This window comes from Actinomyces sp. ZJ308, from assembly GCF_011752065.1.
Taxonomy (GTDB): Bacteria; Actinomycetota; Actinomycetes; order Actinomycetales; family Actinomycetaceae; genus Actinomyces.
The window spans coordinates 1-57671 of sequence record NZ_JAAIJY010000013.1 but is presented as its reverse complement, the minus strand read 5'-3'; the positions used below and the strand labels follow the sequence as shown (position 1 = coordinate 57671).

The window sequence follows — 57671 nt, the reverse complement described above, 5'->3', positions numbered from 1 at the left end:
ACCGGGCCCTGCTCGTTGTACCAGGTCCGCTCCCAGCCGTTGTCCTGGTTGAGGAAGGTAGCGGTGTTGGCGATGACGTCGTCGAGGGAGTCCAGGAGCGCGGAGCGCTTCTCCAGACTGGTGGCACGCCTCAGCACCGACATGCCGAACCACTGGGTGGCTCGGGGACTGCCGAAGTCCTGCCAGGAGCGGGTCAGCTTCTCGTACTCGCCGCGGAACCAGCGGTAGCGGGCCATGACCTGCTCCCCGTGAGGCTCGTCCTCGGGGATCGTGCCTGCCAGGAGCTCGGTGGTCTCGTAGTCGTGGGTGACCTGCGAGTAGTGGCGCAGCGCCTCGCGCGCCCGACGCCGCGCCGTGAAGCCGCGCCACAGGTAGTACGAGAGCCAGACGGTGCCCGCGAGCGCCGCGATCCCCGGTAGAACGTAGGTGGTCCCCACGTCGCCGCCTCCGGGTCGGCCGACGACGTCGGCGGTCCTGGTCGCCATGGAGACGGTGCCCCCGTACCAGTCGGCGCGGCGGTACTGGTCCTTGGCGGCGTCCTGGATGGCGGCCTGCTGAGCCAGGGGCACCGCGACGTCCTCACCGAAGTAGCAGCCGACCTTGCGCGCGTCGGGGGCGACGGCCAGGATCACCAGGCCGTCGCTCCAGTAGTTGGGGTTCGACGTCGAGATCCACGGGACGTCGGTGTCACGCTCGTGGGAGCGCGCGTAGGCGAGCACGGCGTCGTTGAGGTTGTCGACGTCCCAGCCCGGGACGGTGAGCACGGCGACGTGGACGTCCTGGCGGAACCGCATCGACTGGATCTCCTTGGCCAGCGGCTCAGTCTGGAGTATCCCGGCCTCGTCGTGGACCTCCACCGTGGGGCGGTGGCTCCCGCTGAAGGGCCAGATGACCATGATCGGCAGCACGGCGATAAGGGCCAGGCTCACCACGATATTGATGGTGAAGGCCACCACCGACCGGATTCCCCCCAGGCCGGCAATGCGAGACTGTTGCATCCGAACATCCCTTTCTTCCTTGTGACGTGGCGGTGTGATGGTTGTGGGCGGCGAAGGGCCCGGCACCCTCAGCCCCTCCGGGCCGTGGACGGGGTGACGTCGATCAGAGCCCCGGGAAGGTGCCGTCCCCGAAGAAGCGTGCTCGGGCGGCCAGGAACTGCTGGGAACCGCCGTGCCCGGTGGGGCCGACGCCGACGTGGCCGCCGGTCGGATACCAGTAGCCGCGGTGTCGCCCGGGTCTCCCGGGCCCGACGACGCCCGGAGAGCCGCGGGCGTCCAGCCGGCGGTGCGCCCCGGCGTTAAGTGGGTTGAGGGGTGGACCGGTGGCGGCGGCGCGAAGTGCCAGGCCGCTCGCCGACCGGCGGACGTCGGCCGCGATCCAGGTGAGCTCGTCGAGAGCCGCCGAGGGCTGCAGGCGGCCGGCGGAGAGCTCGGCGGTCATCTCGGTGAGGCGCTGGTGGTGGGCGCGAACCTGCTCCCGGGCCTCCACCGTGCCGCCGGGGGCGAAGGCGTGGGAGTCGATCTGCTGGCACAGGCCCAGGAGCAGGTCGAGGTCCTGAAGGACCGGCCGCTGCTCGTCGTACCAGCGCCGCTCCCAGCTGGAGGACAGGGTCAGGAGGGCCGCATCGCCGGCGATAACGTCGTCGGTCGAGTCCAGTGCGGCCGAGCGCCGCCCGAGCTCGGTGACGCGCCCGAGCATCCCCGGATCGAACCACTGGGCGCCCCGAGGGCTGCCGAGGTCCTGCCAGGAGCGGGTCAGGTTCTCGTACTCGTCGCGGAACCAGCGGTAGCGGGCCATGACCCGGGCGCCACGGGGCTCGCCTTCCGGGATGAGGCGGGCCTGGAGCTCGGTGGCCTCGTAGTCGTGGGTGACCTGCGAGTAGTGGCGCAGCGCCTGCCCGGCCACGCGGCGCGCCGTCAGGCCGCGCCACAGGTAGTAGGCGATGCATCCGGCGCCCAGGAGGGTCAGCAGTAACGAGGGGGGCAGGAGCCTGGGCGCCCGGACCGCCGCGGCCACCGGTGAGAGAACGGCCGCCAGGCCGCCAGTCATGATGGTCGAGAAGGCCAGCAGCGAGCGGATCCCACCGAGGCGGACGATGAGGGGCGGGTGCGTGGGCGGCATCGTCCTCCTCTCATGGCGTCTCAACCCGGGTCCTGACCGGTCTGCGGCTCAGTGGCCGTCCGGCGTGCCTCATCCTTCCGCGCAGCCGGGCCGCCGACCATGGGGAGATCAACACGGGGCGCCCCCGATAGAGGGCGCCCCGTGGAGGCGGAACCGCGAGGAAGCCTAGTGAGCGCTCCGGCCCGGCGGCAGGGCCCAACGCCCCAGGTCCTGTTGTGAAAGCACGTTGAGACATCCGCGCGTTCGTAGGGTAGGTCGCGCGTTCGTACCCTTTACCCCTCGAACGCGCGACCTAAGGTACGACCGCGACAGAGCACGTGCCTTGCTGCGGCTCTGAGAGATCCCCACAGACCCCGTTTCGCAACACGACCTAGGCCGGCGGGGGACGGCGCCCCGTCGGGGAGGTGGAGTGCGGAATCCGGCTCAGGACCGGGCGGCGATGGCCTCGATCTCGACGCCGGCCCCCAGCGGCAGGGCGGCGACGCCGAAGGCGGCCCGGGCGGGGAGGGTCTGGCCGGTGAAGTAGCGGGCGTAGACCTCGTTGACGGCGGCGAAGTCGGCGATGTCGGCGAGCAGGACCGTGGTCTTGACGACGTCGTCGTACCCGAGCCCGGCCTCGGCCAGGATGGCCCCCACGTTCTTGAGGACCTGCTCGGCCTGGGCCTGGATGTCGCCGTCGACGAGCGCGCCGGTGGCCGGGTCGAGCGGCACCTGCCCGGAGACGAAGACGAGCGAGCCCGCCTCCTGGCCGGTCGAGACGCCCTGGGAGTAGGGGCCGACGGCGGCGGGGGCGCTGGTGGTGGCGATACGGCTGACGGTCATGGTTCCTCGTTCCTCCTGGGCGCTGGGGCGCGTTGTCCTGTCGTTTCGGGCGGGCGCGGCGGTACAGCGGCGGCGCCGACGCCCGGGCCAGACTACCCATGTCCCGAGAACAGGCCGGTTCCGGGAGGCTCTGCCGGCCGGCCTGGTGGCGATCATCGAGGACGTACCTTCGCGTCGAGGACTGCGTGTTGTCGCGGACGACTTGGGGAGGACCTCAGTGGCCTGCCGGGAAAGTACGTTCCCGACACGAAGTGCAGTCGCCGATCCGGCGAGCCAGGATCCGGGAACCGGCCTCTCGCACCGCAGCCCCACCCGGGACCTACGGCACTTCCCGCCGGGCCTTCGCTGCGAACTCTCCCGGAACACCGTCGTCGTCGGGCATCTCGCCCCCGCGGATGAACAGCTCCCGACCCCGCAGCGCCCGTTGTTTCGCACAGCGAAACGGGCTGATTCAACCAGTGGTACGTGACACACTGTGCCCCATGCATGCACGCGCAGGACAGCCAGCACAGCCCGAAGACCTCATCGACGTCGACGAGGTCGTCTCCGCCTACTACGACCTCGTCCCCGACCCCACCGTCCCGGCCCAGAAGGTCGTCTTCGGTACCTCCGGGCACCGCGGATCCGCCCTGGACACCGCCTTCAACGAGGCCCACATCGTGGCCACGACCGCCGCCATCGTGGAGTACCGCCGCTCCCAAGGCACCGACGGCACCCTCTACCTGGGACGCGACACCCACGCCCTGTCCGAGCCGGCCTGGCGCACCGCCATCGAGGTGCTCTCGGGCGCCGGCGTCATGACCGCCGTCGACTCGCGCGGCTCCTACACGCCCACCCCGGCCGTCTCGCACTCGATCCTCCTGGCCAACGGCGCCGGCACCGAGGCCGGCGTGCGCACCACCGGGGCGGGCCTGGCCGACGGCATCGTGGTGACGCCCTCCCACAACCCGCCGCGCGACGGCGGCTTCAAGTACAACCCGCCCACCGGCGGCCCGGCCGGCTCGGACGCCACCGGCTGGATCGCCAACCGCGCCAACGAGCTGCTGGCCTCCGGCTGGCAGGAGGTCCCCCGCGTCCCCATCGCCGAGGCGCTCGACGGCCCCTACGTCATCAAGCACGACTACCTGGAGACCTACGTCGCCGACCTGGAGAACGTCATCGACCTCGACGCGATCCGCGAGGCCGGTGTGCGCATCGGGGCCGACCCGCTGGGCGGCGCCTCGGTCGACTACTGGGGCGCGATCGGCGAGCGCTACGGCCTGGAGCTCACGGTGGTCAACCCCGAGGTGGACCCGGCCTGGCACTTCATGACCCTGGACTGGGACGGCAAGATCCGCATGGACTGCTCCTCCCCCAACGCCATGGCCTCGCTGCGCGAGAAGATGACCCCCGACGCCGAGGGCAGGACCCCCTACGACGTCGCCACCGGGAACGACGCCGACTCCGACCGTCACGGCATCGTCACCCCCGACGGGGGGCTCATGAACCCCAACCACTTCCTGGCCGTGGCCATCGAGTACCTCTTCACCCACCGGCCCGGCTGGCCCGCCGACGCCGCCGTGGGCAAGACGCTGGTCTCCTCCAGCCTCATCGACCGGGTGGCCGCCTACATCGGCCGCACCCTCATCGAGGTGCCGGTGGGCTTCAAGCACTTCGTGCCCGGGCTGCTCGACGGCTCGATCGGCTTCGGGGGCGAGGAGAGCGCGGGAGCCTCCTTCCTGCGCAAGGACGGCACCGTGTGGACCACGGACAAGGACGGCATCATCCTGGCCCTGCTGGCCAGTGAGATCATCGCCGTGACCGGCAAGTCCCCCTCCCAGCTGCACGAGGAGCAGGTGGAGCGCTTCGGCGCCAGCGCCTACGCCCGTATCGACGCCGCCGCCACCAAGGAGGAGAAGGCCAAGCTCGCCGCCCTGGCCGCAGAGGACGTGGCCGCCACCGAGCTGGCCGGCCAGGAGATCACCGCGCGACTGGTCGAGGCGCCCGGCAACGGCGCCGCCATCGGCGGGCTCAAGGTCACCACCGAGGACGCCTGGTTCGCCGCGCGGCCCTCGGGCACGGAGGACGTCTACAAGATCTACGCCGAGTCCTTCAAGGGCGCCGACCACCTGGCGCAGGTCCAGGAGGAGGCCAAGCAGGTGGTCTCCGCGGCCCTGGGCGGCTGAGGCTCAAGGCCACCATCGGGCGGGCCGCTGCGCTCCAGCCGGGGACATTCTGCGCGTACGGGTACAGGAATTCTGTACCCGTACGCGCAGAATGTCCCCGTCCGTGGAGGAACCCCCGCAGGCGTGGAATGTCCCCGGCTGTGGAGGGTGGAGGCGGGCGAGCGGTCGACGTCGAGCCGCCGACTGGCCAGAATGCTGGCATGGACACCACCGACTCCACGATCCTGCACATCCGCACGGCCCGGACGGTCCCGGCCCAGCAGGCGCAGGACGCGGCCATGGCGGCCGCCCTGGAGGCCATCTGCTTCCCACCCGAGCAGGCGGCCAGTCCAACAACGATCGCCGAGCGGATGGCCTACTACGCCGACCACTTCTGGCTCATCGAGGACGAGTCCGGCACGCTGCTGGCGCTGGTCAACGGCCTGTGCACCAACGAGCGCGACCTGAGCGACGAGATGTACGAGTCGCCCACGATGCATGACCCCGACGGCGCCTGGCAGATGATCTTCGGCGTCGCCACGGCACCCGCCGCCCAGGGGCAGGGGCTGGCCACCCGCCTGCTGCGCACCGTCATCGAGACGACGCGCGCCCACGGCCGTCAGGGCCTGGTGCTCACCTGCCTCGACGACCTCGTGGCCTTCTACGCGCGCCTCGGTTTCGTCGACGAGGGCCTGTCCCCCTCCAACCACGGCGGGGTGCCCTGGCACCAGATGCGGCTCACCCTGACCTGACCCGCCCCTACCACCGGTCCAACCTGGCTCGCGGCCGGGGACATGTCGCCCGTACGGGTGCGTGCGAGTCGCGGACGGGGACGTCTCACGCGTACGGGTGCATGCGAGTCGCGGACGGGGACGTCTCACGCGTACGGGTGCGGGATTTCCGTCCCCGACGGCGTCGAATGCCCCCGGCCGCGGGGAAATGTCCCCGGCCGTGCGGAATGTTCCTGTCGACGCAGGAACTTCCCGGCCAGGTGCCAGGGCGAGCGACTAGGGTGACGGGTGTGAGCCAGTCCCGCCCGTCGAGGCCGTCCAGTCACCACGTCGAGCACTCCCCCGCGTCCGCCGGCTCCGCCGGCCACGCGGAGTCCCCCGAGTCGGCTGAGTCATCCGCGTCCCCCGCGTCCTACGAGTCCCCCGAGGTCCTTGAGTCCGTTTCGCCCGACGACGTCGCCGAGGCGCCGAACGGCACCGTCCGGTCACGCCGGGCCCCCTCCCAGCAGTCCCGACCGGGTCCTCAGGACGACATCATGCTGGCCACCGGCAGGCCCCGGCAGACCGAGCGCCCCAAGCCCCCCACCCAGGAGCAGATCCGGCGCCAGCCCGGCCGCAAGGCCTGGGTCCCCAACCAGCACGGGGCCTGGTCGATGCTGGTGCTGCCGCCGATCGTCGGCTGGGTCGTGGGCGGCTTCAGCTGGGTGAACCTCCTGTTCCTGCCGGCGTGGTGGGGCGGCTACCTCACCTACTGGTCCTGGTCGCAGTGGCTGCGCACCCGCTCGGCCCGCAAGCGCGCCCTCATCATGCTGCCGCTCCTGGTCTACACCGGCTGGACGGCCTCCCTGGCCCTCATCACCCTGCTCGTGGCGCCCTACCTCATCCAGTGGGTCGTGCCGCTGCTGCCGCTGTTCGTCATCGCGCTGCACCAGGTGTGGCGCGGGCACGAGCGCTCGCTGATCTCGGGGCTGTCGACGACGGCGGCCGCCTCCCTCATGGCCGCCGTCACCTACAGCCTGGCGGTGCACGGCGACGGCGGGTTCCTGGGACTGGGAACGCCGAGCGCCCCCCTGCCGGGGGCCTCCCCCAACGGCGCGCTGACGGGCTGGTCCTGGATGTGGCTGGTGACGGCGCTGACCGCCGCCTACTTCTGCGGGACGGTCCCCTACATCAAGTCGATGATCCGCGAGCGCTTCAACTACGTGCTGCTGGCCGGGACGGTGGTGGCACACGCGGCGGTCGCAGCGGTGACCTTCTGGCTGGCGTCGCGGGGACTGCTGCCGTGGGGGCACGCCGTCCTGTGGGTGGTGCTGGCCGTGCGCTCGCTGGTCATGCCGCTGTGGCAGTGGAGCCTGGTGCGCAGGCGTCACCGCCCGCTGCGGCCGGGCACGATGGGCATTGTCGAGGTCGTCATGTGCATCGCCTTCCTGGTGACCATCTCGGTGTGACAACTCGCTGAGACGACTCGGCCTGACAGCTGGGTGTGGCGGCGGCGCTCACCCGGCCCCGCCGCCACCCGGTCCCAGGCACCACCGTCCGCTGCGCCTCAGCGGTCGCACCAGGCTGCCGCGGCCGCCCGTTGCGCGGGACCGCCCGGTTTCAGGGGCGGCTCGGCACGTCCCTCCTCCCCTCACCGCCGGTCCTGCTGGCCTCAACGTGGGACGCGCCAGGCGGCCGCGGCGGCCAGTACCCGGTCGTTGTCCGACGTCGTCCCGATCGAGACCCGTACTCCCTCGCCGGCGAAGGGGCGCACGAGGATGCCGGCGGCACGGAAGTGCTCGGCCAGCGCCGTCGTCTCCGGTCCCACGCCGAGCCAGAAGAAGTTGCCCTGGGCGTCGGGCACCTCCCAGCCCTGGGCGCGCAGGGCGGCCACCACCCGGTCACGCTCGGCGGCGACGGCGGCCGAGCGCTCGGCGGTGCAGGCCAGCTCGGCCTCTCCCAGCGCGGCGGCGGCAGCGGCCTGCGCGGGCAGGCTCACCCCGAAGGGCGTGGCCACGGAGCGGATGGCGGCGGCCAGGCCCGACTCGCACACGAGGTAGCCCACGCGCATCCCGGCCAGGGCATGGGCCTTGGAGAAGGTCCGCGAGACCACGAGGTTGGGGGCCCCGGCCAGCAGGGTGAGCGCGTCACCGGCCTCGGGGTCGGTGACGAAGTCGAGGTAGGCCTCGTCGATAAGGACGACGACGTCGCGCGGCACCCCGGCCACGAGCGCGGCCAGCTCGCCCGCGGTGAGGATCGTGCCGGTGGGATTGTTGGGGGTGCAGGCCATGACCACGCGGGTTCGGGGGGTGATGGCCGCCAGCATGGCGGGCACGTCGTGACGCGCGTCGGGGGTCAGGGGGACGCGCACGGCCGTGGCGCCTGCGACGGCCACGCAGATCGGGTAGGCCTCGAAGGATCGCCAGGGGATGACGACCTCGTCGCCGGGCCGGCACACGGCGTCGAGCAGGTGCTGGATGAGGGCGACCGAGCCGTTGCCGACGACGACCTGCTCAGCCCCCACACCCCACCGGCGCGCCAGCGCCTGCGTCAGGGTCTCACCCGTCATCTCCGGGTAGCGGTTGACGCCGGTCGCGGCGCGGGTGATGGCCTCGACGACCGCGTCCTGGGGCCCGAAGGGCAGCTCGTTGGAGGAGAGCTTGGCGATCTCCACCGGGCCGGCGGCGTCGGGCCGGGCCCCGGGGACATAGGCGGGCAGGGCGGCGACGTCGGGGCGGATACGGACCGTCGTCGAGGGCCTCTCGTCCTGGGCGAGAACGGGGGCGGGCGGGTCCGGTTCGCCGGTGGCTGGGGTCGCTGCGGAACTCATAGCCCCATCTTGGCACCGGCACAGGTTGCTCAGACACAATGGACCCATGGAGATCGTGGCACGAACCATCGGAAACGCGGCCGGCCTGTGGCTGGCCACGCGCCTCCTGTCCGGGCTGAGTGTGCCCGAGGGGGTGGGCACCGCCCAGATGTGGCTGAACCTCCTGATTCTGGGACTGGTGCTGGCGCTGGTGAACTCGCTGGTCAAGCCCGTGGCGAAGTTCCTGGCCTTTCCGCTCTACATCATCACCTTCGGGCTGTTCGCCCTGGTGGTCAACGGCGCGATGCTCTCGCTGACCGGCTGGCTGACCGACCACATCGGGGCACTGGGCGCCGGCGGCTCCGTGCCGCTGGGGCTGGAGGTCTCCTCCTTCGGCACTGCCGTGGTCGGATCGATCATCATCTCGGTGATCTCCTCGATCATCGCCGCGCTGCTGGTGCGCCGCGAGGACTGACAGGCCTTCGCAACACCATCTAATGCTCGCCCGAGGGTTGCGGGGCCGGGGTCGGCAGCTCGTAGGAGGGCGCCGACGACGGCACCTCGCCCTGGTAGCCGTCGCCGTCCTTGTACACGCCGGACGAGTCGGTGTTGCGCTGGACCGTGAAGGTGTACTCGGTGGTGGCCGTCCCCTGCTCGCCGGCGCCTGAGGCGCGGGAGAAGGAGGTGCTCCAGTCGGTCAGCTCGGGGGCCCGGTCCTCGATGCCCTCGGTGGCCTGCGCGTAGACGTCGGCGGCGTGGGGGTAGCCGCCCGTGCTCATCTGGTGGGTGTCGACCGTGGCGACCTGCCGGTGGGGGCCGGTGGGCGTGGGCGCGGCGTCGAGCCCGGGGACGGCGTCGCCGGTGTTCTCCACGTGCAGGGCGTGGACGTCGTCGGGGATGTCCGCGCCCGCGGTGGGCGCTCCGGCGGTGAGGACCGTGGTGATGTTGTAGCGGTCCTGAATCGCCGGGTCCGCGGCGATGTTGGAGACGGTGATCCCGCCCTGGGAGTGGCCGTAGAGGGCGACCTCCTCGCCGGACTGGATGCCGGCCTGACGCATGGCGGTGACGACGGCGCTCTCCATGACCGTGGGAGTGCCGCCCACGCCCTCGAGGTTGGTGAGCAGGTCCTGAGGCTCCCCGTCGCCGACGGTCCAGTCGGTGGTGCCGGGGACGTAGACGACCCAGGAGACGCGACCGTCGGCGTGCTCGACCCGCTGGATGGAGATGACGCCGTCCTCGTCGTCGGCCTGTTCCAACGAGCCCTTGGAGGACTGCACCTCCTGGCAGTGGGCGATGGTCTCGGAGATGCTCTGCGGAGCCTTGGACTCCTTGCCCCTGCCGGTCATGCCGGCCTGGACCGGGCTGCCGAGCCCCAGGGGGTCCTTGGTGGCGGGCGGGAGCACGGTGGAGCCGCTGCCGCCCACCGGGGTGACCGTGATACCGGTCTGGCTTCCGTAGACCCCGGCGCCCAGCGACGTCGCGTTCATCCCCAGGTACATGGTGACGCGCTGCATGGGGGTCAGGCTCGTGGTGTCCACAGTCTGCGTGCCCGCGGCCACCTGGGCGGGGAGGCGCTGCGTCACCCAGGGGTCGAGGCGCTCGGAGACCTGCTTGAGGTAGGCCTCGATGGTGGCCGACTCCCGGCCGGTCCTGGCCTTGGTGAGCCACAGCGTCAGCAGAGCGATCCGCACGGCGTCCTCCTTGACCCACTGCTCGGTGGCCGGGTCCTCCAGGAGGAGGTGGAGTGCCTCAGCGACGGCCTGGCCGCCCTCATGACCCTCCAGCAGCTTGTAGGGCAGCCAGGTGGGTAACGCCGACGACGCCAGCAGGGCTGATATCACGGGGAACGAGCCGACGACGGAGGACCCCAGTGCCAGCTGGATGAGACCGGAGTCGAAGGCCCGGATGTCCACGGGACCCACGAGGTCTGGGCCGGGGGCGGCGCCGCCCTCGGCGAGCGTGTGGGCCTGGGAGCAGGCGGTGACGTCGGAGGCGATGCCGCGCAGGGTGTCCGCGACGTCGAGAAGCGACCCGGGTCCCGAGCTCAGGACGTCCAGGGAGTGAAGAGCCTTGTCCTTCTCCAGGTCAAGACCGAAGGGGTACGCGCCGGTGGACGATCCGTCTCCCTGCGAGGAGAGGGAGGGACGGATGGCGGGGTCCGGAGCGGGAACGCACTGACCGCCGACGTCATCCCAGGTTCCCTGCGGGTTGAGAAGGCCTCGGGGCTCAAGAGGGGACATCGGGGGCAGCGGCGGGGGCGGCGCCGCATTCACCTCAGTGACCACTGTGGCGATGAGCGTCCGGGCGTCGTCGAGCGAGCCGGCGGCGGAGGTGAGGCTGGAGGACAGGGCGTCCAGGTCCGCCGTATCGACCGAGACGCTGCCGCCCGACACCACCACCGAGACCCCGTCCGCCCATATGCGCCACGGGTGGCCCGCATCCTCCGGCGCCGGACCCTTGTACGGGGCAGCAGGGGCCGTGGGCGCAGCCGGCGACTGCTCGGAATAAGGGGGCTTCGTCGCATGGGGGTCCTGAGCCCACGCCGGGTAGGAGCCGTCGGAGCCTTGCGTGGCGACCGGAGTCATGACGGGCTCGTTCCGCTCGATGAGCTGCGGGCCTCGATGACGCCGACGTCGGTGAACGCCGTCTCGTAGAGCGTCGCCAGCGAGGTCAGGAGACCGGAGGCGTTGTCGAGCGCGCTCTGGCAGGCGATGGAGTCCGCGCCCACCCAGCTGGCGGGGACCGAGGCGGGGAACCGGGTGACTGCGGTGTCGTAGTCCATCTTGGACAGGGACAGTGAGAAAGACATGTCTCGACGGTAGGACGCCCTCGCCGGCGACCGCAGCGCCCGCACGCGGCCCTGTGGATCAGCCCTGCAGCCCGCCGCCTGTGGCCCCCGGGGGCCATGCGGCACGCGGAGAGTGCCCCGCTGGGGTGACAGCGGCGCCGACGGCGGCGTGCTGCACGAGGTCCGGACCCTCGTGGAGTACACCCTCGCCTTCCCCAGTAGCACCCGGGCCATGTGCAGTAGCCGCGTGAGCCTGTATCCGCGTGAGCCTCAGGCCACTGCGCCGCGATCCGTGCCGCGACTGGAACCGTCCGAGCCGGGCTGCTGGGTGCTCAGGAAAGGACTCGGCCCGCGATCCGGTTTCCCGGACCGCGGGCCCAAGCCTCGCGAGGTCCTCCTGCTACCCGGCTTCCCATAAGGCCGGGGAGGCGGAACCTCCTTCGCCAGAACGTCCAGTCCGGGCTCCCTAAGACCCGTTCCGAACTCGGAGACCTGCCAGTCATCGGGCTCCCCAACCCTCGTGACCGGTTCCGTCCGGCGGCAGTAACTATGTAACCCACCGATCCTGGGCGGACCCCCCGGAAACTCCTATGAACATGCTGAGAAACGGGCGCCATCCCGCCATTTCCACGTTGCTTGCACCACATTCCGGCCGTCACCCAGAATATTCCGGCGGTTTTTCAGGGCCGTTCCCAACGCTTCTTCATCAAGACGCGGCCGGCGGCCGGCGCAGGCACACGACGGCGTCGGCCCGGCTACCCTCCTGGCCATCAGGCCCCGTCGCGTGCCGCCGGCGCTCCTCGGCGACGACGACCTCCCAGCCGGCCGTCGCCCCGGCGAGCCCCGCGACCAGCTCGCCGGCCGTGTAGGTCCGGGCGTGATGGGTGTGCCAGGGCGGGTTGACGGCGTGCACGGCCGTGAGCAGGCGCCCGCCGGGTGCGACGCGGGCGGCGGCGTCGGACAGGAGGGCCACGAGGTCGAGGGAGCCCTCCTCGGGTCCGCCGTGGACGTAGAAGCTCGTCACCAGGTCGAAGGGGCCCTCCGGCAGCCCGGATCCGACGTCGTGCACCCGGCCGGTCACGCGCGAAGCAAGGCCGAGGCGCTCGGCCTGGAGGCGCAGGCGTCCGATGGCGGTGGCGGACAGGTCCAGCCCGGTCACCCGCCAGCCGTGCTCGGCCAGCCACAGGACGTCGGCGCCCTCGCCACAGCCGATCTCCAGGGCGGTCCCGGGGCTCCAGCCGGCGGCGAGCTCGGGCAGCCAGTCGTTGGGGCGGCCCGACCAGAGCCGCTCGACCGAGGCGTAGCGCTCCTCCCAGCGGGAGGCGTGGTCGCCGACGGCGCAGTGGGAGTCGGAGTGCTGCTGGTGGGGCTGGGTCATGGCGTGAGCCTACCGGCGCCGGCTCGCCCCACGGCCCGCGCGGCAGATCGCCCAGGCCCTGTTGCGAACGCACAATGAGGCGTCCGCAATCGTCGCGATCCAGGACGGCGAGCTGGTGTGGTTCGCCTGCGACGTCGCCAAGCAGCGCGACAAGAGCGCGGGGATCTGGGACGCCGGCCTGCACGACTACGAGGGCCTGTACGGGGTGGACCTGTCGATGACGAAGGCCGAGCGGCTGGTGGCGCGCGAGTCGGCGCTCACCCACGCCATGTGCCTGACCGGGGTGGACCTGGTCGACGGCGTCCCGGCCGTTCTGGGCAGGCGGTTCTGGGCAGGCGGTCCCAGGCAAGACCACCCCTGCTCCGGCTAAGGTTCGCCTTGGGAAGAGACGAGACCGTAGGAAGGCGAGCCGGCAGATGGCACGTGGAGGACGCGGGTTCCAGGGCACGGTGCTCAAGGCGCTGCGCGTGCCGGAGCACAGGCTCACGGTCACCGGGGTGCGCGACCTCCCGCCCTACACGGAGCTGACCGTCCAGTGCCCGAGCCTTCTAGGGACCGGAGCCGCCGCGCTGCCGCCCACCACCTGGGTGCGGATGTGGATCCCGGAGGGCGACCGCGAGTACCAGCGCGCCTACACCCTCACCCGCATCGACCGGGCCCACTCCAGCGCCACCATCCTGTTCCTGCACCACGAGCCCGCCGGGCCGGCGTCGCGGTGGTCGAACCGGGTCAGGCCCGGGGCCACGGTGGCCGTCCAGGTCATGGGCGGCACCAGCTACCGCCCACCGTCCCACGGCGACCGGATGCTGCTGGTGGGCGACCTCGCCTCGGCGCCCGCGCTCGCCGACGCCGTGAACGCGGCCCCCGCGGGCAGCCCGGCCACCGTCATCATGCTGGCGCCCGAGGACGGCTACCTGCCCCGGGCCGAGCGCGACCACAAGCTCATCCGCCTGGACCCCGAGGTGTCCCAGGACGGGTTGCTGGCCGCCGTCGACCACACCCTGTGGGCGGACACCGGGGACCTGGCGCTCGACTGGGCCTGGATCGCCCTGGAGAGCAGCGCCACCAAGGCGGTGCGGCGCCACCTGGTCGCCTCCGGGATGAGCCGGCGCAGCATCCAGCACCAGGCCTACTGGATTCGCGGCCGTGCCATGGGCGTGGCCTCCGAGGCCTGACCCGAGCCGGGCCCACGTCCGCGCGGTCGTACCTTGTACCGCGCGTTCGGGGGGGGTAGAGGGTACGAACGCGCGACCTACCCTACGAACTCGACGACAGGCCCCGCTCCCATGAGAATGAAGAGCTACTCGCCGGCGTTGATCCGGTCGCGAATGAGCGAGATCTCAGCGGTCAGGTTCTCACGATCATGGAGCCTCGAGTCACCCTTCCGAGCACGTGGTGTGAAGCGAGGCCGATCGCGCTCCTCGTTCACAACGGCACCGCCTCTCGCACGGCATCGGCCAGCTGGACGGGCAGATTGGCATCGGAGACCACGTCGGTCGGGAACCCAGTGAGCTTCTCAACGTCATCGACGAACAGGGCCAGATCGAACAGATCAGTGTCGGCTGATGGTGTAACCAGCAGATCGATGTCGGAGTCGAAGTCGTCCTCCCCTCGGACGGATGAGCCGAAAACGCGAGGATTGCTCAGGCCATGAGACTCAGCGCAGGCGGCGATCTCATCGGCCTGCATGGCAAGCGGAACCGACGGCCGGTAGTCAGCTGCCCGCAGCACCCTCTCGAGCATTTCGCCGGACACCGTTTGAGTCCCGGCCTCCATCTGCATCAGGCTCGGCGGGCGCAGCCCGGCACGATGAGCCAACTGGGTCTGTGTCAGCCCAGCGTCCAGACGCGCAGCACGAATGAGTGCCGGAGCATCATCAGTGCGGAAACGACCCATGAGGTCAGCATATTGCACGACCACGACGAAGGCCGATCGCGCTCCTCGTTCACAACGGCACCGCCTCTCGCACGGCATCGGCCAGCTGGACGGGCGTACCCGTATTCAGTCTCCGGCCAGGTCACCGGTTTAATCTGGCTACGTCCGCCGTCGTGAACTGCTCAGTGAGGTGCCCGCCATGCGACTCATCAGGCTCGCCATCCTGGTTGTCGCCCTGATCGTCCTGGTGCTCGGGATCGGAGGGCTGCTGCTCGACTGGCGGACCGGCAGCCTCAACACGTCGCTGTGCATGCTGCTGCTCGGCCTCATCCTGCTGCGCGCCCAGACCGCCGACCCCGGAGAACGGACGATGCCGCCCTCGGCGATACGGGCACTGGGGCTCCTCGGGATCGTTCTGTCGGGACTCGCCCTTGCGCGCGGCCTCTACTTGTCCGACGCCGTCGCACTGATCAACCTGCCCGCCCTGGCACTGCTGGGTTACGTCCTGGTGAGTAGCCTGAGGGACCGCAGAAGGGGCGCCACCGCCGGCGACCCGCCCCGGTCCCGGTAGGTCCCCTCCCCCGCGCGCTTCAGCAGATCCCGGTTCCCCGACGACGTCGATCGGGGCCGCACGTCCGCCTCCGCAACCTCGTTATCTACGGGTCACCCGCGTCCTATGGCGTCACAGTGATGTTGCATTCCCCCTGGTAGATCCGGGTTTCGTCAGGTGGAGGCCGAGTGGCTGAGTAGGGTTGGCGAGCCCGGGCAGCGCTCCCCATCAAGGATGACGGGCGACTTGTTGAAAGCACCATAAGAATCCGGCAGGATTTTGCCTGGTCGTACCACTCCCCATCATGTCCACCCCTATGAGGTCATTACCATGCGACTCCTCCCTCCAGTCGTCTTCACGCTCGCCACCACCGTTCTGGTCCTGACCGTCGGCGGAGGCCTGTTCGGCTGGGAAACCTCCCTCCTGACCCCCCTGAGCCTGCTGACGGTCAGCCTCATCCTCCTCCAGGCGCAGCACGTTCAGCGCGCCGAACCGTCCCAGCGCATCCCGGGCCCCTCGGTGCTCGCGCTGAGTGTCATCGGCCTCGGCCTGGCGATCGCCCTGCTCGGCTACGGCCTCTACGACCACGACGCCGCTGCCGCCATCAACCTGCCGTCGACCGGCATCCTGCTCTACGTCGTCGTGAACGCACTCCGCCGGCGCAAGCCCGCCACGCAGCCCGTCTTCGTCACCACCCCGGAGACTCCCCTCGCAGAGATCGGCGGCAACCTGCCACAATGAGCGGCATGGTCGATCTCTCCACCGTCTCCCCCGCCATCGCCCTGGGCCCCCTGGACGGCCGCTACCGCGCCGTCGCCGCACCACTGGTCAACCACCTCTCCGAGGCCGCCCTCAACCGGGCCCGCCTGCAGGTCGAGGTCGAGTGGCTCATCCACCTCACCGACGGCGGCGTCCTGCCCGGCGCCCCCCGCCTGAGCGAGTCGGAGCAGGCCTACCTGCGCGGCGTCGTCGAGGACTTCGGGGCCGAGGCGATCGCCGAGCTCGGCGCCATCGAGGCCGAGACCCGCCACGACGTCAAGGCCGTCGAGTACCTGCTCAAGCGGCGCCTGGCAGCGGCCGCCCAGGCCCCCGGCGTCGTCGGCGCCGACGGCGGCCCCACCGTGCTGCCCGAGGTCGGCGAGATCGTCCACATCTTCTGCACCAGCGAGGACATCAACAACCTCTCCTACGCCCTGACCATCCGCGCCGCCGTCGAACAGGTCTGGCTGCCGGCCGCCCGCGGCCTGGTCGAGGACCTGGCCGCCATGGCCCACGAGTACGCCGACGCCGCCATGCTGGCCCGCACGCACGGCCAGCCGGCCACGCCCACCACGCTCGGCAAGGAGCTGGCGGTCCTGGCCCACCGGCTGCGCCGCCAGGTGCGCCGCGTCGAGGCCACCGAGTACCTGGGCAAGATCAACGGCGCCACCGGCACCTTCGGCGCGCACGTCGTCTCGGTGCCGGGCGCCGACTGGCAGGCCGTGGGCCGCGGCTTCGTGGAGCACCTGGGCCTGACCTGGAACCCGCTGACCACCCAGATCGAGTCCCACGACTGGCAGGCCGAGCTCTACTCCGACGTCGCCCGCTTCAACCGGATCGCCCACAACCTGGCCACCGACGTGTGGACCTACATCTCGCTGGGCTACTTCCACCAGCGCCTGAGCGCGCAGGGCTCCACCGGCTCGTCGACCATGCCGCACAAGGTCAACCCGATCCGCTTCGAGAACGGCGAGGCCAACCTGGAGATCTCCTGCTCGCTGCTGGACACGCTGGCGGCCACCCTCGTCACCTCCCGCCTCCAGCGGGACCTCACCGACTCCACCACGCAGCGCAACGCGGGCGTGGCCCTGGGGCACTCACTGCTGGCCATCGACAACATCCGCCGCGGCCTGGCCGGGCTCGACGTCGACCGCGCTCGCCTGGAGGAGGACCTGGAGGCGACCTGGGAGGTGCTCGGCGAGCCGGTCCAGCAGGCCATGCGGGCGGCCGCCGTCGCCGGGGCCACCGGCATGGCCGACCCCTACGAGCGGCTCAAGGAGCTCACCCGCGGCAAGAAGGTCACGGGTGAGGGCATGCGCGAGTTCATCTCCGGGCTGGGCATGCCCGACGACGTCGAGGCGCGCCTGCTGGCGCTCACGCCCGCCACCTACACGGGCCTGGCCGCCGAGCTCGTCGCCCACCTGGACGACTGAGACTCGCCCTCACCGGCCGTACTGCACGAACCTCAGCACGTATTGGAGGACACTTGGCTGTACTCCACGACGGTCTGGGTGTCGTGCAGTACGGCTAACCCCCGGCCAGTGGCAACCGAACGTCGTGGAGTACGCCCAGCAGGCCCCGGCACAGGCCCGGGCTCAGCCCGACGACGCCAATGCCAACCGGTGCAGGCTCCCTCATCGACACTCCATAGACAAGCCGGAGCCCTTCATATACATCTTGACCTGCTTGATGCACACTTCATAGACACTCAGAGACCCTTCATGCACACTTTATATACAATGAGCGCGTGATTGTTGATCTGGATGACCTCACGGAGGCGCTCGCCCGCCTGGAGCTGGAGGGCGGCGACTGCCTGGAGATCGAGGCGAAGACCTTCTCCGAGTACTCCCCTACCGCCCTCGGTCCGACGCTCTCCGCCTTCGCGAACCTTCCCGGAGGCGGCACCATCCTCCTCGGCGTCAGTGAGAACCCGGTATCCGTCGTCGGAGCTCAGCATCCGCACGACCTCATGCAGGCCCTCGTTTCGCAGGCCCGGCAAGGTTTTTCGAGCGAGATCGCTGTGGATCCACGTGCCATCGCCATTGACGGGAAGACCGTCGTCGCCGCCAACGTGCAGGAAGTCCCGGTCAACAGCAAGCCATGCCGGTGGAAGGAGACGGGATCGGCCTACCTGCGCCAGTACGACGGCGACTACCGCATGTCTCAGCAGGAGGAGCAACAGCTGCTTCTCCGGCACCGGCGTCCTCGCGAGGACTCAGTCGCCGTCCCCGGCACCACCGCGAAGAGCCTCGACAACAACCTGGTCCAGCGCTTCCTTCGGTCGGTACGTACCGGCACCACCGCGCTCACAGGCCAGTCCGACGCCGAGGTTCTTCTCAACCTAAACGTTCTCACCGACGACGGAGAGACGACCCTGGCAGGACTGTATGCGCTGGGGCGTTACCCGCAGAGACACTTTCCCGGCCTGTCCATCACAGCCGCCGTCACCGACACGAACGACGGAGTCAGAGCAACAGATCGACTCACGATCGCGGGCCCTCTGCCTCAGATGCTCACTGACGCCGTCGACTGGGTCGCACGCACCGCGCAGACCCGCATCCGGTTCGGAGATGACGGGCATGGCCGAGACGTCCACGAGTTCCCACTCATCGCGGTTCGCGAGCTCATCGCCAACGCGCTCGTCCACCGAGACCTCTCCGAGCCCGCCCTCTCGAAAGGGGTTGAGATCCGCCTGCTGCGCGACCGTCTCATCATCTCCAGTCCAGGAGGTCTGTGGGGGTTGAGCGTGGACCAGCTCGGTACACGCGATGGGAAGTCCGCGGTGAACGAGCACCTCTACACCATCTGCACCTTCGCCACGGACTATGAGGGACGGCGGGTGATCGAAGGCCTCGGCTCCGGGATCCGGGAGGTCCGGCGCGCCTTGCGCGATGCGGACATGGAGTCCGTCCGCTTTCAGGACACCGGAGTACGCTTCACGGCCCTGCTCCCCCGCAGCGCGCTTCTCTCACCTGAAGACCTCAGCTGGCTGTCCGACCTTGAGACACACGGTCTCAGCGTCGAGCAGCGCCATGCACTCGTCGAGATGCGGCATGGAAGATCGTGGACGAACTCCTCCTACCGCCGTCGCTTCGGCGGTGACTCACAGCAAGCCCGCCGTCACCTCCAGGAGCTGGTGAGCCGGGGCTATGCCGAGGCCCGAGGACAGCGCGGTGCCACGTCCTATGCCTTGGTCTCCGACGAGGCCCGCTCGACCCCCGACGTCGAGGACACCATTCCCAGCGAGATCTCCACCCTGTCCACCAATGCGGCTGCCGTCTGGGCCTGTCTGGAGAACGGGCCCCGCACGCGTCAGCAGATCGTCAAAGCCACACGGCTGTCCGCGCGCCAGGTGATGTACGCACTCAGACGCCTCAGGGAGGCCGGAGCGGTCCTGACAGATGGCCGTCAGGGCGACATCACCACCACCTACCGCCGAGCCTGACGGACATTCCTGACTGGAGCCTCGGCCCGGCGGCCAGAGCCGTCCGCCCCGGCCGTACTGCACGAACCTCAGCACGTATTGGAGGACACTTGGCTGTACTCCACGACGGTCTGGGTGTCGTGCAGTACGGCTAACCCCCGGCCAGTGGCAACCGAGCGTCGTGGAGTACCCCCAGCAGATCCCGGCGCAGGCCCGGGCTCGTCGCGGACGCACCATCAGGCCCGGCGACTGCCCCCTGCGGGGCCGTCTGCGAGACCGATGGTGCGTCCGCGGCGCCAGACAGGTTGCCTGGCGGGTTCTCGCCCCGGCCCTACCCGGCGGCGGCCGAGGCCTGGGCCGGGGGTACGGCGCCTCCGGCCAGGAGCTGGCGGGCGCACAGCCCGGCGATGCACTCCTCGGCCGGGTTGAGCCCGAGCCGGTTGACGTCGATGTGCAGCAGGTCCAGGGCCCGGCGCCCACCGGTACCCGCGCCCATGACGCCGATGGCGCGCCCGGCGTCGTCGGCCAGCTCGCCGACGGCCCCGGCCGCCTGGCTCCAGGACGGGATCTCGTCGAACTGGAACTCGATGACCTCCAGCAGCTGCTGGACGATCGGCCCCAGGGCGCTGCCGTCGCGCAGGTGCGCGGGCAGGCGCGAGCCCCACATCCGCAGGTGAGCGGAGAGCAGCTCGGCCTCGGGCAGCGGCGCGCTACGCGCCGCCAGGGCCAGGAACCGAGCCGCCAGGGCCGCCCGTGGCACCGAGCGCGGGATCTGCCAGATCTGGTGGTCCAGACACCACCGGCTGGAGACGTAGAAGTGGCGCTCGGCCTCCTCCACGCCGGCCACGCCCCCGTACTTGTCGTACTCGGGGCCGTAGACGCCGAAGGCGATCCCGGGCCGGCTGGCACCGATCCCCCCGGTCATGGGGTCGGAGACGAGCCGCTCGACCGTACGCACCTCGGCCCGCCGGGCGACGGCGTCGAGCTCGCGCATGCTCGCGTAGGCCTCGTCCAGGACGCCCTGGACGGCCTTGAGCCGCAGACGGATGTGATGCCCGCGCAGGTCGACGAAGCGCAGGAAGTGCGCCGAGCGGATGTCCCACTGCCCGCGGGCCCGGGCCAGCCACTGGGCGATCTCGGGCAGCAGCTCGTCGGTGTCGTCCCCGCCGGCACAGTAGATCCGCGCGTACAGCCAGCCGACGTCCTCGGCCTGGTTGACCAGCGCCGATCCGCGTTGACGCACCGAGCTGTGCTGGGCGCGCAGGCTGCCGAAGTCGGCGGCCGCCATCTCCAGGGGCTGGATCCCCGGGATCGAGCCCCCCACCTGCGGGGTGGCGCCCCCTCCCCGACTGTCCGGGCCGGTCTGCCCGCCCGGCCCGGACTGTTCAGCCTGCTCGCCCGCCCGGGAGCGCCCGCCGAGCCAGCGCAGGCGCCGGGAGCGGGTGAGCCGGCTGGGCTGGTTGCGCTGCTCGCGCCGGCTGGACTGGGGTTCGTCGGGCGTACTCATGCCATGCCTCCCAGGTTCTTGGGCCACTGGAGTCCCACCAGGTACTCGGCCACCGTCGGCTCGCCGTCCTGCGTGAGCCCCAGGGCCTCGCCGCGGGCCGGAAGGGCCTCGACGAAGCTGATGTGCGCGGCGTCGGGATCGATCCAGCCCCGCAGCGCCAGCAGCGAGACCGGTGAGGACAGGTCCACGTAGCGGGGCTTGTGCTGGTCGAAGGTGGCCCCCTGGGAGGGCATGTGCTGGTGGACGAACACCTCCACCGGTATGCCCCACTGCTTGCGCAGGTCATCCATGTGCAGCAGGGTCGTCGTCAGGTCGCGGTCCATGAGCGGGGCGATCTGGGCGGCCGGGAAGGTCCAGGACTCGCGGCGGGTCACCAGACGGCCGGCCACGGCCCGCTCGGAGTGCAGGACCTCGTCGGGCAGGGGGCCCTTCAGGTCCCGACGCCGGCTGGTCCAGTGGTCGGCGAACGGGGGCAGCCGGGACCACGGGTCGCTCAGCAGCACCAGCCAGGACAGGTAGCCGCCCAGGAGGTACTGGGGCGTCAGGCCCAGGTAGGCCAGGCCCACGGGCCCGGCGTCGTCGGCCAGGAACAGGGTGCTCGTGGCCGGATCGTGGACGAGCCGCAGGGAGCTGAGGGGGACCGTGTCCGGCGCCCCCGGCTCGCCGGGCAGGCCCAGCGGCGGCAGGAGCCCGCAGGAGACGGCCTGGCCGGTGTTGCACTCGGTGCTGGCCTGGATCTCCAGCACCCGCTCGGTGCCCCAGGCGGTGCGGATCCGCGAGGCCAGGCGCTCCCGGAAGCCGGCACCCAGGAGCCGGTGGAAGCGGGCCTGAAGGGAACCGTTGGCGTTGGTGAAGGCGTTGACGACCGTGAGTCCCCCGCCGGCGGCGTAGGTCCGGGCGCTGGGGGCCACCGGCTGGAGGAAGGCGCCCAGGTGCCGCGGAGATCCGGACAGCCCGCCGGGCAGGGCGGCGCGCTCCGTATCGGGCCCGGCGGCGTAGTCGAGCCCGGCGGCGCGCAGCATCTCCTCGTCGCCGTCGGGGGCGTGGCCCAGAGTCATGAAGAAGGCGAGCGGGTCCTTGCACACCCCACCGTTTCCGAACAGTGAGACGAACCGGGCCACCATGAGGTCATAGATGTGGGAGCGGGCCACCCAGGGGTCGGCGAGCTCGGCCAGGGTCTGCACGTCCTGGGAGAAGGGGGCGTCCTCGAGCGGATCGGGCCAGCTGCGGGCGGACTCGCGGTCCTCGTAGAGGAAGCCGCTGGGCCGCTCACCGAGCTCGCCGGCGGGGAAGACGCGCTCGGCCAGGCGCACCGTGCGGTTGAGGAGCTCGGCGCGCGTGGGCCCGTCGGCCGCGGCGATGACCTCGTCGAGCCGGGCCAGCCAGGCCAGGTCCTTGCCCCACTGGCGCTGCTGGTCCGGTGAGAGCGTGGCGGCCAGCAGCGGGAAGGGGTTCTCCCCGCGGTACCAGGGCACGCGCGGCACGACGGCGCCCGAGGCCAGCAGCCGCTCCAGGCGCAGGCGCGGGTCGGCGCCGCCCACGCGCTCGCAGGCGTCGCGCACGCTGAGCACGGCGTGCATGCCGCCGCCGGTCAGGGCGTCGTGGGTCTCCTGGAGCCAGCGGGCGGGCTGGACGGCCTCCTGGCGGAAGACCATCCCGTTGCCGTACTCGTGCTCGCCGACGACGGTCAGCATCTCCGCCTCGTCCTCGCCGGGCGGGAACTGCCCGTAGGCGCCGGCCGGGCCCCGGCCGGGGGCGCTGACGGCCCGGCGCACGGGGGCGGGCTCGAGGTAGAGGGCGCCGTCGGGGGCCAGGTCCTGAGCGGTGGCGCTCAGGATGCGGTAGGCCAGGTGGGTCGCCACCATCCGGTGACTGCGCCCGGCGGAGGGCTGTCCGGCCTCGTTCACGGTGGTCAGCCCCGAGAAGGGGCTGGTCTTGAGGGCCGCCCGGGTGGCCAGGGTGTAGAGGGTGCGCAGCACGCGGGGGTCATCCAGCCTGCGGCCGCGGGAGGCCAGGGTGGACACGAGGGCCGGGGCGGCGATCGCCAGGGCCTCCTGGTAGCCGGGCTCGTCGAGGCCGGCCGCCAGCAGCTCGCGGCTGCGGTCCAGGTCGACGTCGACGAGAACGGCCAGGCGCCCGCGGGTCTCCTCCTTGCGGGCCACCAGGGCGTCCCAGCGCTCCAGCAGGGCACCGACCTCGCCCGGCAGGGCCTTCAGCACCTCTGCGGTCAGGCCGGTGGCGCGCCCCTGGAAGACCCGGCGCTTGGCGCGCAGGACCAGGCGGCGCTCGGTCTTGGCCAGGGTGGGGATGAGCTCGTAGAGCGGGTCGAGCAGCTGGTTCGCGGCGCCGTCGAGCACCTCGTCGAGCCGGCGCAGGTACTCCAGGGTGCCGGTCACCGCGGCGCTGGTCTCGGGAACGGCCCGCACGGGCAGTCCTCCCAGGCGCACGAGGGTCGGAAGGGCCACGGCGGGCTGGGCCAGGGCCGGGGGCTCCGGGGCGGGATCCGTCACCGTCTGCGGTGCGGCGGGGGACGGAGCGGATGGGACGGGCTCCCCGGGGGTCACGGCGGATGTGGGCTGCGGCTGTGGCTGTCGGGATGGGGAGGCACCGGCACGGGACAGAACCGGCTGCGTCATAGGAGGAAACCTTTCACGAGGACGTACAGCCAGTAGCCTATCCATACAATGCTCATCACGAAGGCCAGGAGGCCGAGGAGACTGCACAGAAGCCCGTAGACGAAGTAGCCCCAGCGCACCGCGGGCCGCAGGACGGCCAGTCCCGGCGGCAGGGGCCGGCGGGACAGGACGCAGCGCAGAACGAACATGGAGCGCCCGCGCAGGTTGACCGAGCCGGTGGCCGCCTCGGCCGCGGCGACGCCGTCGGACTGGGTGAGGGGGTTGAGGTTGGTGACGAGCATCGTGAGCTGGAAGGCGCACAGGGTCAGGGCCACCTGGCGCACCGTTCCCGAGGAGGCCCAGGCGACGGCCGCCTCCAGGCCGCACACGACGCCGTCGGAGAAGATGCCGGCCAGGGCCAGCATGGTCAGCCCGCTTCGGGAGCGCACCCGGTAGGAGTCGGTGCGGTCGACGTAGGCGATGGGGATCACCCAGAACATGAGCGCCACCCCCAGCCCGCGGATGGGGGTGCCCAGGTAGCCGGCGACGATGGCGTGCCAGGACTCGTGCAGCAGGATGCTCACCAGCTGGATCGCCACCGCCGTCACCACGACGAGGGCGCCCGGGCGGGGGCCCCCGGCCAGGGAGCTCAGCGCCATGGCGCCGGCCGCGTACCCGCAGGCCGCCAGCGCCAGGAAGAGCCAGCTGAGCGCGCGGGCCGGGAGGCGCTGGAGCAGGGTGACGACGGGGGCGACGATCCGGTGGTACTTGCGGGCGATAATGATGCGGGGCAACCACCACCCTCCGCTGCGGCGCGGCTGCTCGACCTTGAGGTGGCGGGCCTGACGGGGCTGGGCGGTGTGGCGCCCGTGGGTGCGTCTGGTGCGTGCCGGGGCCGCGGGCGCCGTGGGCGCGGTGGCGGCGGGCTCGCCGCCCGCCAGGAGGCTCTTGTCGCGCAGGTTGTCGACCAGGCTCGTGATGCGCCTGGCGCCGGCCTCGTCGATGTCCTGGGGCAGCTCCTCGATGATGGTCGGCAGGGAGCGCACCCCGTCGAACTGACCCACGATGAAGGCCGCGGCCGCCCCGAGCCGGTGGTACTTGCCCGAGTCGGAGTCGAACAGCATCGGCTGGTTGTCCATCCCGACGATCAGACTCACGCCGCGGCGCAGGCGCGGGACCGGGCTCGTCGGGGCGCTGGTGCTGCTCATCGCCGTACTCATCACCGTGCTCATCGTGGGGTCATGGCTCCCTCAAGTGGGTTCGCGGGGATCCGGACGCCGTTGATGGCGGGCAGGAGACCCCGGTCTCCTGCCCGCCACCGTGGGGTCGTCAGCAGGACGTCGTCGACGCGCTGGCCGCACAGGACGGGCACGAGGCCGACGCGGCGCTGGACGGGCACGAGGCCGAGGCCGCGCTGGCCGGACAGGACGCGCTCGCGCTGCTGAAGGCGCAACCCAGGGCGTTGCCCTCGGGGAGCTCCTCGACGCCGAAGTCACTGTCGGCGAGGGTGAGATCAATCGCGCTGTTCGTCATATGCTGTTCACCTCCTTCTCTTACACATGTTGTCGGGCAGGAGCAGGGCCCGATCGGGCCCTGGGGGTCCGGTCTGCCGGGACCGGACCCCAAACCCCGCGAACGGGGTGGTCTGTGGAACTCTCTGATGCGGTATGCAGTTCTGGGTCGTTTCCGGACCGCTCTCGCTGCCGATGAGCCGGCGGCGCGCGGGTGAACCGGGGCTAACCGTCCGCCGCACCGGCGACCGGGCCGGCCACAGGGCCGGCCACGGTGACGGCGAACATCTGGTGGCGGCTCACGCCGTCGGAGTCCAGCAGGTGGCGCACCGCGGAGGTGGCGAAGCCGGCGAAGACCGTCCCCACCAGGGAGCGGGCGACGGCGCGCAGATGGACGGAGTAGATGAGGGCCGCGCTACGGCTCATGGTGAAGCGGTAGCCGGCCGCCCCGCCCCAGGCGTCGGCCTGATCGAGGTTGGCGGCCACCGAGACGATGGCGCCGGCGCGGGCGAACTCCTTCTGCACCGTCATGCCCTCGATGACCTCCGCATCCGGCAGGGGACGAACGAGGTCGACGCCGTCGAGCCTCACCCGGTAGATGCCGGGGTCGGCGCCGCGCGGGCGCAGAAGGAGGACGAAGGGCTCCAGGGGGCAGGCCGCCGCGTCCTGGCCCCAGGTGCGCGCGTCGTCGGCCAGGGCGTCGCGGACCATGGCCATCAGGGACTCGGCCTCCAGCGGCTCGGTGCCGTAGCTGGTGGATGACGAGCGGCGCTCGAAGGTCTGGTGCAGGTCATGGGGGTAGGCCGCCTGGGGGCCGGGTCCAAGCGCATCCGGCACCTGGCAGGCCAGCGGCGGCCGCGGACGGCGCGCGGCCAGGCCGTCGGAGGTCGGCTCACCCGCTCGGGCGGAGGATCCGTCGGAGAAGCCGCTGATGAGCTCGCGCAGCGTCTCGAAGTCAGTGCGCACGGCTGCCTCCCAGGTCGACGACGATGCAGGCCGGTTCGCGGGCCGGGTCGGTGCCCAGCGCCCGGGCGATCCGCTGCTCGTCCCAGCGGGCCCGGGCACGCAGCGGCACCCCCAGGGCGTCGGCGACGAGGCGGATGACCTCGAAGGAGCAGCCGCAGTCCTGGACCGCGATCCGCAGGGCGAAGGAGAAGTACTTGCGGGCCACCTTGTCGACGTTGCCGGTCAGGACGATCCGGGCGCCGACGCCGCCCGGCACCGTGCCCTCCGATTCGGCCCTCTCGCCGGGGGCGGGGCCGATGAGCGCCAGGGCGTGGTCGCGCTCGATGTAGACGTAGGTGCCCGGGGCCGGCCGCCCCTCAGCGGCTCCCTCCTGCGCCCCCGTCTCGGGGACCAGGACGTAGGCGGTCACCGAGCCGATGTTGCCGCCGGCGGCCGTCCAGCGGCGCAGCTTGGCGCTCAGCGGGGTCCGGGCGGCGTCGGCTGTCTCCTGGCCGGCGGGCCCGGCGGGCTCAGGGCCCAGCGGCTCGCGCACGCCCACCGACAGCGCCAGGATCGTGGCGAGCTCACTCAGGGTGGGATGGGCGACGTCGGGCTCGCTGCTGTCCTCGCTGATCGGGTGGACGACCGGCCAGGGCTGGTCGAGGCGGCCCAGGTCGGCGGGCGGCAGCGGCGTGCGCGGGCAGACCGGCCAGTCGCGGAACTCGCGCTGGAGGCGCAGGTTGGAGGGCTTGTAGTGCTGCTGGTGGCCCTTGGAGTCCACGAAGGCCGCCGGCGGGATGGCCACGGACTGCTCGTAGCGGGCTCCCACGGGGGCCGACGGCGCCACCGGCACCGGGTTCTCGCCCTGCCCTGCGACCGAGCAGACGGGGCAGCCGGGGCGGGAGACGACCGGATGGTCGGAGTAGGTGAAGGTGGCCAGGTCCGTGCGCCGGGCGTCCCCGGGCAGGTGGGTGACGGTGGCGCGGGCGATGAGGGCGGCCACGGCCCGGGCGGCCAGGCCGATGACGATGTCGCGGCGGGCGGCGTCGGGGCGGGGGCCGAGCTCGGGCTCGTCGGCGCTCGCGCAGGCCAGACAGGGCGAGAAGCTCTCGTCGACGTAGGGGCCGACCGTGACCGCCTCCTGCTCGGCGCGCACCCGCAGCAGCGGGATCCCGGCCTCGCGGCACCGGCGCGCCACCTCCTCGGAGCGGTCGGCGGAGTCGATCGTCTCGACCAGGACGACGAGCGTGTCCCCCCGGCGGGGCGCGCCGTCGAGCCGGACATCGGGCAGCGTGGGCTCCAGGGCCGCGACCATCTCGCCGGCCAGCTCGTTGTCCCCGACGACGGCGACCCGGGCGGCGGCCAGGCGGCGGGCGGCGTCCTGCCAGGAGTCGTTGACCCCGGTGGAGTCGCCCAGGCGCGACAGGAGGCGCGCCAGCTCGGGGGCCGGCTCGCCGGGGGCGGGCTCGGTGTCGCCCTCCTCGACGATGCCGCCGGTCCACAGCAGGGAGACGGCCTCGAAGACGGCCTGGGAGCCGATGCCTGTGATCTCGCCGATCTCGTCGAGGGTGCGGGTGCCGTCGCAGGCCTCGAGCAGGGGGCCCATGTGCTCGCGGGCGAAGGCCCCGCCCAGGACCTGACTCTTGCGGGCGCCGTCGACGATCCAGCCGCCCTCGTCGGGCCGGGCGCGCAGACCCAGGCGGACCACCGGCTTGCGGGGGATGCGGAACTGCAGGTCGCGGCGGGCGGCCCGGCCGACGTCGCCGGCGCGCATGAGGGAGTCCCCGGCCATCTCAGGCCACCTCCTCTCGGCGCTCGGGCAGGAGGGCCGCGAGCGCGGGCAGGCCGTCACGGCGCCCCTCATAGCGGCCCGAGCAGGTCTCGCAGCGGTCCACGGCCACGGTCGGTGAGCAGGTGGTGATCCCGGAGACGAGGTCGATGGTCCACACCCGGCCGCCGATCTCCGGAGGCTCCGCAGCGGCCGTGGTGGCTGTGGTGGCCGCGGTGACTGGGGCGGCCCCGGCGTCGTTGATGGCGCTCTCGGCGTCGGCCGCGCCGGTCCCGGTGGCTCCCGCTGTGGCCGGCTCCTGGCGGTCGAGGGTCTGGAGGGCCAGCGAGATGAGTCCGGCTCCCAGGACCACGTGGTGGTGGGCGTAGCCCTGCTCCAGCGGGCCGTGCTCGGCGGCCACCTCCGGGGGCAGCGGGCGGTAGCCGTGCTGGCGGCGGCGCCGGTCGTAGCAGCGGTAGCAGGCGCTGCGGCCGGGGACCACGAGCGGTCCGCAGCGCAGCTCGGTGGGGAGGAGCTCCAGCCCGAGCGAGGGCATGCCCCGGGTGAAGGACAGGGTGTCGAGGTCCTCGCGCAGACCGGTCTGGTCGGGATCCGCGATGAGCACGGCACGGTCGGCGTAGGGGACGTAGGCGCTGACCAGCCCCTGGTCGACCGGTACGACGACGTCGTCGGGCCCGGCGAGCCGCGCGGCGACGGCGCGCGCGAACCCGCCCTGGGGCAGGTAGGCCGTCACCGGCCCCGAGGGGGCCTGCTGTGCCGGCTGCTGTACCGGCTGCGCAGCGGGTGCGGGCGGCGTCGTGCTCATGGTGGTTCTGGGCTCCTGGGAGACGGTCGGCGGCGTGGTGGACAGTGACATGGCTCAGGCGAAGGGCTGGCGTACGGGGTTGATCCCGGCCTCGTCGTGGACGGTCAGGCCCATGGCCCGGGGCGCCTCGTAGAGGCGGGGGGTGGCCAGGTAGCGGGCGTGGTGGCTGAAGGACAGGGGCATGGCCTGCGGAATGAGGGCCTTGATGACGTGCATGCCGACCTGGCGGGCCTCGTCGGTGGTGATGTCGACGACGATCGCCTCGGCGCCGGCCCGCTCCAGGTTGGCGACGACCTGCTCAAGCGGGTCGCCGGCGTCAGTCCCGGTCGACGACGCCCCCAGGGTGCCGATGCCGCCCAGGGCGTGGACGGGCCGCTCACCCTCCAGGAGGAAATCGAAGATGTGGCGCATGGACAGGTCGGCGTCGGCCAGGGCGCCGCCGACCACGGTGAGGTCCTGACCCTTGATCTCCTGGGCGCGCGGGCCGCGGGCGTGGCTGCGCAGGGCGATGCGCAGGGAGGCGAGCTCGCGGTAGATCTTGGCCAGCGCCCGCTGCGGGTCGATGTCGCAGGTGGCGGCCACGACCTGGGCCAGCTCGGGATCGACCTGGGAGGTCTGGACGGCGTAGAGGGTGGGGACGCCGTAGTCGGTGGTGGCGTCGAACAGGTGGGTCGCCAGCTCGGTGGAGGTGCCGACCCGGTGGTACTCGGCGGCCGCCTCTCCCAGGGCGTCGGGGTCGACGGCGACCGCGGGCAGGCGCAGGCGCTGCAGCCAGGTCAGGGCGATGGAGTCGCGCTCGATGACCTCGAGCAGTCCGCCCAGGACCGCCTCGCGCAGGTCGGAGTGCGCGGCCGTGCCGGTGGAGATGGGGTTGACGAACTGCTCGGAGGGGGTGCGTACCGGGAAGTTGAGATAGACCAGGACGGCCGGGACGAAGACCTCCCGGCCCCGGGTCAGGGACCAGCCGCGCACCCATCGCATCGGGACGCGGGGGTCCGATGCGATGAGCCCGCAGTCGGGGTCCGCCAGCTCGGTGGCCGAGCATGCCGGCCAGTGCTCCGGTCCGATCGCGGCCTCGCCGAGACCGGCGGGGGTGTCCCACACCAGCTCCTCCTCCGTCCATGAGCAGCTGGAGTAGCGTTCCATCGTCTCCACGATCGCGATGTGTCTGGCGCGATCGGCGTCGATGGCCCCGCCGGCCCCGTCGAAGTTGCCCGCCTCGGCACGGTGATTCCAGCTGCGCTGTGACCTCAGCGCCTCAGATGGATCACCCAGAAGACCGGTCCAGATCGCGAAGACCGGCTCTCCGGCCGCCTGGGGCAGCTCGGTGGAACGGGAAACCAGGCCGAAGGGCGACTCGAGGGACGCGGCGCGAGCCAGTGATGGCGCCACACCCTCAATGAGCGCAGAGCGGTACACGGACCCTCCTTCCTGGGAACGACAGAGGAGGCACACTTGGGGGAAGTGCCGTTGGCGAAGAGCCTGCCCGAAGCCGCGAGGCCTTCACATCGCCCTTTCATCTACCGATCGGTCCGCTGTTTGGATAGTCCTACCCGTCCTTTCGTCGGGGCGCGTCTCGGGGGCGTTTACACGGTGAACGCCTTTCTTCAGGTAGTTTGTTCACTGTTCCCAGCAGACCGCGACCCCCACTACCGCGGCCTGCACAGATCTGCCCAAGGAGACACATGTCTTCCCAGATTTCTCCCGATCGTGTCGGCCTCGCCCTGGTCGACGACGACGCGATGGCCCTGGCCCATCTGGAGTCCTATTTCTTCGACGTCGAGGACCTCGTTGTCCTCACCGCAGCACGCTCACCCCGCGCAGTTCTGCGGTTTCTTCAGTCTCATCAGGTCGACGTCCTCATTACCGATGTCCACATGGAGAACATGGACGGCGTGGAAATGACCAGGGAGGTGCTTCGCGTCTCGCCGTCGACCCGGGTCATCCTGCTGACGACCGTCGATACCGACGAGGACCTTCTCCAGGGGCTGGGGGCCGGCGCCAGCGGCTTCCTGCTCAAGAGCGCCCCGGCCGAGGAGATCATCGCGGCGGTGCGCACGGTCCACTCCGGGGCGAAGGTCGTGGCCCCGACGCCGACGACGCGGCTCATCGACTACGCCCTGGCCTCCGTGCGCGGTGCGGACGGCAGCGTCCACCTCTCGGAGCGGGAGCGCGATGTGCTCCACCTCCTGTGCGAGGGCGCCTCGAACCGCAAGATCTCCTCGCTGCTGGCCATTGCCGAGGCGACGGTCAAGTCGCACATCACCGGCCTGTTCCACAAGACGGGGACGACGTCGCGCCTGGAGATCGTGGTGTGGGCGTTCAAGCACGGGTACGCCTCCAACAGCCCCTTCACGATCCCGGCCGCCAGTGCACCCAGCGCCCCGAGCAATCCGACCCCGAGCTCGTCCCCCAGCCCCTCGGAGGCGCGGGGGACGGGGCTCGACCGCTGACGCCCGCCTCCTCCTCGCCTCAGCCGGCCAGTATCCGAAGAAGGGCGAAGATGATGAAGGCGATCACCGCGCCGACCACCTTGAGCGAGCTCGTGTCGGTGCCCGAGGGCGGCGTCGAGCGACCCGGCCGGGGCGGGGCACCGTATCGCCCGGTCCCGTAGGAGGCGGGAGGTCCGGGTGGCACGGTCGGCTGCGGGCCGCCGTAGCGCGGGAACCCGCTCGGCGCCCAGGGGGCGTCCTGCGGATCGACGGCGTAGGGGTCGCGCCGAGGTGCGCCATAGCCCGGTGCGGCCGGCCCGGCGGTGGCTCCGGGGCCCGTCCCCCGGTAGCTGGGCTGCGCGGGACGGCCGGGCGGAGGCGGTGCCGACGCCTGCGGAGCCGGCGCGGTGGTCGGCGCAGCCTGCGCGGGCCGCGGAGGCTGCGCGGTCGTCCGTGGTGACGAGGTGCGCGACGGCGAGGTCCGGGGCGCGGCCGTCCGGGAGGCGGTGCGGGCCGCGGCGGTATGAGCGGCGGCAGTGTGCGGCCTGGCCGTGCGCCGGTTCGACGGCTGCCGCCGCTGGCCTCGTCCGGCCCGGCCGGCCTCGCCGTCGTTGTCGGCGCCGCCGGCGGAATCGGCGTCGTCGAGATCCTCTCCGTGGCCGCCGCCGTCGAAGAGTGGCGAGCCCATGAGCGGGTCGCCCAGGACGGAGCCGAAGGGGTCGTCGCCCAGGCCGATGTCCGAGGGCTCCCAGCCCATGGGCGCCAGCGACAGGGAGTCATCGGCATCATCGGCGTCATCGCCCATCCAGGCCGAGTCGGTATCGGCCTGGGAGCGCCCATCGCCGCTGTCCGGACGGGAGGCGGTCGCCCCCATGCGGCCGACCCAGGCGCGCAGCTCCGGGGAGCAGCCCGGGTTGTCGACGATGACGCCGCGCAGGTCGGGGCGGTTGCCGGCCAGCACCATGAGCCGACCGGCGCCCGCCTTCGGGTCCCGGGCGAGCTGAAGATCGGGGTCCTCTGACGCCCGGCTCGTGCCGGCCGACGTCCCGTGGTCGGTCGAGCCGGGGGCGGCATTCGCAACGGTGGTCATGACACGAGCATCCCACGGCCCCCTCCCCCGTGTCCCGGCTCCGCGCCTATTCGACCGCGCCCATCCGAGGGGTGTACGGGGTCGTGCCGCACAGAGCGATGCGAGGGGACCGGTCTTCAGGGCGCGGCCCGGTGATGTCCATATCTGAGGCCTGCACCTCGGGACCCGGCTCCGCGTTCTCGCCCACGTTCCTGCTGACGGGGCCACTCCACGAGGCCGGGGCCCTACTGGCCAGGGGGTAACCGCACTGCACGGGAGTCCGACCCACGTGGAGTACCCCCGCACCTTGCCCAGTAGGACCCGGACCTCGTGCAGAGCGGTACGTGCAGTACCAGCGAGAGCCAGCAGCGCCGAGAGGCCGCATACCCCTAGGGGGTACTTGACCCGCCTACCCCCTAGGGGTATGTTCGACGTCGAACGAGGAAGAGACGGAGGAGAGATGGCCGGATACACCGGGACCAAGGAGGACTACCTCAAGCGCCTGCGCCGCATCGAGGGGCAGGTGCGGGGCATCTCCCGCATGGTCGAGGAGGACACCTACTGCATCGATGTCCTCACACAGATCTCCGCCGCCACCAAGGCTCTTCAGGCCGTCAGCCTCGGCCTGCTGGAGGACCACATGAGCCACTGCGTCCTGCACGCCGCCCAGGCCGGCGACGAGGAGGGCATGGCCAAGATCCGTGAGGCCTCCGACGCCATCGCCCGGCTCGTCCGGTCCTGACCGCCCCGGTCCGGCCGCCCGGCCGAACCACCTCCTTCCCGTTCCATTCCATCCGCTTTCCTCGCACGCCTCCCAAGGAGTTATAGAGATGACCGAGTTCACCGCCGACGGCGTCGACCGCACCACCACCCTCAAGGTCTCCGGACTCACCTGCGGCCACTGCGTCGCCCACGTCACCGAGGAGCTCGAGGCCCTCGACGGCGTCAAGAACGTCTCCGTCCTGCTCAACAAGGGCGGGCAGTCCATCGTCACCGTGCTCTCCGACGTCCGCCTCGAGGACGCGGCCCTGGCCGAGGCCATTGACGAGGCCGGGGACTACACGCTCGACGCCGTCGAGCGCGACGTCCGAGAGGGCTGAGCCGGCCGACACCGGCCTCCCGCGGTTGCCGACACGACGCCGTCGGAGGGCGGCACCAGGGAAGGAGCCCCAGTCATGAGCGCATCGACCAGCCAGAAGCAGGACGCGCAGCTGCGGACCGTCAACCTCTCCATCGGGGGCATGACCTGCGCCAGCTGCGTGGCCCGGGTGGAGAAGAAGTTGGGCAGGCTCGACGGCGTGACCGCCTCGGTCAACCTCGCCACCGAGTCGGCCCGCGTCACCGCCCCGGGCACGGTGAGCGTCGACGACCTCCTCGCCGCTGTCGCCCGCGCCGGGTACTCCGGCGCCCTGCTGGGCTCCGATTCCGGGGGCACCGGCGAGGTGGACCAGGCCGGCAGCACGGAAGACGCTGGGAGCGCGAGGAGCGCAGCCGACGGCGCCCGTGACCGGGCTTCCGGTCGGGGCACCGCGGGCACCGCTCAGTCCACGGAGCCGGCGGAACCCGCCGCGGGAAAGGTGCCGGTCCCCGCCGGTTCCGGGGAGGGATCCGACACCGCCGCAGCGGCGGTGTCGGCGGGCGCGGCCGGTGCGGCGGGCGCAGTCGACCGCGCGGCTCGGGCGACGACGACGTCGAGCCTGGGCGCCTCGCACGTGGAGCGGGCCGCGGACCTGCGCCGGCGGCTCGTCTACAGCCTCATCCTGTCGGTGCCGATCATGGCGATCTCCATGGTGCCGGCGCTCCAGCTGCCCGGCTGGCAGTGGACGGTGGCGATCATGGCGCTGCCGGTGGCGACCTGGGGGGCGTGGCCCTTCCACAGGGCGGCCTTCCAGGCGCTGCGCCACGGCGCCTTCACCATGGACACGCTCGTCTCCCTGGGGGTCATCGCGGCGACCGGCTGGAGCCTGTGGGCGCTCACCCTGGGCGGCGCCGGGCACATCGGCATGCGGATGAGCATGGAGCTGCTGCCCCGCTCGCAGGGGCACGCCGCCCACATGTACTTCGAGTCGGCCGCGTGGGTGACCACCTTCCTCCTGGCGGGCCGCTACGCGGAGGCGCGCGCCAAGTACCGCTCCGGCGACGCCCTGCGGGCCCTGCTCGAGCTGGGCGCCAAGGAGGTGACCCGGGTGGTCCTCACCTCGCCGTCGGGCAGCCGCGACGTCGTCGACGTCCTGGACGAGGACGGCTCGCCGCGGGCCGACGCGGTCCGTACCGAGGAGCGCATCGGCATCGACGACCTGGCGGCCGGCGACCTGTTCCTCGTGCGGCCGGGCGAGAAGGTGGCCACCGACGGCGTCGTCATCGAGGGCCGTTCGGCCGTGGACGCCTCACTGCTCACCGGCGAGTCCGTGCCCACCGAGGTCGAGGCCGGTCAGGCCGTCACCGGAGCGACCGTCAACACCTCCGGCGTGCTGCTCGTGCGGGCCACGGCCGTGGGCGAGGGGACGACGCTGGCCCGTATCGGGCAGATGGTGACGGCCGCGCAGGCGGGCAAGGCCCCCATCCAGCGCCTGGCGGACCGGGTCTCGGGGGTGTTCGTGCCGATCGTCCTGGTGCTGTCGGCCGCGACGCTGGCGGGCTGGCTGCTCACCGGGAACAGCCCGCAGGCGGCCTTCACCGCGGCGGTGGCGGTGCTCGTCATCGCCTGCCCCTGCGCGCTGGGGCTGGCCACGCCGACGGCGCTGCTCGTCGGCTCGGGCCGGGCCGCCCAGCTGGGCGTGGTCATCAAGGGCCCGGAGGTGCTGGAGTCGACGCGGGCGCTGGACACGATGGTCATGGACAAGACCGGCACGGTGACCCAGGGGCGCATGAGCCTGGATGTCGAGGCCTGCCGCGAGGTCCCCGGGGCTCACGGCCCGTCCCCGGACGAGGGCTCTGCGGTCTCGGGGACGGCGGGCGCGCTGCCGGATGACGCGGCTGCCGGCGCCGCGGACCCGACGTCGTCGCAGGCCCGGGATACGGCCGGTGCCGGGGCGCAGAACGCCGCGGGCCTGTCCCCGCTCGGGGACGAGGCGCTGCGCCTGGCGGGCGCCGTCGAGTCGGCCTCGGAGCACCCGGTGGCCGCGGCGATCACGGCGTCCGCCCGCGAGCGCCTGGGCGCCCTGCCGGCGCCTGCCGGCTTCTCCAACCACGAGGGCCGGGGCGTGTCGGGAACCGTCGAAGGGCGTCGAGTCGCCGTGGGCCGGCCGGACTGGCTGGCCCACGAGATGGGGGTCGAGGTTCCTGAAGCTCTCAGTGCCGCCGTGGAGAAGGCTCAGGACTCCGGGGCCACCGCCGTCGTCGTAGCGGTCGGGGCGGCCGATGGCGCAGTGGCCGACGCCGCCGATGCCACCGGTGCCGCCGGCGAGGGCGCTGACCGTCCCGCCTCCCCCGATGGTTCCGGCGCGGGCGCGAGCGGCGCATCGCTGCGGGCTGTGGCGGTCCTCGTCGTGCGCGACACGGTGCGTCCCTCCTCACGGGCGGCGGTGGCCGCACTGCGCGAGCTGGGGATCCGCCCGGTGCTGCTGACCGGGGACAATGCCCGGGCCGCCGAGCACGTGGCGGCTCAGGTGGGGATCGACGCCGCCGACGTGCGTGCCGAGGTGCTGCCCGCCGACAAGCGCGACGTCGTCGCCGCGCTGCAGGCCGAGGGCGCGGTGGTCGGCATGGTGGGTGACGGGGTCAATGACGCCGCCGCCCTGGCCCAGGCCGGGACGCGGGGGCTGGGCCTGGCCATGGGCTCGGGTGCGGACGTGGCCATCGAGGCCGCCGACATCACCCTGGTGCGCACCGACCTGGACGCCGCGGTGGCGGCGGTGCGGGTGTCGCGGGCGACGCTGCGGATCATCCGGCAGAACCTGTTCTGGGCCTTCGCCTACAACGTGGCCGCGATCCCGCTGGCGGCCGCCGGGCTGCTCAATCCGATGATCGCCGGGGCCGCCATGGCCGCATCCAGCGTCATCGTCGTCACCAACTCCCTGCGCCTGCGCCGAGCCGGCTGATCTGGGCCGGGCCGGTAGGGCGGAGCAGCCAAGAACCTATCGGTCTCTGGCCGGGCCCTTCGCCGTCGAGCGTCGAGGACGTACTTCTGTGGCGAGGACTGCGTTTTCTCGCAGGCTACTGAGGGCAGGCCCCAGTACTTTGCGAGAAAGGTACGTCCTCGACACGAAACGCAGTCGCCGACGCCGTAGCCCGCCCCTGTCATCGCCCGGTGCTCGGCGTCGAGAACCACTGATGCCGCGGTTCTCGACGCCGAGCCCTTGAACCGGCACCGGTGACTGCGTGCCGTGATCCTCGGAGGGCCCGCAGAACCACGGGAAGGCGCTCAGCCCGCCTTGGTCAGGTGAGCGACGATGCCGTCAATGTCCTGCTGGAGCCGATCACGGCGCACGATATGGGCGCCCGGGTCCTCGAAGCGCTCGTGAGGAATGCCGGCCGCCTCCAGCGCCCCGCCGAAGGTCCTCTGGGTCGGCAGGACAACGAGCTCATTCGGGTCGAGGGTTTCCGTTCCGCAGACGAGGAAGATGCGCTTGCCCCGGTAGCTCTCGATGTGCTCCATGGGGTTGTCGGCACTCACGCGGGCCTCGTCCCACGGGGCTCCATAGACCATGCCGCCCCCGAGCTCGACCGCGGCGGAGCTCACGTTCGCCCAGTGAGTGACCGCGGAGCCTTCCGCCCCACGCAGGTCCGCGGGTCCCGAGTGGCTGGAGACGGAGGCGAAGTGTCCGTAGTACTTGGCGGTGTACTTCAGGGCCCCGAAGCCGCCCATGGAGAAGCCGGAGACGGCACGCCCGGAGAACTCCGCGATGGTGCTGAAGGTGGAGTCCACCCAGGGGATCAGCTCATCGATGTGGAAGGTCTCCCAGTTGCGCGGCCCCACATTGGAGCTCACCGGGTTGCAGTACCAGCCGGCGAGTCCTCCATCGGGCATGACGACAATGAGCTCGCGGCCCACGGTCACGTCCCGGATGCCCAGCTTGTCGAAGATCCTGAAGTCATTGTCACTACCCCCTCCATGGAGCAGGTAGAGCACCGGGTAGCGGCGTGCGGCGTTGTAGCCATCGGGCAGCAGCACGTTGACGGCCGGGTTCCAGCCGATGGACGGCGTGGAGAACCGGTAGTACTGCATGCGGCCGCCGTCCTGGTGCTCGACGACGCTCAGGCCAGCGGCCTGGGCTGGGGCGGCACCGGCCACGGAGACACCCCCGCCCACGGCGGCGAGGGCGGCGGCCCCGCCCATCCCCTTGAGCATGCTGCGTCGATTGATCGCCCGGCGGGCCGGAGGACGGGGCGGGTCCAGGGTCATCGGGTGGTCAGGTTTCTGAGTCATGGGATGTACAGCTCCTTGCTGCGTCGGTGGTGGCGAAGGAGGGGAGCCCCTCCCCCGGGACCGCCTCCACTGGGTGATGGCTGCGGCGGTGGCCGTGAACCTGCCAAGACGGCACGACCACCGCCCACACTATCGTTATTAACCAGTAGATATAGAGAAAACAGGGAGGGCTCCCGATCGAGACCGCCCCCAACCCGGACGAGATCACGACGCTCATCAGCGAGGTGGCGCCGGCGGCAGCGCTCCCGCTATGCTCGCTGCCATGACGACTCCTCTGCCCCAGGCCCGCACGATGATGGTGCGCACCCTTGGCGAGGGTCGAATGTGCATGCGCTGACAGCGCCAGCCGTCGCTGTCTGACATGTAACGGTGAGAGTCCGAGCCGCATCACACCGGCTCGTCGCACTCCGCGGAGGCCCCGGCCCCGTGTTCATCCCAGAAGCACCCAGCCATCTCGGCCGGCACAGCACGCCGGCCGCCCCCGGAGCGCCGTGCCGACGTACCACGTCCACGCACCCCGCCGCGCCCGGGGACCCGAGAGGACCCCAGCCATGCACGCCCACCTCACCCCCGTCGGCAGCGCCGGTACGTCCGGCACCCCCAGTCGATCAACCGATCTCGACGACGACGCCTGTCCCGCCCGCCCCACGCTGACACCGGCATCGCCCCGGACGACCGTCGTCGGTGGCGGCTCCCCCGCCGCACCGGCCGTCTCCTCCCCCGCGGCAGCATTCGCCTCGGCGGGGCGCTCCGCCTTCTCCACCGCGCCCGCCGTGGACGCCTCCGCCTTCGACACCGTCCCCGACCGCCGCGGCACGGCCAGCCTCAAGTGGGACTTCGCCGCCGAGCGCGGCCGCCCCGAGGATGTTCTGCCCTTATGGGTGGCGGACATGGACCACGCCACGGCCCCGGCCGTCACCAGCGCCCTGCTGTGGCGCACCCGCCACGGCATCTTCGGCTACTCCGAGCCCGACGACGCCTACAACGCGGCCCTGACCGGCTGGTTCTCCCGCCGTTACGGCTGGCGGGTGGAGGCGGCCTGGAACACCGTGACCCCCGGCGTCGTCCCGGCCCTGGCCCTGGCCGTGCGCGCCCTGACCGCGCCGGGCGAGGCGGTCCTCATCGAGGAGCCCGTCTACTACCCCTTCCGCGAGGTCGTCGAGGACAATGGTCGCACCGTGGCCGCGGTTCCGCTGGTCCGTGACGCCGACGGCGTCTACCGCCGCGACCTGGCCGCCCTGGAGGCCACGATCGAGGCGACCGGCTCGCGCCTGCTGCTCCTGTGCAACCCGCACAACCCGGTCGGCCGGGTGTGGAGCCGCGACGAGCTCGCCGCCCTGGACGAGGTGGCGGCCCGCCACGGCGTCGTCGTCGTGGCCGACGAGATCCACGCCGACCTGGCCCTGCCGGGCTTCGCGACGACACCCTTCGCCTCCCTGAGCGAGCAGACCGCGGCCCGCACGATCACCTGCACCTCGCCGTCGAAGTCCTTCAACCTGGCGGGCCTGCAGGTCGCCAACATCCTCATCGCCGACGAGCGCCTGCGCGGGGCCTTCCGCCGCGAGCTCGCCGCCACCGGCTACTCCCAGCCCAACGTCCTGGGCCTGACGGCCTGCCGGGCCGCCTACGAGGGCGGCGAGGCCTGGCTGGACGCGCTGCGCGAGCACATCGCCGCCGCCCGGGCCCACGTCGAGGCGCGCCTGGAGCGGATCGAGGGGATCGAGGCGACTCCTTGCGAGGGCACCTACCTGCTGTGGCTGGACTGCTCGGGCTTCCTTGAGGCCGCCGGGCTCGAACCCGCCGAGCTCGACGACGTCATGCTGCACGAGGCCGGGCTCTGGCTCGACGACGGCCGGATCTTCGGCGCCGGCGGCGAGGGCTTCACCCGTATCAACGTCGCCTGCCCCCGCGCCACGCTCGACGCCGCCCTGGACCGCCTCGAGGCCGCCGTCACCGCCGTGACCGCCCGCGCCGCCGAGGCCGCTCGCCGCGGCCGCGTCGCCCTGTCCGCCTGAGGCCCCGCCGGCCGGCCGGACCACCCGGCCCGCCGGGTCCAGCCAGCGGTCAGTGCCCGCGCCGCCATCGGCCGTCAGACATCATTCCTTCCTGCCACTCCCCCGCCTCCGAGGAGACACCGCCCATGACCAGCCCGTCCGCCAGCCAGTCCGAGCCCCGCCCCTCCGACCGTCCCGCCTGTCCCGAGCCGCCGGCCGCCCGCACCTTCCCCGTCCACCACCACCCGACGTCGTCGGCCCCGGCCCCGCAGGTCCACCTCGAGACGCTGCTGGTGCGCTCGGGCACGGGGACAGACCCGGCCACGGGCGCGATCACGACGCCGATCCATCTGTCAACGGCATACGGCCACCCGGGCCTGGGCGAGTCGACGGGCTACGACTACACGCGCACGGCCAGTCCCACCCGCGACGTCCTCCAGGACGCCCTGGCCCGCCTGGAGGGCGGGACGGCGGCCTTCGCCCTGTCCTCGGGGATGGCGGCCCTGGAGCTGGTGACCCGCACACTGGCGCCGCACGGCAGCCGGATCGTGGCGCTGCGCGACCTGTACGGCGGCACCTTCCGCTTCCTGGAGGTCCTCGCCGAGGAGGGCGCGGCCGACGTCGACTTCGTCCTGGGGATCGCGGGCCTGCGCGAGGCCCTGTCCAGCCCGGCGGACCTGGTGGTCATCGAGACGCCGACGAACCCGATGATGGAGGAGATCTCGATCCCTCAGGCGGCTGAGCTGGCCCGCGCCGCCGGGGCCCGACTGGTGGTGGACAACACCTTCTACACCCCAGTGGTGCAGCGGCCCCTGGAGCTGGGGGCCGACGTCGTCGTCCACTCCGGCACGAAGTACCTGGGCGGCCACAACGATGTCATGGCGGGTGTGGCGGTGGTGGCCGACGACGTCCTGGCCGAGCAGCTGAACTACCGCCTCAACACGACCGGGGCGACGCTGGGCCCCTTCGACTGCTTCCTGCTGCTGCGCGGTCTCAAGACCCTGGCGCTGCGCATGGAGCGCCATGAGGCCAACGCCGCCGCGATCGCCGAGTTCCTGGACTCCAGCCCGTACGTGACGCGGGTGCTCTACCCGGGGCGCTCGGGCATGGTGAGCTTCGACCTGGCCGAGTCGGTGGACGTGGCCCGTTTCCTGGAATCGGTGCGGGTGTTCACCTTCGCCGAGTCCCTGGGCGGGGTGGAGTCGCTGGTGACGTGCCCGTCGGTGCAGACGCACGCGGACGTGCCCGTGGAGGTGCGCGCCTCCTACGGGCTGACCGACCGGCTCATGCGCCTGAGCGTGGGCATCGAGCACGTCGACGACCTCATCGCGGACCTGACCCGGGCCTTCGAGGCCGCCGGCGCCTGAGCCCGGGCCGCACCGGCCCCCGGTGGGAAGGCCCTCGGGTCGGGTTACCCCGACATCAGCCGACCAGGCTGCCGGATGGTTCATATCCGTTGGGCGCACAAGGCTTACTGCCATGAGACGCCTACGAACCACCTCGCCATCGCACGCCACCTCAACCCTCGCCGTCCTCACCCTGCTCGGCACTCTCACCGCCGGCAGCATGCTCGGTGCGAGTATCGCAGCCGCCGCGAGCCCACCCGCGCACGACTCCCGTCAGGCCGGCGTCGTCCTGGACAGCGGCGCGGCCTCGAACAGCGCCGCCGGCACGTCTCAGACCACCGGCGGTAACAGCTCAAACGGTTCCGGGGGATCCACGGGATCCACCGGGTCCACGGGGGCCGGCGTCCCCAAGGGCCTGGAGTCCTTCTACAACCAGGACCTCACCTGGACCGACTGCACCGACGAGGCCACCGGCACCGCCTTCCAGTGCGCCACCGTGACCGTGCCCCTGGACTATGACAACCCGCAGGGGCGGACCATCACCGTGGCCCTCAAGAAGCTGCCCTCGACGAGCTCCTCCCCGCGGGGCTCGGTCTTCCTCAACCCCGGCGGCCCCGGAGGAAGCGGCATCTCCCTCATCGAGTCCCAGGCCGAGCTCTACAAGACCGGGGAGATGTCTGAGGTCCTGGCGAACTACGACGTCATCGGCTTCGATCCCCGCGGCGTCGGCCAGTCCACCCCCATCACCTGCTGGACCCCCGAGGACGTTCAGGCGGTTCTGGCCGGGCAGGCTGAGGCGCCGTCCTCCTTGTCCACACCGGGCAGCGCCGCTGACATCGTCGCCCAGGGATCGCGCGAGGCCGCGGCCTGCGAGGCGCACACGGAGGTCCCCGAGATCCTCGACCATGCGGACACCCGTTCGGTGGCCCGCGACATGGACGTCATGCGGGCGCTGGTGGGAGACAAGGACCTCAGCTACCTCGGCTACTCCTACGGGACCTACCTGGGCGCGGTCTACACCGAGCTCTTCCCGGACAACATCGGGCGCGTCGTCCTGGACAGCGCCATGGACCCCACCATGGCTCGCCAGGAGCCGATGGAAGGTGATGCCGCAGTCGCGGAGCAGGCGCTGCGCACCTATATCGACTCCCAGCGGGGCCAGGAGGGCTTCCCCCTGAGTGGTACGACGGATGAGGCGGTCGCCCAGCTCGCGACCTTCCTCGATGGCCTGGACGCCGACCCGCTGACGGTCTCCGGATCCGGAAGGCCCCTGGACCGACTCAAGACCGTTGAGGCGATCCACGCACTCGCCGTGGCCTCACCCGACAAGTGGCCGATGCTGAACGAGGGACTGGCCCAGGCTCTGAGCACGCACGACGGCACCGCTCTGGCGAACAACGCCGTCTCCGTCTCAGCCAGAAACGCGTCTCCCACGACCGAGAAGGAGGTCGTCGAACGCCTCCAAGGCCTCAAGGTCTTCGCGGCCAACCGGTGCCTGGACTTCCCCGACTCCGGAAACGAGGCGAGCTGGGACGCGGCGCTGAGCTCCTACCGTCGCGATTACCCGGTCTTCCACAGTGCGCTGGCCCAGACGGACGCCTTCTGCCACGGCTGGGGGCGCACCGGAAAGACCGAGGCCGTCGACGTCGACGTCGCGGCGACGAACCCGGTGCTCGTCGTCGGCATTCTGCACGACCCGGCCACCCCCTACCCGTGGTCCCAGGCACTGGTGTCGAGGATCCGCAACAGCCACCTGCTGAGCGTGGACATGTACGGGCACGGCGCCACGGGCGCGAACAGCTGCACCACGGCGAGAATCAGCGACTACCTCGTCAGCGGCACGCTTCCCTCGGACGGTGAGGTCTGCGTGGCGGACCCGGAGCCCCAGGCCGGAGGTGAGGCGGGCTGAGTCGGTGGATATGGCCCGCTTCCTGGCTTCGGTGCGGGTGTTCACCTTCGCCGAGCCCCTGAGCGGGCGGGCTCCGGCCCACCGGGGAAGCTCTCTCGGCGGGCCGGCGCGTGCCGCTCAGGCCCGTGAGACGCGGGAGGCCTCGGCGACCTGCTCGGGCGTGGGGCGCACGCCGGTGTAGAGGGCGAACTGCTCGGCTGCCTGCAGGGAGATGACCTCGGCCCCGGTGATGACCTTCTTGCCGGCGGCTCGCGCGGTGCGCACGAGGGGTGTCTCGGCGGGGAAGGCGACGACGTCGAACACGGTATCGGTGGCCGCGACGAGCTCCTCGCTCACGGGCAGGTCGTCCTCAGCGGGGCCACCGGCCATGCCCACGGGGGTGGCGTTGAGCAGGAGCCCGACGCCGTCGCCCGCCAGGTCCTCCGGCGAGGCCGTCCAGGTCCAGCCGTACTGCTCGGCCAGGGCGGGGCCGGTGGTGGCGTTGCGGGCGACGACGGTGCCGGGACCGAAACCGGCGTCGGTCAGTGCGGCCACGCAGGCCTTGGCCATGCCGCCGGCGCCGAGGACCGCGCAGGAGGAGCGGGGCACCTCGTGGGTGTCGAGCAGGGAGCGGATGGCGATGAAGTCCGTGTTGTAGGCGGTCAGGTGCCCGTCGGTGTTGACGATCGTGTTGACCGAGGCGATGGCTGAGGCCGAGGGCGTCATCTCATCGACCAGGGCGATGACGTCCTCCTTCCAGGGCATGGACACCGAGCAGCCGCGGATGCCCAGGCCGCGCACACCGGCGATAGCCGCGGTGATGTCCGTGGTGGTGAAGGCCTTGTAGACGAAGTCCAGGTCGAGGAGCTCGTAGAGGTGGTTGTGGAATCGGGTGCCGATGTTGGTGGGCCGCGCCGACAGGGAGATGCACAGCCGGGTGTCCTTCGTGATGTCTCGCACACCGGCATTGTGTCACGTGAGCGGCCCCCGCCGTGACCGGGCGATCATTTCTCCGCTGGGCTACTGGGCAGCTCTCGCGAAGGACCTGCAGAATTGGAAAACACCCCGGCTCCGACTCTTCAGCCGATGACGGGGTGTTGGTGCGCCCGAAGGGATTCGAACCCCCAACCTTCTGATCCGTAGTCAGATGCTCTATCCGTTGAGCTACAGGCGCTTGTCGTTGCCGACGGGTAGAACACTACTCAGCGTCCATCCAGGGGACAAATCCACGCCCCGTGAGGATGGGCACAGGGCCGGAACCCCCGTCGTCGGCGGGGGTTTCGGCCCTGTGAAGCCGCTGTGGCGGCCGCGCTCACGCTGTGAGCGGCCGACCGCTCACCCGCTCTGAGAAGAAGCGTTGAATGTCCAACCGAGCACACCGAGCACGACGATGAGCAGGACGCTCAGCACAGCGGCGATGACCGCCCAGATGAGGGTGGCCCTGGCCCAGTTCCTCTTCGAGACGGAGCGACCACTGCCGAAGGCGAGCACCAGCAGGTAGACGAGGTTGACGCCGGGAATGGTCATCAGGAGCATCGTCAGCAGCCAGCTGCCGACGGAGTCGACGCTGCCGGCGGCCTCGGCACGAGCCTCCGCCAGCGCGCCGCCTGCTGCCTGCCCGAACGACGCCCCCGATGCGGGGGGAACCAGGTCGGAGAAGGCCGGGGCCTGCCCGGCCGCGGCGTCGGAGGAGGGGGCCGAGCCCCACTGGGGGGCTGAGCCCTGCGACTGGACGGAGGGGGCCGACGACGGCGCGGACTGGGCGACCGGCTGCGCCGCTGCGGGAACGAAGGCCTCCGCGGCCTGCTCGGCCTCAGCACGGGCCGTCGCCGTGGGGAAGACCGAGGACATGCCGACGTCTCCGTCGTGGTGACCCCCGCTGAAGGGGTGGGAGTGCGGGGCCGGCTGCTGGGCGAAGGCCTGCTGGTCCTGGGGGGCAGCGGGCTGAACGGGGGGCTGCTGGTCCTGCCAGTACAGGGTCTCCTGGCTCGCGGCGGCGCCCGGGGCCGTACCAGCACCGGGGTCAGAGGCGGTGCCTGGCGCCGAGGGGATGCCGGGTGCCGACTGGGCGAAGGGCGACGACGCGGCTGCGGCGGCGCCGTCGGCCTGCGGGGCGCCCCAAACGGGCTGGGCCGGCTGGTTGTACGGCGCCGGCTGGGTTCCCGGCTGGGCGACGTGCTGGCCGGACTGGAACGGCGAGGCCCCGGTTCCACCGACCCCGGCGCCTGCGGCCGGGTCCGGCTGGCCGAACTGAGCCGGCTGGCCGGGCTGGGGCTGCGGGCTCGGCGGCCCGAACGGATCAGTCCCGCCCTGCTGGGCGTAGGGGTTGGGCTGGCGGTAGGGGTCGGCCGGCGCGGCTGCCGGCTGCGCTGCTGCCGCTCCGGCGCCTACGGGGTAGGCGCGCGTCTGTTCCTCGGGGGGAGGCCCGGCGGGAAGGTCGGGCTGCACGGGGCGCCACGATCCGGCCTGGGCCTGAGCGCCGGGTACTGCACCGGGCACCTGCCCGGCGGCCTGCTGCGACTCGGCGCGTGCGGCGTCGAGCATGTCCTGGTTGATGAGGACGGTCCGGGCGTTGAACTCGTCCCCCTCGCCGGGGCGAGGCGATCCGGAGGCCGGAGGCTGGGTTGCGTCGTGGTCAGACATGAGTTCCCTCTCAGTCGGGTACAGCATCACGCTATCCCGGATCAGCGCGGGAGGACACACAGGCGCCCCGATCGGCCAGAGGCGAACGCCCCGAGCGGGGCTGACTCCAGGGTTCGGTCAGTGGGGTTCAGCGGGGCGCGGCCGCCCCAGCCGATTCGTGGGCGTCACGGGGACGCGAGCCGCTCTGAGGCTTCCAGTGCCTCCAGCAGGCGACTCCGACGACGAGACCCCGGCCACGCCGTTGCGTGCCGGGGCTTCCGTTCTTGCGGAGATGGGGAGATTCGAACTCCCGAGGGGCTTCCACCCCAACCTCCTTAGCAGGGAGGCGCACTAGGCCACTATGCGACATCTCCATCGCCTTCCCACAGCCCGTGCCGTGGGACGCACGGGCAGCCTACCGGGAGGACGCCCCCGTGGGCAAACCGCAGAGCCAGGTCAACCGGAGCAGGAGGCTCGGGCGAGCTCCGTCGGTCAACGACGACGAAGCCGAGTCCGCCCCAGCGCCGCCCTCCAGGCAGCCGGCGCGGCAGGTTACCCAGCCACATGTAGCCAGCACACAACCCCGGTGCGCCACACCCGCGCTGCACACCAGAGTTTGTTGTAGGTAGGCCACAAGGGATTGATCCCCCTACCATTCTCACTATTTTCGAGGTCTCATAGTCATTGAGACGACAAACATGAAGTCGCCTCAACTTCAATCCCCACCCAAAGGAGGACGTCACCATGCGACTCACAAAACGAAACCTCATCAAGACCGCAGCCATCGGCTCGGCTTTTGTTGGAGCACTAGCGGTTGCAGCACCCGCGTCAGCGAACTCATTCGGACCGACAGACTACGGCACCGGCGGACAGGCAATGGTGAGCTACAACGATGGAGCTGATCAGTTTTGCGTCACCGGAGCCGGTCACCCATTCTTCCCAACAAACGTCCGCATTTACCCCGCAACAAGAGCTCGCGGTCCAGAGTTTAATTTCTACGTCCTTAGAGGTCAAACAAAATGCATCAGCCTGGAACGCGCATACGAGAATAGCTACTACTATTTCAAAATAGGTGGCGCCAGCCCGGTCAACTTCTACAGCTGATCCGAGAGCAACCCGAAGCACCCCCCGAAGATCACAGCACATCCCTCCCCCTACAAGGTTCGAGCCCTCGGCAGCACATCGGCCGCCGAGGGCTCGAGCGCACCCCCACACCCGCCCCTCGTACGCGAACCACAGGGGATTGATCCCCCTACCTTCAGGGCGAGTTCTGCGGTTTCATGGTGGCGCAAGAAAGAACGCGGCGTCATCCTCGACCTCAACGCCACACAGAAGGATCCCCATGCGATTCACGAAGCGAAACCTCATCAAGACCGTAGCAATCAGCTCAGCACTTCTAGGAGCAGCTGCCGTAGCCGCACCAGCGTCCGCCAACTCCTTCGGACCAACCGACTACGGCACAGGAGGATACACCAAGGTCAGTTACGACGACACCAACGACCGATTCTGCGTCACAAGTACTGCCACGGATTATGCGGGAGTCACCGTAGCACCATCGAACGGGCGACGAGGGCCGAGCTATCATATTTCAGTCGGCCCAGGGGCAACAAAATGCGTCAGCCTAGCACGAGCCTTCGAGGACACTCGCTACTTCTATCAGGCACACAACCCTCTGAATGGAGGAAAGTACAATCCAGTCCACTTTTACAGCTGACCCAAGCACATCCTGAAGCGTTCTCCGGACGATTGCGCCATAACCGTTCCCATCTCTCCACTCCCGCAATGCTCGAACCCTCGGCAGCGCACCTACTGCCGAGGGTTCGAGTAAGCATGAAATGGCGGAGAGGGAGGGATTCGAACCCCCGGTGCGCTAGGCGCACAGCGGTTTTCAAGACCGCCACATTCGGCCGCTCTGTCACCTCTCCAGGCCGCGCCTCAGGGCGCGACAGGCACAGACCTTACCATCCCGGTGGGCCCGCGGTCACCGCAGGCCCACCGGCGGTCGACGTCACGGTCGTACCTTGTGTCGCACGGTCGAGGGGTAGGTCGCGCGTTCGAGGGGTGGAGGGTACGACCGCGCGACCTACCCTACGAACACGCGGACGCCTCACCCTGCTTTCGCGGCAGCTGCTCCTAGGACCTGCTGAAGAACCCCCGCCGGTGCGACTTGCTGGCGCGCGCCGGCAGCAGCGAGTTCGGCTCATCGAGCCGCCCCTCGGCCAGCGCCTGCCCGATCGCCGGCCACACCGGCAGGCGCGCCATGAGCATGGCCTGCAGGGCGTGGTAGATGTCCGGGTGCCCGGCCCAGGTGCGGGTCGAGGGCCGGTTGTCGCGGTCGAGCTCGTGGGTCCACACTCCGGGCGCCTCGATGAGGAACTCCTCGGCGTAGTCGATCCAGGCCCGGTAGCAGTGCTCGTAGTGCTCGACGTCGATCTCCCCGCGTCCGTCGTCGAGCAGCGCCTGACGGATGGCGGCCGAGGCCGAGATGCCCTCGCAGACCACCCAGTGCATGCGCTCGTGGACCACCGGCTTGCCGTCGAAGTCGGTGGTGTAGACGAAGCCGGGGCCGCCGTCGATGCGCCAGCCGTCGGTGCGGGCCTGCTCGAAGATGTGCTCGGCGGCATCCAGCATCCAGTCCGGCGCGCTCATGGAGCGGTTGATGAGCGCGCCGCGCAGCTGCACGGTCAGGCGCGCCCACTCCAGGCCGTGGCCCGGCGTGACGCCGTAGGGCCTGAACGGGTGAGCGGGCTCGTCGCGGTTGTAGTCCAGCCGCGGCTCCCAGGAGGTGGAGTAGTGCTCGGGCAGGCGCCAGCCGTGCCGGCGGGCCTGGACGTTGACGGCGAAGTCGACGATCTTCAGCGCCCGCTCCAGCCAGCGCACCTCGCCGGTGACGTCGGCGGTGGCCAGGTAGGCCTCGACCGTGTGCATGGCGGCGTTGATGCCGCGGTAGTCCTCGGGGTCGGTGAAGTCGAAGGCGTAGGACTCGATCGGCATCTGCTGGGCGTCGTCCCACCAGTAGCGGTCCTGGATCGCCATGGCGTCGCGCAGCAGCTCGTGGGCGCCGGGCCGGTCGGCGGCGGTTGCCGTGGCCGCGGCCAGCAGCACGAAGGCGTGCTGGTAGCACTCCTTGCGGGCCTCGGGGTCGATCGGGACGCCGCGCCCCTCGGCGTCGGGCTCGGGGCGGATCGCCGAGTACCAGCCGCCATTGACCGGGTCGCGCAGCGGGCCGCCCAGGGCGCGTACGCCGTGGTCGGCGTAGCGGCGGCAGCCGGGGATGCCCATGAGCGCCCCCAGCGCGAAGGCGAAGGTCATGCGGCCGGTGATCCACAGCTCGACGGGATGAGAGGGGTCCACCTCGCCGTCCTGGCCGATCCACCCGAATCCGGTGGGCACCTGCGCGGCGCGCGCGTAGTGCAGCAGTGCGTGAGTCTCGTAGGCGAGCCACCGCTTGTGCTCGGGTGCGCCAAACCATCCCAGTCCCATGAGTCCTCCTTGATCCGCTGGGGGTCCAAGGCTATCGACCCGCCTCACACGGATCAATGCTCCGGGCCGCTCGCGGCGGCTCTCTCCCGCGCCCGCCCAGCACTCCCCGGCCCGACGGCGCCCGGACCCGACTACCCGGCTACTTCTGCTTCGGCCAGGCGGACTCGGCCTGCGATAGCGCCTCCTGGGAGGTCATCGCACCGGTCGACCAGCGGCTCAGCCCGAGCCACATGGCGCTGCTGCCCACGGCCACCGGCATCGAGTCCGAGGCGTCCATCTCGATGGTCGTCTGGCGCGACTGGAGCAGCCTGGTGGCGCGCCTGCCGACGTCGCTGGGCGCCAGGTCCGGATCGACGCCCTGGTAGGCGGTCGCCACCCCGCCCATCGCCATCCGCGTGCGGGCCCAGTCCTGGGAGGTCAGGTACGCCATGACCGCGTTGGCCGCCTCCGAGCGGGTGAAGGCCACGAGGTAGTCGGTGCCCACGAGCACGGCATCCGATCCGCGGTCCGCAGCCGGGGTGACGAAGGCCGAGACCTTGGTGCCGTTCGACGTCAACGACGCCGTCGCCCCGGCCGTCTCCCCCGCGGCCTCACCGGCGCCGGCCGAGCTCGCGGCGTCCCCCGCGGCGTCCCCGCTGGGACTGGGCGCCGTCACCGTCACCGGGTTGGCGCCGTCGGCGTCGGTGATGGCGGTGCCCTCCGGGAAGCGGGACTCGAAGGAGGAGGAGGCGTGCAGCATGAGGCAGCTGCCCTTGACCAGGTCGGCCCCGGCCTGCTCGGGGGTCCGCGAGATGACCGATCCGCGCCCGCCGGCCACGTTCCCGTCGGCCAGGACCAGGGAGTCGACGGCGTCGAGGGCCTCCACGGCGCCCGAGGAGTCGACGGGCACCCGGTGCGAGGCCCAGGTCTCGTAGGCGCCGGGCCCCTGCGTGGAGAGCATGGCGTCCTCGAGCCAGTCGGTCATCACCCAGCCGGTGGACTCCCCGTCGGAGGCGCCCACGCACCAGGGGGTCACCGAGCCGTCGGGGTGGTCGGCGCGCACCTTGCGGGTGAGGGTCTCCAACTCGGCCCAGGTGGCGGGCACCTTGTAGCCGGCCTTGGCGAAGGCGTCCGGCGAGTACCACACGAGCGACTTCACCGAGGCCATGAGCGGGGCGGCGTAGGGCACGGAGGCGTGGATGCCCACCTGGATCCAGTGCCGGTCCCAGCCGGCCTCCACGTTGCTGTTGACCGTGTTCGGCAGCGGGTGGACCACGCCGGTGTCGACGAGCTCGGCCACCATGCCGGGCTGGGGCACGATCGCCAGGTCGGGCAGGTTCTCGGGGTCGTCCTGGCTCGACGGCGAGGCCCCCTTGCTGGTGGACAGGTCGGCGCCCGAGCCGTTGAGCAGCTGGGAGCGCAGCTCGGTGGTGCCGGTGTGCTCGACGTCGATGCCCGTGCACTTCTCGAACTCGGCCACGGAGGCCTCGAAGCGCTCGGCCTCGGTGCCGGTCAGGCTGCTGGAGACGGTGACGGTGGTGCCCTCGTGGCCCTGGTAGTCCTGGTAGGCGGCGCAGCCGGTGGCCGCCGCCGAGCCGGCCCCGCCGGCCGAGCAGGCGGCGGTGCCTGCCGCCGCCAGGGTCAGGGCACTGGCCGCCGCCAGGAGCCGGCCGGTCCGCCGCAGCCGGCCGGTGCGGCGTCGTCGGCCCGGGGCGGCCCCGCCGACCGGTCCGGAACCGGCGGCGCGACCGGCGTCCTCGGCGGGGTTCTCGCGGATGAAGCTGTGGTGGGAGACAGGGAGAGGGGACTGTCGCATCAGGGGTGCCTTACTCGTTCTATGAGAGCGTCCAGGACGGCGGCGCAGCCGTCCCGCCACACGGGCTCGGTCAGGATATCGCCGCGGTCGCGCACCCACTGGGGCGCGCTGCCCATGACGACGCCGGCCCCGGCCCACTCGATCATCTCGACGTCGTTGGAGCCGTCCCCCACCGCCAGGGTGTGGGCGGAGTCGGCACCCAGGCGAGCGGCGAGCGCCTCGAGGGCCGAGGCCTTGGTAACGCCCTCGGGGGCGACGTCGAGCCAGGCCGTCCAGCCGATGGCGTACTCCACCGAGTGCAGCCCGCAGTCGGCCACGATCTCGGAGAAGCGCTCCACCGACATGCCCGGGGCCCGCAGGACCACGCGGGTGACCGGCTGGGAGACGAGCTCGGCCATGGTGACGACCTGCTGGTCCTCGATGAGCTCGCCGTCGGGGAAGAGCCGGGAGACCTTGAACCCGACGCCGGGGTCCTCCACGGCGATGATCCCGTCGGGCACGGCGGCGTGCAGGGTCTCGATGGCGGTGCGCGGGTCGAAGGTGCGCGAGTCCACCACCTCGTAGCCGCCGGGGGCGTCCGGGTCGAGCCGCAGGGTCAGGGCGCCGTTCGCGCACACCATCCAGCCCGAGCTCAGCCCCAGGTGGCGCACCACCGGCATGGCGGCGGCGATCCCGCGCCCGGTGGAGATGACCACGGGGACCTCGTGGGCCCGCAGGCGGGCGATGGAGGCCATGACCCGTTCCGAGACGCGCCCGTCCATGTCGAGGATGGTGCCGTCGACGTCGAGGGCGACGACGAGCCCCGCACCGGGCGCGAGCCGGGTCCCGCCGGCCGCCTCCAGGGCGTCGAGGTCCCGCATCCGGTCCTGGACGAGGGCGTGGTACTCCTCGTGGTCCAGGGCCCGACGGCGCAGGGCATGCCCTCCGGCCGCGGCGCCGCCTCCCCCGTCGTGACCCGCGCCGTCGGTGCGCCCGGCGCCGTCCTCGAGGTGCCCGATGTACTCGGCGGATCCTCCCAGGTGGGTCAGGGGCTGGCCGGCCGGGGTGATCCCGGTGTCGGGGTTGACGGCCGGGCCGTTGCCGGTGGGGGCGCCGGTGGGCGTGGGGCTGCCGGGGCCTCCGACGGCGTCGACGTCACGGTTCGTGTCACAGGCGGCGTCACGGTCGGCGCCCGGCGAGGAGGCGGCTGGCGTGGGGCTCATGCGGGCCGTCCTCAGGCGCTGGCGCCGACGGGCTCGATGACCTCCAGGCCCCCCAGGTAGGGGCGCAGGCCCGTGGGCACGCGCACCGAGCCGTCGGCCTGCTGGTGGTTCTCCAGGATGGCGACCATCCAGCGGGTGGTGGCCAGGGTCCCGTTGAGGGTGGCCACGGGGCTCGTGCCGCCCTCGCGGCGCTCGCGCACGGCCAGGCGGCGGGCCTGGTAGGTGGTGCAGTTGGAGGTGGAGGTGACCTCCATCCAGCGCTGCTGGGTGGGCAGCCAGGCCTCGCAGTCGAACTTGCGGGCGGCCGAGGACCCCAGGTCCCCGGCGGCGGTGTCGATGACCCGGTAGGGCAGCTCGACCAGGGCCAGCATCTCCTCCTCCATGGCCAGCAGCCGGGCGTGCTCGGCCTCGGCGTCCTCGGGGCGGCAGTAGGAGAACATCTCGGCCTTGTTGAACTGGTGGACGCGGATGATGCCGCGGGTGTCCTTGCCGGCGGCGCCGGCCTCGCGCCGGTAGCAGGTGGACCAGCCCATGTAGCGCCTGGGGCCGGCGGACAGGTCGAGGATCTCGTCGGCGTGGTAGCCGGCCAGGGCCACCTCGGAGGTGCCGGTGAGGTAGAGGTCGTCGGCGGGCAGGTAGTAGATCTCGTCGCTGTGGGCGCCGAGGAACCCGGTGCCGCCCATGACCTGCGGGGTGACGAGGGTGGGGGTGGTCATCGGGGTGAAGCCGTGGGCGACGGCGGCGTCCAGGGCCGCTGTCATGAGGGCCAGCTCCAGGCGCATGCCCCAGCCCTTGAGGTAGTAGAAGCGGGCTCCGGAGACCTTGGCGCCGCGGCGGGTGTCGATGATGTCCAGGCCCTCGCCGATCGCGAGGTGGTCGGCGGGCTCGAAGCCCTCGGCGGCGAAGTCGCGGGGCTCGCCGCCCTCGTGGCGCAGGACGACGTAGTCCTCCTCGCCGCCCGAGGGCGCCCCCTCGATGAGGTTGGCGAACTGGCGGGCCAGGGCATCGAGCTCAGCGGCGGCGGCCGAGGAGGCGGCCTCTGCCGCCTTGACCTGCTCGGCCAGCTCCTTGGCGCTGGCGAGGATCGACGGGCGCTCCTCGGGCGAGGCCTTCCCCACCGACCGGGAGACGGCCTTCTGCTCGGCGCGCAGGTTCTCGAAGGCGGCCAGCGCCTGACGGCGGGTCTCGTCGGCGGCGATGACGCGGTCAACGAGATCGACGTCGGCACCGCGGGCTCGCTGGCTGGCGCGGAAGGGCTCGGGGTTCTCACGAAGCGCACGCAGGTCGATCATGACCCTGAGTGTAGTCAGGACCGCGCCCGAGACCGCACTCGGGCCGCCTCCCGGACGCAAGCGGGCCCGGCGAGACGGGTGACGACGCAGAAAGTGCGGGGAGAGCCGAGAGGGCCGGCAGAAGTCGGAGAAGGTCACAGGCCAGTGGCGGACCCGACACTCGGGGCCGACCAGCCCCGGACCGACGTCGGAACCCGCCCGAATCCGCCCCGTCGTCGAGGCCACCCCGGGGCCGTGAAGGCCAGGAATCAACCGGGAGATCGGGGGTGAATGACAGGCGTGTCATCTATACACGCTTCTCCACGCGCACACCAGCCCTCGATGGCGAACGTGATCCACATCCCTCTACCAACGTAATCCACCTGTGAATACAATCCATTTCAATCGGTGTACCCTATAGTTCCCGACGGCGCTCCCGGGTCGCCATGTAGGCGGCCCGCCCGCACCGGATCCCACACCACCCTCCCCACCCCTCCCGGCCAGTCGTCTGTCTCCGATTTTCTGTCACTTCGTCATCATCAGGCTCGCCGATCGCAGTGGTGCGGGCCCCGACCACAGGACCACAACTCATGCCGATCTCATCATCTCCGTCCTTCTCCCAGTTACGGGCCTTCGTGGCCCTGTGCGACCACCAGCACTTCGGCGAGGCCGCCACCGCGCTCGGTGTCAGCCAGCCCAGCCTGTCCCAGGCGATCACCGCCCTGGAGAAGCGGGTCGGCGGCGAGCTGGTGGAGCGCACCACCCGCCGCGTCCTGGTGACCTCCCTGGGCGAGGCGCTCCTTCCCTTCGCCCGCGACGCCGTCCTGGCCGCCGAGGCCTTCAACGAGGCCGCCTCCAGCCAGGGCGCCGCCCTGAGCGGCACGATGCGCCTGGGCATCATCCCCACCATTGCGCCCTACCTGGCCCCCGTCCTCATCGACGGCCTTCGCGAGGCCCTGCCCCAGATGGAGCTGGACCTGCGCGAGATGGTCACCGGGGACAACCTCGACCAGCTCGCCCAGGGGCGTCTCGACGCGGCGATCATCTCGCTGGAGGACGACCTTCAGCGCACCACCGCGATCCCAATGTTCGACGAGGAGCTCGTCATCCTCACCGCCGCGGGCCACCCCTGGGCGGGCCGCACGGATGTGAGCCCCACCGAGCTCGACAACCAGCCCCTCCTCCTGCTCGACGAGGGCAACTGCCTGCGCGACCAGACCCTGTCCCTGTGCCAGCGCTACGGCACCCAGCCCCCGGTCGCGGTGGCCACCACGCTGTCGACGGTGACCCGCATGGTCGCCCACGGCTCCGGCGTGACGATCGTCCCCGAGGGGGCGCTCCAGCTGCTGATCCCCTCCTCGGAGTACGGCGTCGCCCGTTTCGCCGGCGAGGCGCCGGTGCGCCACATGGGCCTGGTTCACCGGGTCTCCTCCTCCCGTGGCGCCGACTTCGCCCAGCTGGCCGGCCTCATCTCGCGCCTGGTCAGCGAGGCCGACCTGCCCGTGGCCCCCATCAAGACCCTGGCTGCGGCCTGAGCCGGACCGGGGACGAGTCCGCACCGGGCCGATCCCCCTCCCGTGCCCCCTGCGGTCCTCCAGGGCCGTGACCGAGGCCGCACGGGCGGCTAACCTGCCCCTATGACCGGCTTGACCGACGGCGGGACCCGGGCGACGAGGACGCGCTCCGGGCAGCCGCTGGCCTGTGTCGTCGTCAACCCCTCCAAGCCGCGCGCGACCGCCGCGGTGCGGGGCCTGCTGGAGCGCGAGCTGCGCGAGGCGGGCTACGCCGGCCCCGTCTGGCTGGAGACGAGCACCTCCGAGCCGGGCACGATGCAGGCCCGCCTGGCCCTGGCGGCCGGGGCCCGGCTGGTGGTGGCCGCCGGCGGTGACGGGACCGTGCGCTCGGTGGCGGCCGGCGTGGCCGGCACGGAGGCGCAGATGGGCATCATCCCCCTGGGCACGGCGAACCTGGCGGCCCGCAACCTCGGGGTGCCGGTCGGTGATCCGAGGGCGGCGGCCCGGGTGGCGGCCAGCGGCGTCGACCTACCCGCGGACCTGGCCTGGGTGAGGACCGAGACCTGGACCGAGCCCGACGTCGGACCGGCGCGGCCTGGGGCCACCGGATCCACCGGGCCCGCAGGCCCCCCGGAGGACGCCACCGAGTCGGCCCGACCCACCCCAAATCGCTCAGCAGCACCCTCGGCCGACCCGGGCGAACCGGCCGGTACGGCCGAGGCGACCGGCTCCCCGCACCTGTCGGCCGAGGCGGCCAGGGCGGTGCGCACCATCCAGAGGGCGACCCGCAGGCCCCGTCAGTGGGCCCGCCCCACGCTCGGCGACGAGCACGCCTGCATGGTGGTGGCCGGGATCGGCTTCGACGCCGGGCTGGTCGCCTCCACGCGCCCGGCCCTCAAGGCGCGGGTCGGATGGGGCGCCTACGCCCTGGCGGCCATGGAGAACCTGGGCTCGCCGCGCATGGACCTGGTCCTCAGCCTGCTCGACGACACCGGCCGACGGCGCGTGGAGCGCCTGACCGCCCGCAACCTGCTGGTGGCCAACGGCGGTCGCCTGCCGGCCGGGATCACTCTGCTGCCCGAGGCCCGCACCGATGACGGCCTGCTCGACGTCGCCGCCATCGACACGGTCGCCGGCCTGGCCGGCTGGAGCTCACTGGCGCGCCAGGTGCTGCCGCCCTACGCGGCGCGCTACTCCGAGTCGAGTCGCTCCCTGGGGCGGGTGGTGCTGCGCCGCGGCGGGGAGGTGGCCGTCCAGCTCTCCGTGCCGGCCCTGGTCGAGGTCGACGGGGACCTGCTGGCGCCCACGCGGGGCATGCGGGTGCGCATCGACCCCGGGGCGCTGGTCATCCGCCGTCCGGCGGTCTTAGGGCGGGCCCGGTCGGCGGGGGCTTCGGACGTGCGTCAAGGCGCGCAGTTCGCCGCGGACGCACCATGGGACCCGGCGACTCGCCTTCGTGGGTCAGCCCGCGGGCTCTCAGGTGCGTCCGCGACGCCCGGTAGGCCGTCGCGCTCCGACCGGCGCCCGCCTCACTCCTCCCAGAAGCCGGCGACGTCGATCACCCCGCCCGTGGCCTCGAAGTCGGCGCGCACGGCCCGGCGCAGACCGGCGTCGTGCAGCCAGTCCAGGGCGACGGCGGCCAGCCCGTAGGCGCCGTCGAGCGCGGCCGCGTCCCCGGTGGCGGCCCCGGCGGCCTCGGTCATGGCGCGGGTGTGAAGGGCGACGTCGGGCCGGTCGGTGACCTTGATGAGCGGATGGATGCCGGGCACGCGCTGGGAGACATTGCCGAAGTCGGTGCCGGCGGCGATCGTCTCGGGCAGGACCCCGGCGGCCAGGGGGTCGCGGCCGCGCTCGCGCTGGGAGCGCACCCAGGAGGTGAGCAGGGGGCCGTTGTCGCGCACGGGGACCTCGTTGCAGTACTCCGAGGTGAGGATCTCGACGCCGGTGCCGGTCATGAGGGCGGCGCCGTGGACGACCTCCTCGACCCGCTCGGCGATCTCCTTGAGGGTCTCGAGGTACTTGGAGCGCACCATGATGGACAGCTCGGTGCGCTCGGGGATGATGTTGGGGACCTGGCCGCCGTCGGTGATGATGGCGTGAAGGCGGTCCATGGGGAGCATCTGCTGGCGCAGCAGGCCGATGCCGGTCAGCGCCAGCGTGGCCGCGTCCAGCGCGTTGCGGCCCATGAATGGCTGGGAGGCGGCATGGGCGGGCACGCCGTGGAAGACGACGTCCAGACGGCGCACGCCGAGCCAGGTCTGGTGGGTGACGTCGTGGGCGTAGGAGTGGGTCTGGATGGCGGCGTCGACGCCGTCGAGCATGCCGCGCACGGACAGGATCTCCTTGGCCGTCGAGTTCTCCTCGGCGGGCGTGGTCTGCAGGACGACGCGACCGGGCAGGGCGCCGGGGCGGGTGTGGGCCAGGGCGGACAGGGCGAGGAAGGCGCCCACGGAGTTGGCGCACATGACGTTGTGGCCGCAGCCGTGGCCGATGCCGGGCAGGGCGTCGTATTCGGCGAGGATCGCGATGGTGCCGGCCGGCTCTCCGGCGCCGTCGATCTGCGCGGGGGTTGCGGAGATCTCGGCGCGCAGGGCGGTGTCCATGCCGTAGACGCCGACCTCGGGCTCGATGCCGTGGCGGCGCAGGAGCGCGGCGACCGTGGCCACGGCATGGTGCTCCTCGAAGCCGGTCTCGGGGTGGTCGTGGATGTCGTGGGAGAGCTCGACGATCTGCGGGGCCAGCTCGGCGACGGCCTCGGCCAGGGCGGTGCGCAGGCCGGCGGGGGCTCCGGCGTCGTCGGGCAGGGCCGCCGGTGGGCCGACGACGCCGCGGCGCTCCTCGGTCTCGGCGGCCATGCGCTCCTGGATGGCGCTGGAGGGGACGGTGGGACGGGTGAGGTCATTCAGGTCGCGCATGGGGCCATCATGCCCAGCCGCCTGTCGGCCCGCCATATAGATTCCCGCCACCACACGGGCGGGGACATGCGTGCGGCAGATCGCCGAACTCCGCCTCAACAGCCTCCCGCCCAGCACCGACGGGGACATTCGACGCCTACGGGTGCGTCCACCACACGGACGGGGACATCTCACACCTACGGGTGCAGGATTTCTGTCCCCGACGGCGTCGAATGTCCCC

The 57671-nt window shown here is 71.7% G+C and carries 44 protein-coding genes, 3 tRNA genes and 2 pseudogenes (1 of these 49 running past the window's edge); 20 read left to right on the top strand and 29 right to left on the bottom strand.

Translation table 11 applies throughout. The features are described 5' to 3' along the window. From HCR68_RS07270 to HCR68_RS07260, 3 genes are all read right to left on the bottom strand, one after another. Positions 1-998: the 5' portion of a DUF5129 domain-containing protein gene (locus tag HCR68_RS07270; protein ID WP_167148142.1), read on the bottom strand. Its footprint begins 622 nt before the window's first position; only the first 998 of its 1620 coding nucleotides appear in the window; it begins with the start codon at positions 996-998; the stop codon falls past the left edge of the window. A gap of 103 nt (positions 999-1101) precedes the next feature. Next, positions 1102-2121 (bottom strand): DUF5129 domain-containing protein, encoded by a 1020-nt coding sequence (locus HCR68_RS07265; RefSeq protein ID WP_167148140.1) that lies wholly within the window; start codon positions 2119-2121, stop codon positions 1102-1104. 423 nt (positions 2122-2544) lie between these two features. Continuing rightward, positions 2545-2943, bottom strand: a complete 399-nt coding sequence (locus HCR68_RS07260; protein ID WP_167148138.1) for a RidA family protein — start codon at positions 2941-2943, stop codon at positions 2545-2547. A 482-nt stretch (positions 2944-3425) separates the two neighbouring features. Between HCR68_RS07260 and pgm the strand changes: the two genes are divergently transcribed. From pgm to HCR68_RS07245, 3 genes are all read left to right on the top strand, one after another. Beyond that, positions 3426-5108 carry a phosphoglucomutase (alpha-D-glucose-1,6-bisphosphate-dependent) gene (pgm, locus tag HCR68_RS07255; protein ID WP_167148136.1) on the top strand — a complete coding sequence of 561 codons (1683 nt, stop codon included), beginning with the start codon at positions 3426-3428 and terminating at the stop codon, positions 5106-5108. A 200-nt stretch (positions 5109-5308) separates the two neighbouring features. After that, entirely contained in the window at positions 5309-5839 is a 531-nt protein-coding gene (locus HCR68_RS07250) for a GNAT family N-acetyltransferase (protein WP_167148134.1), read from the top strand. Positions 5840-6108: 269 nt separating this feature from the next. Beyond that, positions 6109-7266 (top strand): YwiC-like family protein, encoded by a 1158-nt coding sequence (locus HCR68_RS07245; RefSeq protein WP_208320528.1) that lies wholly within the window; start codon positions 6109-6111, stop codon positions 7264-7266. A gap of 203 nt (positions 7267-7469) precedes the next feature. Here the strand turns inward: HCR68_RS07245 and hisC are convergent, their stop codons facing one another. Beyond that, positions 7470-8627, bottom strand: coding sequence for a histidinol-phosphate transaminase (gene hisC, locus HCR68_RS07240; protein WP_167148132.1), 1158 nt, complete (start codon positions 8625-8627; stop codon positions 7470-7472). Between the two features lie 46 nt (positions 8628-8673). On the opposite strand from hisC, the gene HCR68_RS07235 reads away from it, so the two are divergent. Beyond that, positions 8674-9081 carry a phage holin family protein gene (locus HCR68_RS07235; protein WP_167148130.1) on the top strand — a complete coding sequence of 136 codons (408 nt, stop codon included), beginning with the start codon at positions 8674-8676 and terminating at the stop codon, positions 9079-9081. Between the two features lie 19 nt (positions 9082-9100). On the opposite strand, the gene HCR68_RS07230 is transcribed toward HCR68_RS07235, so the two are convergent. From HCR68_RS07230 to HCR68_RS07220, 3 genes are all read right to left on the bottom strand, one after another. Further along, positions 9101-11191 (bottom strand): hypothetical protein, encoded by a 2091-nt coding sequence (locus HCR68_RS07230; RefSeq protein WP_167148128.1) that lies wholly within the window; start codon positions 11189-11191, stop codon positions 9101-9103. Beyond that, complete coding sequence (locus HCR68_RS07225) at positions 11188-11415, bottom strand: hypothetical protein (protein WP_167148126.1); 228 nt, start codon at positions 11413-11415, stop codon at positions 11188-11190. Before HCR68_RS07225 ends, HCR68_RS07230 begins: the two co-directional genes overlap by 4 nt. Positions 11416-12100: 685 nt before the next feature. Next, the gene (locus HCR68_RS07220; RefSeq protein WP_167148124.1) at positions 12101-12772 is read right to left on the bottom strand and encodes a class I SAM-dependent methyltransferase; all 672 of its coding nucleotides are present in this window, start codon (positions 12770-12772) and stop codon (positions 12101-12103) included. A 61-nt stretch (positions 12773-12833) separates the two neighbouring features. Here HCR68_RS07220 and HCR68_RS07215 point away from each other — a divergent pair, with 61 nt between their 5' ends. Further along, on the top strand, positions 12834-13142 hold the full coding sequence (locus HCR68_RS07215) for a C1 family peptidase (RefSeq protein ID WP_243858981.1): 309 nt from the start codon (positions 12834-12836) through the stop codon (positions 13140-13142). A 46-nt stretch (positions 13143-13188) separates the two neighbouring features. Continuing rightward, entirely contained in the window at positions 13189-13947 is a 759-nt protein-coding gene (locus HCR68_RS07210) for an SIP domain-containing protein (RefSeq protein WP_167148122.1), read from the top strand. Positions 13948-14197: 250 nt separating this feature from the next. Here HCR68_RS07210 and HCR68_RS07205 read toward each other — a convergent pair whose 3' ends face one another. Then, positions 14198-14668 carry an XRE family transcriptional regulator gene (locus HCR68_RS07205; protein ID WP_167148120.1) on the bottom strand — a complete coding sequence of 157 codons (471 nt, stop codon included), beginning with the start codon at positions 14666-14668 and terminating at the stop codon, positions 14198-14200. Positions 14669-14846: 178 nt separating this feature from the next. Here HCR68_RS07205 and HCR68_RS07200 point away from each other — a divergent pair, with 178 nt between their 5' ends. From HCR68_RS07200 to HCR68_RS07185, 4 genes are all read left to right on the top strand, one after another. Next, positions 14847-15218 (top strand): hypothetical protein, encoded by a 372-nt coding sequence (locus tag HCR68_RS07200; RefSeq protein WP_167148118.1) that lies wholly within the window; start codon positions 14847-14849, stop codon positions 15216-15218. Positions 15219-15527: 309 nt separating this feature from the next. Further along, complete coding sequence (locus HCR68_RS07195; RefSeq protein ID WP_167148116.1) at positions 15528-15938, top strand: hypothetical protein; 411 nt, start codon at positions 15528-15530, stop codon at positions 15936-15938. Positions 15939-15943: 5 nt separating this feature from the next. Next, positions 15944-17389 carry an adenylosuccinate lyase gene (gene purB / locus HCR68_RS07190; RefSeq protein ID WP_167148114.1) on the top strand — a complete coding sequence of 482 codons (1446 nt, stop codon included), beginning with the start codon at positions 15944-15946 and terminating at the stop codon, positions 17387-17389. 314 nt (positions 17390-17703) lie between these two features. Beyond that, positions 17704-19401, top strand: coding sequence for an ATP-binding protein (locus tag HCR68_RS07185; protein WP_167148111.1), 1698 nt, complete (start codon positions 17704-17706; stop codon positions 19399-19401). 310 nt (positions 19402-19711) lie between these two features. Here HCR68_RS07185 and HCR68_RS07180 read toward each other — a convergent pair whose 3' ends face one another. The 9 genes and pseudogenes from HCR68_RS07180 to HCR68_RS07145 all read right to left on the bottom strand — a co-directional run bounded on the left by HCR68_RS07180 (position 19712) and on the right by HCR68_RS07145 (position 29971). Then, entirely contained in the window at positions 19712-20887 is a 1176-nt protein-coding gene (locus HCR68_RS07180) for a thiopeptide-type bacteriocin biosynthesis protein (protein ID WP_167148109.1), read from the bottom strand. Then, positions 20884-23523 carry a lantibiotic dehydratase gene (locus tag HCR68_RS07175; RefSeq protein WP_243858980.1) on the bottom strand — a complete coding sequence of 880 codons (2640 nt, stop codon included), beginning with the start codon at positions 23521-23523 and terminating at the stop codon, positions 20884-20886. Before HCR68_RS07175 ends, HCR68_RS07180 begins: the two co-directional genes overlap by 4 nt. Further along, positions 23520-24734, bottom strand: a complete 1215-nt coding sequence (locus tag HCR68_RS07170) for a PqqD family protein (protein WP_167148107.1) — start codon at positions 24732-24734, stop codon at positions 23520-23522. Before HCR68_RS07170 ends, HCR68_RS07175 begins: the two co-directional genes overlap by 4 nt. Beyond that, complete coding sequence (locus HCR68_RS14215) at positions 24731-24955, bottom strand: cell envelope biogenesis protein OmpA (RefSeq protein WP_243858987.1); 225 nt, start codon at positions 24953-24955, stop codon at positions 24731-24733. The genes HCR68_RS07170 and HCR68_RS14215 overlap by 4 nt, the downstream gene beginning before the upstream one ends. Then, positions 24955-25035: pseudogene (locus tag HCR68_RS14210) on the bottom strand (hypothetical protein); the annotation flags it as partial. The gene HCR68_RS14215 and the pseudogene HCR68_RS14210, both read right to left, overlap by 1 nt. 203 nt (positions 25036-25238) lie before the next feature. Then, on the bottom strand, positions 25239-25979 hold the full coding sequence (locus HCR68_RS07160) for a hypothetical protein (RefSeq protein ID WP_167148103.1): 741 nt from the start codon (positions 25977-25979) through the stop codon (positions 25239-25241). Next, on the bottom strand, positions 25969-27750 hold the full coding sequence (locus HCR68_RS07155; RefSeq protein WP_167148101.1) for a TOMM precursor leader peptide-binding protein: 1782 nt from the start codon (positions 27748-27750) through the stop codon (positions 25969-25971). The genes HCR68_RS07160 and HCR68_RS07155 overlap by 11 nt, the downstream gene beginning before the upstream one ends. A 1-nt stretch (position 27751) precedes the next feature. Beyond that, complete coding sequence (locus HCR68_RS07150) at positions 27752-28552, bottom strand: cyclodehydratase (protein ID WP_167148099.1); 801 nt, start codon at positions 28550-28552, stop codon at positions 27752-27754. Between the two features lie 54 nt (positions 28553-28606). Continuing rightward, positions 28607-29971, bottom strand: a complete 1365-nt coding sequence (locus HCR68_RS07145) for a YcaO-like family protein (RefSeq protein ID WP_167148097.1) — start codon at positions 29969-29971, stop codon at positions 28607-28609. Between the two features lie 266 nt (positions 29972-30237). Between HCR68_RS07145 and HCR68_RS07140 the strand changes: the two genes are divergently transcribed. Continuing rightward, positions 30238-31005 carry a response regulator transcription factor gene (locus HCR68_RS07140; protein ID WP_167148095.1) on the top strand — a complete coding sequence of 256 codons (768 nt, stop codon included), beginning with the start codon at positions 30238-30240 and terminating at the stop codon, positions 31003-31005. A gap of 19 nt (positions 31006-31024) precedes the next feature. On the opposite strand, the gene HCR68_RS07135 is transcribed toward HCR68_RS07140, so the two are convergent. Further along, positions 31025-32074, bottom strand: coding sequence for a hypothetical protein (locus HCR68_RS07135; protein WP_167148063.1), 1050 nt, complete (start codon positions 32072-32074; stop codon positions 31025-31027). A gap of 439 nt (positions 32075-32513) precedes the next feature. Between HCR68_RS07135 and HCR68_RS07130 the strand changes: the two genes are divergently transcribed. From HCR68_RS07130 to HCR68_RS07120, 3 genes are all read left to right on the top strand, one after another. Continuing rightward, entirely contained in the window at positions 32514-32795 is a 282-nt protein-coding gene (locus tag HCR68_RS07130; protein WP_034472833.1) for a metal-sensitive transcriptional regulator, read from the top strand. Positions 32796-32883: 88 nt separating this feature from the next. Next, entirely contained in the window at positions 32884-33153 is a 270-nt protein-coding gene (locus tag HCR68_RS07125; protein WP_167148093.1) for a heavy-metal-associated domain-containing protein, read from the top strand. Between the two features lie 75 nt (positions 33154-33228). Further along, positions 33229-36093 (top strand): heavy metal translocating P-type ATPase, encoded by a 2865-nt coding sequence (locus tag HCR68_RS07120; RefSeq protein WP_167148091.1) that lies wholly within the window; start codon positions 33229-33231, stop codon positions 36091-36093. A gap of 323 nt (positions 36094-36416) precedes the next feature. Here HCR68_RS07120 and HCR68_RS07115 read toward each other — a convergent pair whose 3' ends face one another. Further along, positions 36417-37421, bottom strand: a complete 1005-nt coding sequence (locus HCR68_RS07115; protein ID WP_167148089.1) for an alpha/beta hydrolase-fold protein — start codon at positions 37419-37421, stop codon at positions 36417-36419. 551 nt (positions 37422-37972) lie between these two features. Here HCR68_RS07115 and HCR68_RS07110 point away from each other — a divergent pair. From HCR68_RS07110 to HCR68_RS07100, 3 genes are all read left to right on the top strand, one after another. After that, positions 37973-39436, top strand: coding sequence for a MalY/PatB family protein (locus HCR68_RS07110; protein WP_167148087.1), 1464 nt, complete (start codon positions 37973-37975; stop codon positions 39434-39436). Between the two features lie 125 nt (positions 39437-39561). After that, positions 39562-40782, top strand: a complete 1221-nt coding sequence (locus tag HCR68_RS07105; protein WP_167148085.1) for a PLP-dependent transferase — start codon at positions 39562-39564, stop codon at positions 40780-40782. Between the two features lie 112 nt (positions 40783-40894). Further along, positions 40895-42670, top strand: coding sequence for an alpha/beta hydrolase (locus HCR68_RS07100; protein WP_167148083.1), 1776 nt, complete (start codon positions 40895-40897; stop codon positions 42668-42670). Positions 42671-42787: 117 nt separating this feature from the next. On the opposite strand, the gene HCR68_RS07095 is transcribed toward HCR68_RS07100, so the two are convergent. The 4 genes from HCR68_RS07095 to HCR68_RS07080 form a co-directional block, all read right to left on the bottom strand. Then, the gene (locus HCR68_RS07095) at positions 42788-43609 is read right to left on the bottom strand and encodes a shikimate 5-dehydrogenase (RefSeq protein ID WP_167148081.1); all 822 of its coding nucleotides are present in this window, start codon (positions 43607-43609) and stop codon (positions 42788-42790) included. 138 nt (positions 43610-43747) lie between these two features. After that, positions 43748-43823: transfer RNA gene (locus HCR68_RS07090), tRNA-Arg, on the bottom strand. A 161-nt stretch (positions 43824-43984) separates the two neighbouring features. Beyond that, entirely contained in the window at positions 43985-45292 is a 1308-nt protein-coding gene (locus HCR68_RS07085) for a hypothetical protein (RefSeq protein ID WP_243858979.1), read from the bottom strand. Positions 45293-45558: 266 nt separating this feature from the next. Next, positions 45559-45645, bottom strand: a tRNA-Ser gene (locus HCR68_RS07080). A 370-nt stretch (positions 45646-46015) separates the two neighbouring features. On the opposite strand from HCR68_RS07080, the gene HCR68_RS07075 reads away from it, so the two are divergent. Further along, positions 46016-46375 carry a hypothetical protein gene (locus HCR68_RS07075; protein WP_167148077.1) on the top strand — a complete coding sequence of 120 codons (360 nt, stop codon included), beginning with the start codon at positions 46016-46018 and terminating at the stop codon, positions 46373-46375. 732 nt (positions 46376-47107) lie between these two features. On the opposite strand, the gene HCR68_RS07070 is transcribed toward HCR68_RS07075, so the two are convergent. The 5 genes from HCR68_RS07070 to serS all read right to left on the bottom strand — a co-directional run bounded on the left by HCR68_RS07070 (position 47108) and on the right by serS (position 53043). Continuing rightward, positions 47108-47196 (bottom strand) — tRNA-Ser (locus HCR68_RS07070). A 208-nt stretch (positions 47197-47404) separates the two neighbouring features. Further along, on the bottom strand, positions 47405-48754 hold the full coding sequence (locus HCR68_RS07065) for an AGE family epimerase/isomerase (RefSeq protein ID WP_167148075.1): 1350 nt from the start codon (positions 48752-48754) through the stop codon (positions 47405-47407). A gap of 139 nt (positions 48755-48893) precedes the next feature. Continuing rightward, on the bottom strand, positions 48894-50549 hold the full coding sequence (locus HCR68_RS07060; RefSeq protein WP_167148073.1) for an ABC transporter substrate-binding protein: 1656 nt from the start codon (positions 50547-50549) through the stop codon (positions 48894-48896). Beyond that, positions 50549-51751: an HAD family hydrolase gene (locus tag HCR68_RS07055; protein ID WP_167148071.1), complete on the bottom strand. Its 1203-nt coding sequence runs from the start codon at positions 51749-51751 to the stop codon at positions 50549-50551. Before HCR68_RS07055 ends, HCR68_RS07060 begins: the two co-directional genes overlap by 1 nt. Positions 51752-51762: 11 nt before the next feature. Then, on the bottom strand, positions 51763-53043 hold the full coding sequence (gene serS, locus HCR68_RS07050; RefSeq protein WP_167148069.1) for a serine--tRNA ligase: 1281 nt from the start codon (positions 53041-53043) through the stop codon (positions 51763-51765). 569 nt (positions 53044-53612) lie between these two features. On the opposite strand from serS, the gene HCR68_RS07045 reads away from it, so the two are divergent. Further along, the gene (locus tag HCR68_RS07045; RefSeq protein WP_167148067.1) at positions 53613-54557 is read left to right on the top strand and encodes a hydrogen peroxide-inducible genes activator; all 945 of its coding nucleotides are present in this window, start codon (positions 53613-53615) and stop codon (positions 54555-54557) included. Between the two features lie 102 nt (positions 54558-54659). Then, positions 54660-55874 (top strand): annotated as a pseudogene (locus tag HCR68_RS13970) (diacylglycerol kinase family protein); the annotation flags it as partial. Positions 55875-56065: 191 nt separating this feature from the next. Here HCR68_RS13970 and HCR68_RS07035 read toward each other — a convergent pair. After that, entirely contained in the window at positions 56066-57451 is a 1386-nt protein-coding gene (locus tag HCR68_RS07035; RefSeq protein ID WP_167148065.1) for a M20 family metallopeptidase, read from the bottom strand. Positions 57452-57671: the final 220 nt, after the last annotated feature.

Bases quoted from the DNA above. Each gene is read 5' to 3' on its own strand.
- HCR68_RS07265 (WP_167148140.1), bottom strand. From the start codon at position 2,121: ATGCCGCCCACGCACCCGCCCCTCATCGTCCGCCTCGGTGGGATCCGC.
- HCR68_RS07260 (WP_167148138.1), bottom strand. From the start codon at position 2,943: ATGACCGTCAGCCGTATCGCCACCACCAGCGCCCCCGCCGCCGTCGGC.
- pgm (WP_167148136.1), top strand. From the start codon at position 3,426: ATGCATGCACGCGCAGGACAGCCAGCACAGCCCGAAGACCTCATCGAC.
- HCR68_RS07250 (WP_167148134.1), top strand. From the start codon at position 5,309: ATGGACACCACCGACTCCACGATCCTGCACATCCGCACGGCCCGGACG.
- hisC (WP_167148132.1), bottom strand. From the start codon at position 8,627: ATGAGTTCCGCAGCGACCCCAGCCACCGGCGAACCGGACCCGCCCGCC.
- HCR68_RS07235 (WP_167148130.1), top strand. From the start codon at position 8,674: ATGGAGATCGTGGCACGAACCATCGGAAACGCGGCCGGCCTGTGGCTG.
- HCR68_RS07230 (WP_167148128.1), bottom strand. From the start codon at position 11,191: ATGACTCCGGTCGCCACGCAAGGCTCCGACGGCTCCTACCCGGCGTGG.
- HCR68_RS07225 (WP_167148126.1), bottom strand. From the start codon at position 11,415: ATGTCTTTCTCACTGTCCCTGTCCAAGATGGACTACGACACCGCAGTC.
- HCR68_RS07220 (WP_167148124.1), bottom strand. From the start codon at position 12,772: ATGACCCAGCCCCACCAGCAGCACTCCGACTCCCACTGCGCCGTCGGC.
- HCR68_RS07210 (WP_167148122.1), top strand. From the start codon at position 13,189: ATGGCACGTGGAGGACGCGGGTTCCAGGGCACGGTGCTCAAGGCGCTG.
- HCR68_RS07205 (WP_167148120.1), bottom strand. From the start codon at position 14,668: ATGGGTCGTTTCCGCACTGATGATGCTCCGGCACTCATTCGTGCTGCG.
- HCR68_RS07200 (WP_167148118.1), top strand. From the start codon at position 14,847: ATGCGACTCATCAGGCTCGCCATCCTGGTTGTCGCCCTGATCGTCCTG.
- HCR68_RS07195 (WP_167148116.1), top strand. From the start codon at position 15,528: ATGCGACTCCTCCCTCCAGTCGTCTTCACGCTCGCCACCACCGTTCTG.
- purB (WP_167148114.1), top strand. From the start codon at position 15,944: ATGGTCGATCTCTCCACCGTCTCCCCCGCCATCGCCCTGGGCCCCCTG.
- HCR68_RS07180 (WP_167148109.1), bottom strand. From the start codon at position 20,887: ATGAGTACGCCCGACGAACCCCAGTCCAGCCGGCGCGAGCAGCGCAAC.
- HCR68_RS07175 (WP_243858980.1), bottom strand. From the start codon at position 23,523: ATGACGCAGCCGGTTCTGTCCCGTGCCGGTGCCTCCCCATCCCGACAG.
- HCR68_RS07170 (WP_167148107.1), bottom strand. From the start codon at position 24,734: ATGAGCACGGTGATGAGTACGGCGATGAGCAGCACCAGCGCCCCGACG.
- HCR68_RS07155 (WP_167148101.1), bottom strand. From the start codon at position 27,750: ATGGCCGGGGACTCCCTCATGCGCGCCGGCGACGTCGGCCGGGCCGCC.
- HCR68_RS07150 (WP_167148099.1), bottom strand. From the start codon at position 28,552: ATGAGCACGACGCCGCCCGCACCCGCTGCGCAGCCGGTACAGCAGCCG.
- HCR68_RS07140 (WP_167148095.1), top strand. From the start codon at position 30,238: ATGTCTTCCCAGATTTCTCCCGATCGTGTCGGCCTCGCCCTGGTCGAC.
- HCR68_RS07135 (WP_167148063.1), bottom strand. From the start codon at position 32,074: ATGACCACCGTTGCGAATGCCGCCCCCGGCTCGACCGACCACGGGACG.
- HCR68_RS07130 (WP_034472833.1), top strand. From the start codon at position 32,514: ATGGCCGGATACACCGGGACCAAGGAGGACTACCTCAAGCGCCTGCGC.
- HCR68_RS07125 (WP_167148093.1), top strand. From the start codon at position 32,884: ATGACCGAGTTCACCGCCGACGGCGTCGACCGCACCACCACCCTCAAG.
- HCR68_RS07120 (WP_167148091.1), top strand. From the start codon at position 33,229: ATGAGCGCATCGACCAGCCAGAAGCAGGACGCGCAGCTGCGGACCGTC.
- HCR68_RS07115 (WP_167148089.1), bottom strand. From the start codon at position 37,421: ATGACTCAGAAACCTGACCACCCGATGACCCTGGACCCGCCCCGTCCT.
- HCR68_RS07110 (WP_167148087.1), top strand. From the start codon at position 37,973: ATGCACGCCCACCTCACCCCCGTCGGCAGCGCCGGTACGTCCGGCACC.
- HCR68_RS07105 (WP_167148085.1), top strand. From the start codon at position 39,562: ATGACCAGCCCGTCCGCCAGCCAGTCCGAGCCCCGCCCCTCCGACCGT.
- HCR68_RS07100 (WP_167148083.1), top strand. From the start codon at position 40,895: ATGAGACGCCTACGAACCACCTCGCCATCGCACGCCACCTCAACCCTC.
- HCR68_RS07085 (WP_243858979.1), bottom strand. From the start codon at position 45,292: ATGTCTGACCACGACGCAACCCAGCCTCCGGCCTCCGGATCGCCTCGC.
- HCR68_RS07075 (WP_167148077.1), top strand. From the start codon at position 46,016: ATGCGACTCACAAAACGAAACCTCATCAAGACCGCAGCCATCGGCTCG.
- HCR68_RS07065 (WP_167148075.1), bottom strand. From the start codon at position 48,754: ATGGGACTGGGATGGTTTGGCGCACCCGAGCACAAGCGGTGGCTCGCC.
- HCR68_RS07060 (WP_167148073.1), bottom strand. From the start codon at position 50,549: ATGCGACAGTCCCCTCTCCCTGTCTCCCACCACAGCTTCATCCGCGAG.
- HCR68_RS07055 (WP_167148071.1), bottom strand. From the start codon at position 51,751: ATGAGCCCCACGCCAGCCGCCTCCTCGCCGGGCGCCGACCGTGACGCC.
- serS (WP_167148069.1), bottom strand. From the start codon at position 53,043: ATGATCGACCTGCGTGCGCTTCGTGAGAACCCCGAGCCCTTCCGCGCC.
- HCR68_RS07045 (WP_167148067.1), top strand. From the start codon at position 53,613: ATGCCGATCTCATCATCTCCGTCCTTCTCCCAGTTACGGGCCTTCGTG.
- HCR68_RS07035 (WP_167148065.1), bottom strand. From the start codon at position 57,451: ATGCGCGACCTGAATGACCTCACCCGTCCCACCGTCCCCTCCAGCGCC.